At 54.4% G+C, this 57,671-nt stretch carries 51 protein-coding genes and 4 pseudogenes (2 of these 55 cut by a window edge); 33 read left to right on the top strand and 22 right to left on the bottom strand.

Features of this window, described 5'->3' with window-relative positions; genetic code table 11:
* The 9 genes from rodZ to AAHF05_RS16680 form a co-directional block, all read left to right on the top strand.
* A protein-coding gene (rodZ, locus tag AAHF05_RS16720; RefSeq protein WP_129323994.1) for a cytoskeleton protein RodZ crosses the window boundary here: on the top strand, positions 1-433 show its 3' portion. Its footprint begins 584 nt before the window's first position; the window shows 433 of its 1,017 coding nt (coding positions 585-1,017); its start codon lies off the left edge, out of view; it ends in the stop codon at positions 431-433.
* A gap of 26 nt (positions 434-459) precedes the next feature.
* Positions 460-1,578, top strand: coding sequence for a flavodoxin-dependent (E)-4-hydroxy-3-methylbut-2-enyl-diphosphate synthase (gene ispG / locus AAHF05_RS16715; protein ID WP_023308814.1), 1,119 nt, complete (start codon positions 460-462; stop codon positions 1,576-1,578).
* A gap of 80 nt (positions 1,579-1,658) precedes the next feature.
* Positions 1,659-2,933 (top strand): histidine--tRNA ligase, encoded by a 1,275-nt coding sequence (gene hisS / locus AAHF05_RS16710; RefSeq protein ID WP_108090902.1) that lies wholly within the window; start codon positions 1,659-1,661, stop codon positions 2,931-2,933.
* A gap of 13 nt (positions 2,934-2,946) precedes the next feature.
* Positions 2,947-3,567: a YfgM family protein gene (locus AAHF05_RS16705; RefSeq protein WP_028016093.1), complete on the top strand. Its 621-nt coding sequence runs from the start codon at positions 2,947-2,949 to the stop codon at positions 3,565-3,567.
* A 10-nt stretch (positions 3,568-3,577) separates the two neighbouring features.
* Positions 3,578-4,756 (top strand): outer membrane protein assembly factor BamB, encoded by a 1,179-nt coding sequence (bamB, locus tag AAHF05_RS16700; protein WP_129323995.1) that lies wholly within the window; start codon positions 3,578-3,580, stop codon positions 4,754-4,756.
* Positions 4,757-4,868: 112 nt separating this feature from the next.
* A complete protein-coding gene (der, locus tag AAHF05_RS16695; RefSeq protein ID WP_129323996.1) occupies positions 4,869-6,344 on the top strand; it encodes a ribosome biogenesis GTPase Der in 1,476 nt (491 codons plus the stop codon).
* A gap of 301 nt (positions 6,345-6,645) precedes the next feature.
* Positions 6,646-8,187: a peptide MFS transporter gene (locus AAHF05_RS16690; RefSeq protein ID WP_028016095.1), complete on the top strand. Its 1,542-nt coding sequence runs from the start codon at positions 6,646-6,648 to the stop codon at positions 8,185-8,187.
* 61 nt (positions 8,188-8,248) lie between these two features.
* Entirely contained in the window at positions 8,249-9,283 is a 1,035-nt protein-coding gene (locus AAHF05_RS16685) for a Gfo/Idh/MocA family oxidoreductase (protein ID WP_129323997.1), read from the top strand.
* A gap of 50 nt (positions 9,284-9,333) precedes the next feature.
* Entirely contained in the window at positions 9,334-9,555 is a 222-nt protein-coding gene (locus tag AAHF05_RS16680) for a zinc ribbon domain-containing protein (protein WP_129323998.1), read from the top strand.
* Here the strand turns inward: AAHF05_RS16680 and AAHF05_RS16675 are convergent.
* Genes AAHF05_RS16675 through xseA form a run of 3 tightly spaced genes read right to left on the bottom strand, consistent with a single transcriptional unit; the run spans position 9,552 to position 12,354 of the window.
* The gene (locus AAHF05_RS16675; protein ID WP_114977518.1) at positions 9,552-9,902 is read right to left on the bottom strand and encodes a protealysin inhibitor emfourin; all 351 of its coding nucleotides are present in this window, start codon (positions 9,900-9,902) and stop codon (positions 9,552-9,554) included. The genes AAHF05_RS16680 and AAHF05_RS16675 overlap by 4 nt on opposite strands.
* Positions 9,903-10,922: a M4 family metallopeptidase gene (locus tag AAHF05_RS16670; protein ID WP_129323999.1), complete on the bottom strand. Its 1,020-nt coding sequence runs from the start codon at positions 10,920-10,922 to the stop codon at positions 9,903-9,905.
* A 58-nt stretch (positions 10,923-10,980) separates the two neighbouring features.
* A complete protein-coding gene (gene xseA, locus AAHF05_RS16665) occupies positions 10,981-12,354 on the bottom strand; it encodes an exodeoxyribonuclease VII large subunit (protein ID WP_129324000.1) in 1,374 nt (457 codons plus the stop codon).
* A 159-nt stretch (positions 12,355-12,513) separates the two neighbouring features.
* Between xseA and guaB the strand changes: the two genes are divergently transcribed.
* Positions 12,514-13,980: an IMP dehydrogenase gene (guaB, locus tag AAHF05_RS16660; protein ID WP_028016101.1), complete on the top strand. Its 1,467-nt coding sequence runs from the start codon at positions 12,514-12,516 to the stop codon at positions 13,978-13,980.
* Positions 13,981-14,047: 67 nt separating this feature from the next.
* The gene (gene guaA / locus AAHF05_RS16655) at positions 14,048-15,625 is read left to right on the top strand and encodes a glutamine-hydrolyzing GMP synthase (RefSeq protein WP_024908661.1); all 1,578 of its coding nucleotides are present in this window, start codon (positions 14,048-14,050) and stop codon (positions 15,623-15,625) included.
* A 145-nt stretch (positions 15,626-15,770) separates the two neighbouring features.
* Here the strand turns inward: guaA and AAHF05_RS16650 are convergent, their stop codons facing one another.
* Positions 15,771-15,989 (bottom strand): hypothetical protein, encoded by a 219-nt coding sequence (locus AAHF05_RS16650; RefSeq protein ID WP_032648750.1) that lies wholly within the window; start codon positions 15,987-15,989, stop codon positions 15,771-15,773.
* A gap of 217 nt (positions 15,990-16,206) precedes the next feature.
* Between AAHF05_RS16650 and AAHF05_RS16645 the strand changes: the two genes are divergently transcribed.
* Positions 16,207-16,590, top strand: a complete 384-nt coding sequence (locus tag AAHF05_RS16645) for an Insecticidal toxin complex protein tccz (RefSeq protein ID WP_129324002.1) — start codon at positions 16,207-16,209, stop codon at positions 16,588-16,590.
* A 183-nt stretch (positions 16,591-16,773) separates the two neighbouring features.
* On the opposite strand, the gene AAHF05_RS16640 is transcribed toward AAHF05_RS16645, so the two are convergent.
* Entirely contained in the window at positions 16,774-17,181 is a 408-nt protein-coding gene (locus AAHF05_RS16640) for a hypothetical protein (RefSeq protein WP_241697871.1), read from the bottom strand.
* Between the two features lie 651 nt (positions 17,182-17,832).
* Between AAHF05_RS16640 and AAHF05_RS16635 the strand changes: the two genes are divergently transcribed.
* Together AAHF05_RS16635 and AAHF05_RS16630 are read left to right on the top strand one after the other, a co-directional pair.
* Entirely contained in the window at positions 17,833-18,522 is a 690-nt protein-coding gene (locus AAHF05_RS16635) for a DUF2625 domain-containing protein (RefSeq protein WP_129324004.1), read from the top strand.
* Between the two features lie 97 nt (positions 18,523-18,619).
* Complete coding sequence (locus AAHF05_RS16630) at positions 18,620-19,150, top strand: tetratricopeptide repeat protein (RefSeq protein ID WP_129324005.1); 531 nt, start codon at positions 18,620-18,622, stop codon at positions 19,148-19,150.
* 208 nt (positions 19,151-19,358) lie between these two features.
* Here AAHF05_RS16630 and AAHF05_RS16625 read toward each other — a convergent pair whose 3' ends face one another.
* The 6 genes and pseudogenes from AAHF05_RS16625 to AAHF05_RS16600 all read right to left on the bottom strand — a co-directional run bounded on the left by AAHF05_RS16625 (position 19,359) and on the right by AAHF05_RS16600 (position 22,661).
* Entirely contained in the window at positions 19,359-19,862 is a 504-nt protein-coding gene (locus tag AAHF05_RS16625) for a DUF2569 domain-containing protein (protein WP_129324006.1), read from the bottom strand.
* A 281-nt stretch (positions 19,863-20,143) separates the two neighbouring features.
* A pseudogene (locus AAHF05_RS16620) lies at positions 20,144-20,732 on the bottom strand (hypothetical protein).
* A gap of 111 nt (positions 20,733-20,843) precedes the next feature.
* On the bottom strand, positions 20,844-21,254 hold the full coding sequence (locus AAHF05_RS16615; protein ID WP_129324007.1) for an Imm63 family immunity protein: 411 nt from the start codon (positions 21,252-21,254) through the stop codon (positions 20,844-20,846).
* A 69-nt stretch (positions 21,255-21,323) separates the two neighbouring features.
* Positions 21,324-21,743, bottom strand: coding sequence for a type II toxin-antitoxin system HigA family antitoxin (locus AAHF05_RS16610; RefSeq protein WP_129324008.1), 420 nt, complete (start codon positions 21,741-21,743; stop codon positions 21,324-21,326).
* Positions 21,740-22,052 (bottom strand): annotated as a pseudogene (locus AAHF05_RS16605) (type II toxin-antitoxin system HigB family toxin). Before AAHF05_RS16605 ends, AAHF05_RS16610 begins: the two are co-directional and overlap by 4 nt.
* A gap of 348 nt (positions 22,053-22,400) precedes the next feature.
* On the bottom strand, positions 22,401-22,661 hold the full coding sequence (locus AAHF05_RS16600; RefSeq protein ID WP_028018433.1) for a hypothetical protein: 261 nt from the start codon (positions 22,659-22,661) through the stop codon (positions 22,401-22,403).
* A gap of 362 nt (positions 22,662-23,023) precedes the next feature.
* On the opposite strand from AAHF05_RS16600, the gene AAHF05_RS16595 reads away from it, so the two are divergent.
* The 4 genes and pseudogenes from AAHF05_RS16595 to AAHF05_RS16580 all read left to right on the top strand — a co-directional run bounded on the left by AAHF05_RS16595 (position 23,024) and on the right by AAHF05_RS16580 (position 26,017).
* A complete protein-coding gene (locus tag AAHF05_RS16595; protein ID WP_028017579.1) occupies positions 23,024-23,467 on the top strand; it encodes a hypothetical protein in 444 nt (147 codons plus the stop codon).
* 395 nt (positions 23,468-23,862) lie between these two features.
* A complete protein-coding gene (locus AAHF05_RS16590) occupies positions 23,863-24,225 on the top strand; it encodes a YcgJ family protein (RefSeq protein ID WP_332616461.1) in 363 nt (120 codons plus the stop codon).
* Positions 24,226-24,443: 218 nt separating this feature from the next.
* Positions 24,444-25,640: pseudogene (locus AAHF05_RS16585) on the top strand (NAD(P)/FAD-dependent oxidoreductase).
* Positions 25,640-26,017, top strand: coding sequence for a DUF1641 domain-containing protein (locus AAHF05_RS16580; RefSeq protein WP_028016106.1), 378 nt, complete (start codon positions 25,640-25,642; stop codon positions 26,015-26,017). The pseudogene AAHF05_RS16585 and the gene AAHF05_RS16580 overlap by 1 nt, the downstream one beginning before the upstream one ends.
* A gap of 55 nt (positions 26,018-26,072) precedes the next feature.
* Here the strand turns inward: AAHF05_RS16580 and AAHF05_RS16575 are convergent, their stop codons facing one another.
* The gene (locus tag AAHF05_RS16575) at positions 26,073-26,906 is read right to left on the bottom strand and encodes a MurR/RpiR family transcriptional regulator (RefSeq protein ID WP_129324009.1); all 834 of its coding nucleotides are present in this window, start codon (positions 26,904-26,906) and stop codon (positions 26,073-26,075) included.
* Positions 26,907-27,197: 291 nt separating this feature from the next.
* On the opposite strand from AAHF05_RS16575, the gene AAHF05_RS16570 reads away from it, so the two are divergent.
* The 10 genes from AAHF05_RS16570 to iolB all read left to right on the top strand — a co-directional run bounded on the left by AAHF05_RS16570 (position 27,198) and on the right by iolB (position 40,311).
* On the top strand, positions 27,198-28,703 hold the full coding sequence (locus AAHF05_RS16570) for a CoA-acylating methylmalonate-semialdehyde dehydrogenase (RefSeq protein ID WP_332616457.1): 1,506 nt from the start codon (positions 27,198-27,200) through the stop codon (positions 28,701-28,703).
* 11 nt (positions 28,704-28,714) lie between these two features.
* Positions 28,715-30,640 (top strand): 3D-(3,5/4)-trihydroxycyclohexane-1,2-dione acylhydrolase (decyclizing), encoded by a 1,926-nt coding sequence (gene iolD / locus AAHF05_RS16565; protein ID WP_129324011.1) that lies wholly within the window; start codon positions 28,715-28,717, stop codon positions 30,638-30,640.
* Between the two features lie 289 nt (positions 30,641-30,929).
* A complete protein-coding gene (gene iolG / locus AAHF05_RS16560) occupies positions 30,930-31,916 on the top strand; it encodes an inositol 2-dehydrogenase (RefSeq protein WP_129324012.1) in 987 nt (328 codons plus the stop codon).
* Between the two features lie 31 nt (positions 31,917-31,947).
* Positions 31,948-32,877, top strand: coding sequence for a sugar ABC transporter substrate-binding protein (locus tag AAHF05_RS16555; protein ID WP_028016111.1), 930 nt, complete (start codon positions 31,948-31,950; stop codon positions 32,875-32,877).
* A gap of 51 nt (positions 32,878-32,928) precedes the next feature.
* On the top strand, positions 32,929-34,476 hold the full coding sequence (locus tag AAHF05_RS16550) for a sugar ABC transporter ATP-binding protein (RefSeq protein WP_129324013.1): 1,548 nt from the start codon (positions 32,929-32,931) through the stop codon (positions 34,474-34,476).
* Positions 34,477-34,487: 11 nt separating this feature from the next.
* Positions 34,488-35,516 (top strand): ABC transporter permease, encoded by a 1,029-nt coding sequence (locus AAHF05_RS16545; protein ID WP_013098254.1) that lies wholly within the window; start codon positions 34,488-34,490, stop codon positions 35,514-35,516.
* An 8-nt stretch (positions 35,517-35,524) separates the two neighbouring features.
* Positions 35,525-36,658: a Gfo/Idh/MocA family protein gene (locus AAHF05_RS16540; protein ID WP_028016113.1), complete on the top strand. Its 1,134-nt coding sequence runs from the start codon at positions 35,525-35,527 to the stop codon at positions 36,656-36,658.
* Positions 36,659-36,670: 12 nt separating this feature from the next.
* Positions 36,671-38,575 carry a 5-dehydro-2-deoxygluconokinase gene (iolC, locus tag AAHF05_RS16535; protein ID WP_129324014.1) on the top strand — a complete coding sequence of 635 codons (1,905 nt, stop codon included), beginning with the start codon at positions 36,671-36,673 and terminating at the stop codon, positions 38,573-38,575.
* An 11-nt stretch (positions 38,576-38,586) separates the two neighbouring features.
* The gene (gene iolE, locus AAHF05_RS16530) at positions 38,587-39,477 is read left to right on the top strand and encodes a myo-inosose-2 dehydratase (RefSeq protein WP_129324015.1); all 891 of its coding nucleotides are present in this window, start codon (positions 38,587-38,589) and stop codon (positions 39,475-39,477) included.
* Positions 39,478-39,486: 9 nt separating this feature from the next.
* Positions 39,487-40,311 carry a 5-deoxy-glucuronate isomerase gene (gene iolB / locus AAHF05_RS16525; RefSeq protein WP_129324016.1) on the top strand — a complete coding sequence of 275 codons (825 nt, stop codon included), beginning with the start codon at positions 39,487-39,489 and terminating at the stop codon, positions 40,309-40,311.
* Between the two features lie 89 nt (positions 40,312-40,400).
* Here iolB and AAHF05_RS16520 read toward each other — a convergent pair whose 3' ends face one another.
* The 3 genes from AAHF05_RS16520 to AAHF05_RS16510 all read right to left on the bottom strand — a co-directional run bounded on the left by AAHF05_RS16520 (position 40,401) and on the right by AAHF05_RS16510 (position 42,020).
* Entirely contained in the window at positions 40,401-41,144 is a 744-nt protein-coding gene (locus tag AAHF05_RS16520; RefSeq protein WP_129324017.1) for an alpha/beta fold hydrolase, read from the bottom strand.
* 11 nt (positions 41,145-41,155) lie between these two features.
* On the bottom strand, positions 41,156-41,623 hold the full coding sequence (locus AAHF05_RS16515) for a DUF6130 family protein (RefSeq protein WP_129324018.1): 468 nt from the start codon (positions 41,621-41,623) through the stop codon (positions 41,156-41,158).
* A 208-nt stretch (positions 41,624-41,831) separates the two neighbouring features.
* A complete protein-coding gene (locus tag AAHF05_RS16510) occupies positions 41,832-42,020 on the bottom strand; it encodes a YfgG family protein (protein ID WP_028016118.1) in 189 nt (62 codons plus the stop codon).
* Positions 42,021-42,373: 353 nt separating this feature from the next.
* Between AAHF05_RS16510 and AAHF05_RS16505 the strand changes: the two genes are divergently transcribed.
* Entirely contained in the window at positions 42,374-44,614 is a 2,241-nt protein-coding gene (locus tag AAHF05_RS16505) for an EAL domain-containing protein (protein WP_108090881.1), read from the top strand.
* Between the two features lie 4 nt (positions 44,615-44,618).
* Here the strand turns inward: AAHF05_RS16505 and ppx are convergent, their stop codons facing one another.
* The 4 genes from ppx to purM form a co-directional block, all read right to left on the bottom strand.
* Positions 44,619-46,157 carry an exopolyphosphatase gene (ppx, locus tag AAHF05_RS16500; RefSeq protein ID WP_129324019.1) on the bottom strand — a complete coding sequence of 513 codons (1,539 nt, stop codon included), beginning with the start codon at positions 46,155-46,157 and terminating at the stop codon, positions 44,619-44,621.
* Positions 46,158-46,160: 3 nt separating this feature from the next.
* On the bottom strand, positions 46,161-48,221 hold the full coding sequence (ppk1, locus tag AAHF05_RS16495; RefSeq protein ID WP_028016121.1) for a polyphosphate kinase 1: 2,061 nt from the start codon (positions 48,219-48,221) through the stop codon (positions 46,161-46,163).
* A 204-nt stretch (positions 48,222-48,425) separates the two neighbouring features.
* Positions 48,426-49,067 carry a phosphoribosylglycinamide formyltransferase gene (gene purN, locus AAHF05_RS16490; RefSeq protein ID WP_049007804.1) on the bottom strand — a complete coding sequence of 214 codons (642 nt, stop codon included), beginning with the start codon at positions 49,065-49,067 and terminating at the stop codon, positions 48,426-48,428.
* Positions 49,064-50,101 carry a phosphoribosylformylglycinamidine cyclo-ligase gene (purM, locus tag AAHF05_RS16485; RefSeq protein ID WP_129324020.1) on the bottom strand — a complete coding sequence of 346 codons (1,038 nt, stop codon included), beginning with the start codon at positions 50,099-50,101 and terminating at the stop codon, positions 49,064-49,066. The genes purN and purM overlap by 4 nt, the downstream gene beginning before the upstream one ends.
* Positions 50,102-50,367: 266 nt before the next feature.
* Between purM and AAHF05_RS16480 the strand changes: the two genes are divergently transcribed.
* From AAHF05_RS16480 to AAHF05_RS16465, 4 genes and pseudogenes are all read left to right on the top strand, one after another.
* Positions 50,368-51,798, top strand: coding sequence for a 6-phospho-beta-glucosidase (locus AAHF05_RS16480; protein WP_129324021.1), 1,431 nt, complete (start codon positions 50,368-50,370; stop codon positions 51,796-51,798).
* A gap of 217 nt (positions 51,799-52,015) precedes the next feature.
* The gene (gene upp, locus AAHF05_RS16475; protein WP_008501641.1) at positions 52,016-52,642 is read left to right on the top strand and encodes a uracil phosphoribosyltransferase; all 627 of its coding nucleotides are present in this window, start codon (positions 52,016-52,018) and stop codon (positions 52,640-52,642) included.
* Between the two features lie 83 nt (positions 52,643-52,725).
* A pseudogene (gene uraA / locus AAHF05_RS16470) lies at positions 52,726-54,015 on the top strand (uracil permease).
* A 95-nt stretch (positions 54,016-54,110) separates the two neighbouring features.
* Positions 54,111-54,812, top strand: coding sequence for a DnaA inactivator Hda (locus AAHF05_RS16465; protein WP_218064865.1), 702 nt, complete (start codon positions 54,111-54,113; stop codon positions 54,810-54,812).
* A 42-nt stretch (positions 54,813-54,854) separates the two neighbouring features.
* Here AAHF05_RS16465 and AAHF05_RS16460 read toward each other — a convergent pair whose 3' ends face one another.
* The 3 genes in view from AAHF05_RS16460 to celB are tightly spaced (at most 3 nt apart) and all read right to left on the bottom strand, a layout consistent with a single transcriptional unit that may run on beyond the window.
* Positions 54,855-56,279, bottom strand: a complete 1,425-nt coding sequence (locus AAHF05_RS16460) for a M17 family metallopeptidase (protein ID WP_129324056.1) — start codon at positions 56,277-56,279, stop codon at positions 54,855-54,857.
* Positions 56,279-57,235 carry a N(4)-(beta-N-acetylglucosaminyl)-L-asparaginase gene (locus AAHF05_RS16455; protein WP_129324022.1) on the bottom strand — a complete coding sequence of 319 codons (957 nt, stop codon included), beginning with the start codon at positions 57,233-57,235 and terminating at the stop codon, positions 56,279-56,281. Before AAHF05_RS16455 ends, AAHF05_RS16460 begins: the two co-directional genes overlap by 1 nt.
* Before the next feature lie 3 nt (positions 57,236-57,238).
* Positions 57,239-57,671, bottom strand: partial view of a PTS cellobiose transporter subunit IIC gene (gene celB, locus AAHF05_RS16450; protein WP_028016129.1) — the end only. 887 nt of this gene lie beyond the right edge of the window; 433 of the gene's 1,320 nt are visible here — the last part of the coding sequence; its start codon lies off the right edge, out of view — the gene reads right to left on this strand; it ends in the stop codon at positions 57,239-57,241.

Below are 57,671 nucleotides of genomic sequence, written 5' to 3'. Positions count from 1 at the left end.
AGCAACGGCGAACACCACTGCACCTTTGGCTCAGGATCAAAACGCGGTGGTTTCCCCTTCTCAGGCTAATGTTGATACGGCGGCGAACGCGCCTGCGGCTACTCAGCCTGCAGACAATAGCGCAGCGAATCTGCCAACCAGCCCGGCAGGCACTGCCACGGCAGCCGCCGATCCGAATGCGCTGGTGATGAACTTTAACGCCGACTGCTGGCTGGAAGTGACTGACGCAACAGGTAAAAAACTGTTCAGCGGCCTGCAGCGTAAAGATGGCACGTTAAACCTAACCGGCCAGGCTCCTTATAAACTTAAAATCGGCGCTCCGGCAGCGGTACAGATCCAGTATCAAGGAAAACCTGTCGACCTGAGCCGCTTTATCAGAACTAACCAGGTTGCACGTCTTACCGTTAATGCCGAACAATCAGCAGCACAGTAACAGACGGGCAACGCGGGAGATTTTTCATGCATAACCAGGCTCCGATTCAACGTAGAAAATCGAAACGGATTTACGTTGGGAATGTGCCAATCGGCGATGGGGCACCTATCGCCGTTCAGTCGATGACCAACACGCGCACCACCGATGTGGAAGCGACGGTCAATCAAATCAAAGCATTAGAACGTGTAGGCGCGGACATTGTTCGCGTCTCCGTCCCGACCATGGACGCCGCTGAGGCGTTTAAGCTGATCAAACAGCAGGTCAGTGTTCCGCTGGTGGCTGATATCCACTTCGACTACCGCATTGCCCTGAAAGTGGCCGAATACGGCGTCGACTGCTTGCGTATTAACCCGGGCAATATCGGTAACGAAGAGCGTATCCGCATGGTAGTGGACTGCGCCCGCGATAAAAATATTCCTATCCGTATCGGCGTCAATGCCGGTTCCCTGGAAAAAGATCTGCAGGAAAAGTACGGTGAGCCTACGCCACAGGCGTTGCTCGAATCCGCGATGCGTCACGTCGATCATCTCGATCGTCTTAACTTCGATCAGTTCAAAGTCAGCGTAAAAGCGTCCGACGTATTCCTTGCGGTGGAGTCTTACCGCCTGCTGGCAAAACAGATCGACCAGCCTCTGCACCTCGGGATCACCGAAGCAGGTGGTCTGCGCAGCGGCTCGGTAAAATCCGCGATCGGTCTGGGGCTGCTGCTCTCCGAAGGGATCGGTGACACTCTGCGCGTCTCTCTGGCGGCCGATCCGGTCGAAGAGATCAAGGTCGGTTTCGATATCCTGAAGTCGCTGCGTATTCGCGCACGTGGGATCAACTTCATTGCCTGCCCAACCTGTTCACGTCAGGAGTTTGATGTGATCGGAACGGTGAATGCTCTGGAACAGCGTCTGGAAGACATCATCACCCCGATGGACGTCTCCATCATCGGCTGTGTGGTGAACGGTCCGGGTGAAGCGCTGGTGTCAACCCTGGGCGTGACCGGCGGTAACAAGAAAAGTGGTCTCTATGAAGATGGCGTTCGTAAAGATCGTCTGGATAATAGCGACATGATCGACCAGCTTGAAGCCCGCATCCGTGCCAAAGCGGCCATGATGGACGAGACACAGCGTATCAGCGTTCAGCAGGTTGAAAAATAACGTGATGGGAAGCCGCGAGCTTCCCATGTATGATTGAACCCATTCTTTGGGTTTTTTTTGTATATAGAAAGAGAATAAACGTGGCAAAAAACATTCAAGCCATCCGCGGCATGAACGATTATCTGCCTGGCGAAACCGCCATCTGGCAGCGCATTGAAGGCACACTGAAGCAGGTGCTCGGCAGCTACGGTTACAGCGAAATCCGTTTGCCGATTGTAGAGCAGACCCCGTTATTCAAACGCGCGATCGGCGAAGTCACCGACGTGGTTGAAAAAGAGATGTACACCTTTGAGGACCGTAACGGCGACAGCCTGACCCTGCGTCCGGAAGGGACGGCGGGCTGCGTACGCGCCGGCATCGAACATGGTCTTCTGTACAATCAGGAGCAACGCCTGTGGTATATCGGCCCGATGTTCCGCCACGAACGTCCCCAGAAAGGTCGTTATCGCCAGTTCAACCAGCTGGGTGTGGAAGTTTTTGGCCTGCAGGGGCCGGATATTGACGCTGAGCTGATTATGCTGACCGCTCGCTGGTGGCGCGCGCTGGGGATTTCTGAGCACGTTTCGCTGGAGCTGAACTCAATCGGCTCTCTGGAAGCACGCGCAAACTACCGTGACGCGCTGGTGGCATTCCTGGAACAGCATAAAGAGAAGCTGGACGAAGACTGCAAACGTCGTATGTACAGCAACCCGCTGCGCGTTCTGGATTCCAAAAACGCAGATGTTCAGGCGCTGCTGAACGATGCGCCTGCGCTGGGTGACTACCTGGATGAAGAGTCTCGCGAACACTTCGCGGGCCTGTGCAAGCTGCTTGAAGCGGCAGGTATCGCTTACACCGTTAACCAGCGCCTGGTGCGCGGTCTGGACTATTACAACCGCACTGTATTCGAGTGGGTTACCTCAAGCCTTGGTTCGCAGGGCACCGTGTGTGCGGGCGGTCGTTATGATGGTCTGGTAGAGCAGTTAGGTGGCCGTGCAGCCCCTGCGGTTGGCTTCGCGATGGGTCTTGAACGACTTGTTTTGCTGGTTCAGGCAGTTAATCCGGAATTTAAAGCAGATTCCGTTGTCGATATATACCTGGTGGCCTCAGGTGCGGATACGCAGTCTGCGGCGATGCAGCTTGCTGAACGCGTGCGCGATGCACTGCCGGAGGTTAAGCTGATGACCAACCACGGCGGCGGCAACTTTAAAAAACAGTTTGCTCGTGCCGATAAGTGGGGCGCAAGTATTGCACTGGTGCTGGGCGAGTCCGAAGTGGCTAACGGCGAAGTAGTAGTGAAAGACCTGCGCTCTGGTGAGCAGACAACGGTAACGCAGGACGGCGTTGCGGCGCACTTGCGCACTCTATTAGGCTAAGGAGAAGGACTGCGTGGAAATTTACGAGAACGAACACGATCAGGTCGACGCGATTAAACGCTTCTTTGCTGAAAACGGCAAAGCGCTGGTTGTTGGGGTAATTTTAGGTGTCGGTGCGCTGATAGGCTGGCGTTACTGGAACAATCATCAGGCGGATTCCGCGCGTGGCGCGTCCCTGTCCTATGAAAATACCGTGAGCGCAATTCGAGCCGATCAGCCACAAACGCTGACGGCAGCCGAAAAGTTTGCGGCTGATAACAAAAACACCTACGGTGCACTGGCTGCACTGGAAGTAGCACAGCAGTACGTTGATAAGAACGAACTGGATAAAGCGGCTGCTCAGCTGTCTCAGGGCCTTGCGGCCGCCAGCGATGAAAACCTGAAAGCGGTTATCAACCTTCGTCTGGCACGTATCCAGGTTCAGCAGAAAAAAGCTGACGACGCGCTGAAAACGCTCGATACCATCAAAGGTGAGGGTTTTGCTGCCATCGTTGCCGATCTGCGCGGTGAAGCACTGCTGAGCAAAGGTGACAAAGCGGGCGCGCGTAAAGCGTGGCAAGCTGGCGTGGATAGTCAGGCATCACCTGCGCTGAGCGAAATGATGCAGATGAAAATAAATAATTTGTCCGTCTGAGAGGGACCCGATGCAATTGCGTAAATTACTTCTGCCAGGACTGCTTTCTGTTACGTTATTGAGTGGTTGTTCACTGTTCAGTGGCGAAGAAGACGTTGTGAAAATGTCCCCACTGCCGACGGTTGAAAACCAGTTTACCCCATCCACTGCGTGGAGCACCTCCGTGGGTGATGGGATTGGTGATTTCTATTCCAACCTTCATCCGGCCTTTGCCGACAGCGTAATCTATGCGGCTGACCGCAAAGGTACCGTGAAAGCGTTGAACGCTGATGACGGAAAAGAAGTGTGGTCGATTAACCTGGCGGAAAAAGACGGCTGGTTCTCCCGTAAACCTGCACTGCTGTCTGGTGGCCTGACGGTTGCCGGTGGTCATGTCTACGTGGGCAGCGAAAAAGCACAGGTTTATGCCCTGAACAGCAGCGACGGTTCCATTGCCTGGCAAACGACCGTGGCGGGTGAATCCCTGTCTCGTCCGGTGGTGAGTGACGGCCTGGTGCTGATTCATACCAGCAACGGTCAGCTGCAGGCGCTGAACGAAGCGGACGGACTGGTGAAATGGACCGTTAACCTGGATATGCCAGCGCTTTCTCTGCGCGGCGAATCCGCACCGGCTACCGCGTTTGGTGCTGCCATTGTCGGCGGTGACAACGGTCGCGTGAGCGCAGTGCTGATGCAGCAAGGCCAGATGATCTGGCAGCAGCGTATCTCTCAGGCTACGGGCTCAACGGAAATTGACCGTCTGAGCGACGTCGACACAACGCCGGTTATCGTTAACGGTGTGGTTTACGCGCTGGCCTATAACGGTAACCTGACTGCGCTGGATCTGCGCAGCGGTCAGATCATGTGGAAACGTGAGCTGGGCTCGGTGAATGATTTCATCGTTGAGGGTAACCGCATCTATATGGTTGACCAGAACGACCGTCTGCTGGCGCTGAGCACCGAAGGTGGCGTGACGCTGTGGACGCAAAGCGATCTGCTGCACCGTCTGCTGACCGCGCCAGCGCTGTACAACGGTAGCCTGGTGGTTGGTGACAGCGAAGGGTATATGCACTGGATTGATCCAGAAAATGGTCGCTTTGTTGCACAGCAAAAAGTCGACAGCTCTGGTTTCCTGACCGATCCGGTTGTGGCCGATGGTAAACTGCTGATTCAGGCAAAAGACGGCACGCTGTACGCGATCACGCGTTAATTACTCGGCGGTTGTAGTATACTAAACGGCTCCTGTTCATTCAGGAGCCGTTTTGACATTTTTAAAAACGCCGCGAAAGCGACGTTATTTTGAATTTTATGAGGCTTCAAACATGGTACCTGTGGTCGCGCTTGTCGGGCGCCCTAACGTTGGAAAATCCACTCTTTTTAACCGTTTAACACGCACCCGTGATGCGCTGGTTGCGGATTTCCCGGGGCTGACGCGTGACCGTAAGTACGGTCGTGCAGAAGTAGAAGGACGCGAGTTCATCTGTATTGATACCGGTGGTATTGACGGAACTGAAGATGGTGTTGAAACCCGCATGGCAGAGCAGTCGCTGCTGGCAATTGAAGAGGCCGATGTGGTGCTGTTCATGGTGGATGCCCGTGCTGGCCTGATGCCAGCGGACTCCGCGATCGCCAAACACCTGCGTTCACGCGAAAAGCCGACCTTCCTGGTGGCGAACAAAACTGACGGCATCGATGCCGATCAGGCAATCGCGGATTTCTGGTCTCTGGGCCTGGGTGAAATCTACCCTATCGCGGCATCGCATGGCCGTGGCGTAACCAGCCTGCTGGAAACCGTTCTGCTGCCGTGGGTCGACGAAGTTAACCCGTCAGAAGAGGTGGACGAAGACGCCGAATACTGGGCGCAGTTTGAAGACGGAGAAGAGGGCGAAGAAGAAGAGCCTGAAGACGACTTCAACCCGCAGGATCTGCCGATCAAGCTGGCTATCGTGGGTCGTCCAAACGTAGGTAAGTCTACACTTACTAACCGTATCCTGGGTGAAGAACGCGTGGTCGTTTACGACATGCCGGGCACCACCCGTGACAGTATCTACATCCCAATGCAGCGTGATGAGCGTGAGTATGTCCTCATCGACACCGCAGGGGTACGTAAACGCGGGAAAATCACCGATGTGGTGGAAAAATTCTCCGTTATCAAAACCCTGCAGGCGATTGAAGATGCCAACGTGGTGCTGCTGGTTATTGACGCTCGCGAAGGTATCTCCGATCAGGATCTCTCTCTGCTCGGCTTTATCCTCAATAGTGGGCGCTCACTGGTTATTGTGGTCAACAAATGGGATGGCCTGAGCAATGAAGTGAGAGAACAGGTGAAAGAGACCCTCGACTTCCGTCTGGGCTTCATCGACTTTGCTCGCGTGCACTTCATCTCCGCGCTGCACGGCAGCGGCGTGGGCAACCTGTTCGAATCGGTGCGTGAAGCGTATGACAGCTCCACCCGTCGTCAGAGTACCGCCATGCTGACTCGCATCATGAACATGGCTGCAGAAGACCATCAGCCGCCGCTGGTGCGCGGTCGTCGCGTGAAGCTGAAATATGCCCACGCAGGGGGTTATAATCCACCAATCGTGGTGATTCACGGCAACCAGGTGAAAGACCTGCCGGACTCCTACAAGCGCTATCTGATGAACTACTTCCGTAAATCGCTTGACGTGATGGGCACGCCTATCCGCATCCAGTTTAAGGAAGGGGAAAACCCGTTCGCCAACAAGCGTAACACCCTGACGCCAAACCAGATGCGTAAGCGTAAGCGTTTGATTAAACACATTAAGAAAAGCAAATAATCATTGCCGATCTCACCAAAGCCCGCGTTTATCGCGGGCTTTTTTTTCGCTCAATCATACCGTCGGTTTTCTCTGTGTGAAGTCAATCACTATTCACTTTTAACCAAGTTTAAATCTAAGAAAGTAGACAATAGTCGAATTTTCATCTTAAAGTCCGGGGTCCGGTACTAGACAAAACTAGCGCCTGGTTATCAAATGGTTAACTAACTTTTCGCCGCATGTAAAAAATCGGTCAGATACGTAACTGACCGGCGTACTTGCTGGTGTTTACAAGCACGACGACATACCTTTCGGGAGAATTATGCAATCCTCTGTTAATCAAAAAGAAAGCCGAACGTTCTTCGGCCATCCGTATCCGCTCGGTTCTCTGTTCTTCACCGAGATGTGGGAGCGCTTCTCGTTTTACGGCATTCGCCCGCTACTGATCCTGTTTATGGCCGCCACCGTCTATGACGGCGGGATGGGGCTGGCGCGCGAAAACGCCTCGGCGATTGTCGGTATCTTTGCCGGGACCATGTATCTGGCCGCACTGCCGGGTGGCTGGCTGGCCGATAACTGGCTCGGCCAGCAGAGAGCCGTCTGGTACGGTTCGATTCTGATTGCGCTCGGTCACCTGTCGATCGCGCTGTCGGCCATCATGGGCGATAACCTGTTCTTCATCGGCCTGATGTTCATCGTGCTCGGCTCTGGTCTGTTCAAAACCTGTATCTCGGTGATGGTCGGTACCCTGTACAAAAAAGGTGACGCGCGTCGTGACGGCGGATTCTCGCTGTTCTACATGGGCATCAACATGGGCTCGTTCATCGCGCCACTGATTTCCGGCTGGCTGATCAAAACCCACGGCTGGCACTGGGGCTTTGGTATTGGCGGTATCGGGATGCTGGTCGCGCTGATTATCTTCCGCGTGTTTGCCGTTCCGGCGATGAAACGCTATGACAGCGAAGTCGGTCTGGACTCCACCTGGAACAGCCCGGTTGTGAAGCGTAACGGCGTGGGCGTGTGGCTCCTGGCGCTGGCCGCAGGTGTGGCGACGATCGTCACGCTGATCGCCCAGGGCGTGATTGTGATTAACCCGGTCGCGGTAGCCAGCGTGCTGGTTTACGTGATTGCGGCGTCCGTGGCCCTCTACTTTATTTATCTGTTTGTTTTTGCAGGCCTGAACCGTAAAGAGCGCGCCAGACTGCTGGTCTGTTTTATTCTGCTGATCTCTGCGGCCTTCTTCTGGTCTGCGTTTGAGCAGAAGCCAACCTCGTTCAACCTGTTCGCCAACGACTACACTAACCGCATGATCGGTGATTTCGAAATCCCGGCGGTGTGGTTCCAGTCAATTAACGCCCTGTTCATCATCCTGCTGGCACCGGTATTTAGCTGGGCATGGCCGAAGCTTGCGAGCATGAACATTCGTCCGAGCAGTATCACCAAGTTTGTTATCGGTATTCTGTGTGCTGCGGCAGGTTTTGGCCTGATGATGCTGGCGGCAGAAAACGTGCTGAGTAATGGTGGCGCGGGTGTGTCGCCGTTCTGGCTGGTGGGCAGTATCCTGATGCTGACGCTCGGCGAACTGTGCCTGAGCCCGATTGGCCTGGCGACCATGACATTGCTGGCGCCAGAGAGAATGCGTGGTCAGATGATGGGCTTGTGGTTCTGCGCCAGTGCCCTGGGGAACCTGGCTGCGGGCCTGATTGGCGGTCACGTGAAGGCCGACCAGCTGGATATGCTGCCGGATCTCTTTGCTCGCTGTTCCGTCGCGCTGCTGATTTGTGCCGCGGTACTGATCGTCCTCATTGTTCCAGTGCGTCGTATGCTGGAAAATGCGCAGACTAAACCGGCTGCTAACGCCTGATAAACCTCAGTGTGCCGGGGCAGACGTTACGCCCCGGCACTGTATTCCCTGAGGTGAAATTATGCAGTTAGGATTTGTTGGTCTTGGCGCGGTAGTGGAAACCGCGTATATGCCCGCGTTGCGACACCTTTTTGGTCACTCGGTTCGTTGTTTCGGGTTTGATGTTCTTCCCGCAAAGCGCCCTGAAGGCGTTACGCGCTGCACTTCCCTTGCGGAGCTTCTTGCTATACCGCTGGATACCCTGTTTATCACCACTGCATCGCTGCATCATCTTGAGGTGCTGGAGCAGGCGATTGCCTCGCCCGTTCCACGCATTGTGGTTGAAAAACCGGTAGTCGCCACGCTTCCCCAAATAGAAAAGCTCAACGCGCTGCTGGCAAAACCCGGTGTGGCATCTCGCGTGCTGGCGCTCGACCACTGGATGGCGCGCCTTGAAACGGTGAAGCGGTCGCTGGTGGGTAATGTCTCTGACATCGTCAAAATAGACGGTTTTTTGCAGGAGCCGAGTGGCTATAACGTAGCTGGAGAACCCATTGCGCTTAACTTTGCCACGGGCGAGCCGGATACCCGTACGCTTCGCCATCCTGATGGCGTGATTCTGGATATCGGTACGCACGTGCTGGCGATGCTGCGCGAAACGGTGCGTTATCTGGGAGGCCATGACGATATGACGTTGCAGGTCGTCACGGCTAAAGACCGCCTGGGTCGCGAAATCGCAAAAGGCGACCTGACCACGGCGGAAGGCGAGGCGCATCTTCAGGGAAGCATCAGCGGCGTGCCGGTGGATATCTGGCTTAACAAATACGCGGGACCCGCGGGCGGGCAAAAGGGTTTACGGTTCTGCTTGAGGGACGGGGGCACTATCAGCTACGACCGGCACGGCACAGAAGATGTGCTGGAGCTGATAAATGGCGAGACCCGTCAATGCTGGAAAATTCCCGGCACAATCTACGAACACTGTCTTGCAGAGCATATTCTGGGCGCCAGGAGTCTGTATGAACGGGCTCCGCAAGAGGTGAGTCGCACCACGCGCCGCAGGATCGAGGAAGTGACGCTGCTGCTGACCTTGCAGCAACAGTTGCGTGGCCCGCACTGAACGCAACGTGGTAAAATTATCACAGACATGAATGCGCTAAAGGAGTCACCATGACGATTACCTGCCCGGATTGCCAGACACAGCTTGAGCCCCTGAACGGGGTGGCACATTGCGACAGCTGTAATAAAGACATTGCGCTTGAAGCCCGTTGCCCGGAATGCCATCAGCCGCTCCAGGTATTAAAAGCCTGCGGCGCGGTGGACTATTTCTGCCAGAACGGCCACGGTCTTATCTCTAAAAAACGCGTGGAGTTCGTTCAGGCCGAAGGCTAATCGCACACGCAGCCTTCGCCTTTCTGCCACAGCTCGACCAGCGACTCGGGCGCCTCCTGCTCCGGTACCAGCACGATGATATCGGCGTAGTGCGCCTGATTTTGCCCGGTCCAGATAATCTGGATGCGGAAATAGCGCTGGTCGCCGCTGCCGGGTGAAGAGGCTTGCCCCGGCGGCTGACCGCGAGGAAAAGCCTGCTCCAGGATGCTCACCACGCGCTGGCGCTGAGCCTCATTGAGCGAAGAAAGCGCGATGGTACGCTGGCCGCTCAGCTTAGGAATAAAAGCGACGCCGCCTTCACGGGCCAGCTCAACCACGGCGTCATCCGTCAGTTCCGGAACCTGCATTTACAACACTCCCACCTGTTCCCAGGCTTGCTTAATGGCCGCTCCAACGTCGCCACCGAAGCGTTTCTCTCCGTGCGCTATCGTCAGTTTTGCGAAGGCCTCAAAATCCGCATCCTGCGCCAGATTGCGATCGCAAACTGTGTCGTACCAGGCATAACCCGCTTTTTCCCAGGCGTAGCCGCCGATCGCCGTCGCGGCCAGATAAAATGCCCGGTTGGGAATGCCGGAATTCAGGTGGACGCCGCCGTTATCCTCGCGCGTTTTAATGAAATCTTTCATGTGCGCGGGCTGCGGATCTTTGCCGAGCAGCGGATCGTCGTAGCCAGTACCGGGTTCAGACATCGAACGCAGCCCTTTACCATTGATTCCTTTTGCAAGCAGCCCTTCACCAATGAGCCAGTCTGCTTTATCGGCGGTTTGCTTCAGATGATACTGTTTGACCAGGGATCCAAACACGTCTGACAGCGACTCGTTCAGCGCGCCAGACTGTTCAAAATAGATAAGCCCGGCTTCGGTTTCAGTCACACCGTGGCTCAGCTCGTGTGCCACCACGTCGATGGCGATGGTAAAGCGGTTAAAGATTTCCCCGTCACCGTCGCCGAATACCATCTGCTGACCGTTCCAGAAGGCGTTCTGATATTCCCGACCGTAATGCACGGTACCGGTCAAAATAAGCCCTTTATTATCGAGTGAGTCACGCTGATATTCTTTCCAGAAGAAATCATGGGTAATACCCAAATAATCGTACGCTTCATCCACCGCCACATCACCGTTCGAAGGCTGGCCTTCGTAACGCACCTGCGAACCCGGCAGTTCCTGGGTCTGCTTCGCGTCGTAAATATCGCGCTCCAGCTGTCCGGCTTTATTCACGTGCGGCGCGGCAGGTTTTCCCGGCATGTGGGCCATCAGCGTCTGGACATGGGTTAAGGTCTGGCGGGCGCAGCGCTGTTGCGGCTCTGAACCGCTTTCGATAATACGACGAAGAATATAAGGGGGAATAACGCTATGACGATGGGACATGCTGCTCTCCTTATTAAAAAAGGGAATAGCAGCAGTATAGTAAGTAACCGGCGAAGAATTATCCGGTTTTACGCTGGCGCGTTTTTTTCACCGGTTTAATTGATTTCACTTCGCTTTCTACCCAACCGTCTGAAAGACGTGTCGTCAGCACATCACCGGTATTCACCTGTTTAGTTTGCTTCAGCACTTTGCCGTCTGTCGCCGTCGTCACGCTATAGCCGCGCGCCAGCGTGGAGAGAGGGCTAACCGCTTCAAGATGGGTCACCGCATTGCCAAAGCGTTCGCGGGTTGAGCTCAGCCGCGTACGGATATTCTCTGCCAGACGATATTCGAGCTGCTGGATCCGCGTTTGCGCGCGATAAATTTTCGGCTGCGGGTTCCCCTGGTTCAGGCGCTGCGTGACGCGCTGCTGACGCGACACCGCGCGCTTGAGCTGGTTATCCAGCGCGAAATTCATACGCTGACGCAGGCGCTCCAGGACGGTCTGCTGACGCGCCAGTCGCAGTTGTGGGTGCTGCTGCTGCAGTCGATGATGAAGCTGGGTAAAACGACGGGTACGGTTTGCGAGGAAGTAGTCCATCGCCATTTCAAGACGCTGCTGGCCGTTCTGAAGCTGACGCAGCAGCTCCAGCTGGTTGCGGCTCACCACTTCCGCTGCTGCGGACGGCGTAGGGGCGCGTAAATCCGCAACAAAATCCGCGATGGTGACGTCCGTTTCGTGCCCGACGGCGCTCACGACAGGGATATGGCTTGCGAAAATCGCCCGTGCCACACGTTCGTCGTTAAAGCTCCACAGGTCTTCCAGCGAGCCGCCGCCACGTCCGACTATCAGCACGTCGCACTCCTGACGCGCATTCGCCAGTTCAATGGCGCGGACAATCTGGCCCGGTGCGTCATCACCCTGTACGGCGGTTGGGTAGATGATCACGGGCAGGGAAGGGTCACGACGCTTAAGCACGTGCAAAATATCGTGCAGGGCCGCACCGGTTTTTGAAGTGATAACCCCAACGCAGTGGGCAGGAGAGGGGAGCGGCTTTTTGAACTGCTGGTCGAACAGCCCCTCTTCCGAGAGTTTTGCTTTTAGCTGTTCATACTTCTGCTGTAGCAAGCCTTCGCCCGCAGGCTGCATGCTCTCGACGATAATCTGATAGTCGCCGCGCGGCTCATACAACGTGATATTGGCGCGCACCAGAACCTGCTGGCCGTGCTGAGGACGGAACGTCACGCGACGGTTGCTGTTGCGGAACATCGCGCAGCGCACCTGGGCGGTATCGTCTTTTAGCGTAAAGTACCAGTGACCGGATGACGGCTGCGTGAAGTTTGAGATCTCACCGCTGATCCACACTTGCCCCATTTCCTGCTCAAGCAGTAAACGAACCGTTTGATTAAGGCGGCTAACGGTAAAAATTGAAGGGGTTTGAGAGGATAACATGTGAGCGGGATCAAATTCTAAATCAGCAAGTTATTCAGTCGATAGTAACCTGCTGAGAGGGGAGTGCAAGGTTTTTTTATAAAAAAGTGTGGATGCAATCGGTTACGCTCTGTATAATGCCACGGCAATATTTAACCACCCAGGTCAGAGATATTGCCCATGCTACGTATCGCTAAAGAAGCACTGACGTTTGACGACGTCCTCCTTGTTCCCGCTCACTCCACTGTTCTGCCGAATACTGCCGATCTCAGCACGCAGTTGACGAAAACCATTCGCCTGAACATTCCTATGCTCTCTGCGGCAATGGACACCGTGACTGAAGCGCGCCTGGCTATCGCCCTGGCACAGGAAGGTGGCATCGGCTTTATTCACAAAAACATGTCTATCGAGCGTCAGGCAGAAGAAGTTCGCCGCGTGAAGAAGCATGAATCCGGTATCGTGTCTGACCCACAGACCGTTCTGCCAACCACCACCCTGCACGAAGTGAAAGCCCTGACCGAACGTAACGGCTTTGCCGGCTACCCGGTTGTGACTGAAGCCAACGAACTGGTCGGTATCATTACCGGTCGTGACGTGCGTTTCGTGACCGACCTGAACCAGCCTGTCAGTGTTTATATGACACCGAAAGAGCGTCTGGTAACCGTTCGTGAAGGCGAAGCCCGTGACGTCGTGTTCGCTAAAATGCACGAAAAACGCGTTGAGAAAGCGCTGGTTGTGGATGCAAACTTCCACCTGCGCGGCATGATCACCGTTAAAGATTTCCAGAAAGCAGAACGTAAACCTAACGCCTGTAAAGACGAGCATGGCCGTCTGCGCGTAGGTGCTGCAGTTGGCGCGGGTGCCGGTAACGAAGAGCGTGTTGATGCGCTGGTTGCTGCGGGCGTTGACGTGCTGCTGATTGACTCCTCTCACGGCCACTCTGAAGGCGTTCTGCAACGTATTCGTGATACCCGTGCTAAATACCCTGATCTGCAGATCATCGGCGGTAACGTGGCAACGGGCGCAGGTGCTCGCGCACTGGCTGACGCTGGTTGCAGCGCGGTGAAAGTGGGTATCGGTCCTGGCTCCATCTGTACTACCCGTATCGTCACCGGCGTGGGCGTTCCACAGATCACTGCAGTGTCTGACGCGGTTGAAGCGCTGGAAGGCACCGGTATTCCGGTTATCGCTGACGGCGGTATCCGCTTCTCTGGTGACATCGCCAAAGCGATTGCCGCAGGTGCTGCTGCGGTGATGGTAGGCTCTATGCTGGCTGGTACCGAAGAATCCCCGGGTGAAATCGAACTCTACCAGGGCCGTTCTTACAAATCTTACCGCGGTATGGGCTCTCTGGGCGCGATGTCCAAAGGTTCCTCTGACCGTTACTTCCAGACCGATAACGCCGCTGACAAACTGGTACCGGAAGGTATTGAAGGTCGCGTTGCCTATAAAGGCCGTCTGAAAGAGATCATTCACCAGCAGATGGGCGGCCTGCGCTCCTGTATGGGTCTGACCGGCTGTGGTACCATTGACCTGCTGCGTACTAAAGCGGAATTCGTACGCATCAGCGGTGCGGGTATCCAGGAGAGCCACGTTCACGACGTGACGATCACCAAAGAGTCCCCGAACTACCGTCTGGGCTCCTGATAAGTTTCCGCGCCCGGCTCCTGCCGGGCGCTCTGTTTTTGTTTCACTTGCCTCGGAATTAGCGTCAATGACGGAAAACATTCATAAACATCGCATTCTCATCCTGGACTTTGGTTCTCAGTACACTCAGCTGGTGGCGCGTCGCGTACGTGAACTGGGCGTTTACTGTGAACTGTGGGCGTGGGATGTCACGGAAGCACAGATTCGCGAATTCAATCCAAGCGGCATCATCCTTTCTGGCGGCCCGGAAAGTACTACCGAAGAGAACAGCCCGCGCGCACCGCAGTACGTGTTCGAAGCTGGCGTGCCGGTATTCGGCGTTTGCTACGGCATGCAGACCATGGCAATGCAGCTTGGCGGCCACGTTGAAGGTTCTAACGAACGTGAGTTTGGCTACGCGCAGGTTGAAGTCGTCACCGACAGCGCGCTGGTGCGCGGTATCGAAGACTCCCTGACCGCAGACGGCAAACCGCTGCTGGACGTGTGGATGAGCCACGGCGACAAAGTCACCGCCATCCCGTCTGACTTCGTGACCGTTGCCAGCACCGAGAGCTGCCCGTTTGCCATCATGGCAAACGAAGAAAAACGCTTCTACGGCGTGCAGTTCCACCCGGAAGTGACCCACACCCGTCAGGGTATGCGCATGCTGGAGCGCTTCGTGCGTGACATCTGCCAGTGTGAAGCCCTGTGGACCCCGGCAAAAATCATCGACGACGCCGTTGAGCGTATCCGCCAGCAGGTTGGCGATGACAAAGTGATCCTCGGCCTCTCCGGCGGCGTGGACTCCTCCGTGACCGCGATGCTGCTGCACCGCGCCATCGGCAAAAACCTGACCTGTGTCTTCGTGGACAATGGTCTGCTGCGTCTGAACGAAGCCCAGCAGGTTATGGACATGTTTGGTGACCACTTCGGTCTGAACATCGTTCACGTGGAAGGCGAGCAGCGCTTCCTGGATGCGCTGAAAGGCGAGAACGATCCGGAAGCGAAACGTAAAATCATCGGCCGTGTGTTCGTGGAAGTGTTCGACGAAGAAGCACTGAAGCTGGACGACGTGAAATGGCTGGCGCAGGGTACCATCTACCCTGACGTGATTGAATCTGCCGCATCCGCTACCGGTAAAGCACACGTCATCAAATCTCACCACAACGTGGGCGGCCTGCCGAAAGAGATGAAGATGGGTCTGGTTGAACCGCTGCGCGAGCTGTTCAAAGACGAAGTGCGTAAGATCGGTCTGGAACTGGGTCTGCCGTACGACATGCTCTACCGTCACCCGTTCCCGGGCCCGGGTCTGGGCGTGCGCGTGCTGGGTGAAGTGAAGAAAGAGTACTGCGACCTGCTGCGTCGCGCGGACGCGATCTTCATCGAAGAGCTGCACAAAGCTGACCTGTACAACAAAGTGAGCCAGGCGTTCACCGTGTTCCTGCCGGTTCGCTCTGTAGGGGTAATGGGCGATGGCCGTAAGTACGACTGGGTTGTCTCCCTGCGTGCGGTAGAAACCATCGACTTCATGACCGCGCACTGGGCGCACCTGCCGTATGACTTCTTAGGCCGCGTGTCTAACCGCATCATCAACGAAGTTAACGGTATTTCCCGCGTGGTATATGACATCAGCGGTAAGCCACCGGCTACGATTGAGTGGGAATGATTTCCCAACCTTAAACGTCTGGCACAAACAGACTATAAAATATTCTAAGCCCGCGGATTGCGGGCTTTTTTTGGGGCCATGGCTGGCAACATCATGCCAGGTTAGTGCCTGGAGCGGGCGTAATGTAAGGCTATCCATTAAATTCTTATTCGATGCGTTCCACATTTGGATGACGATCGGTTGCGGCTTCATGGAAAATGTCACCCAGCCAGCCGGCAATCTCACCTTCAGTCATATCGTCAGGAATAGCGATGTCATAGAGTCGAGAAAACTTTCTCTCCGTCAGGTCAGCACGAAATACCAGCCACCGATCATGCTTACGTTGAACACCAATATGCCGTCCAAAAACGTTATATATCAGCATATGCCATCTCCGATCATGCCAGTGAGTTCCTGTATCTATGATATATACGTCAGATCAGGCCAGAGCGTAAATCGTACAAAGATGAAAGGTCAGCGTTCGCACCTCGCTCACAGCGGACATCATGCTTCTGTATCTGCTCTGTGCCAAAAGCAGACGTTGATAACGTTGAGATATGTTAATTTATGGGGAGCAGGTCAACAAATAAAAGGAGAAGAAGATGCAAATCAAGTTTGGGGTGTTGTTACTCGTGGTGCTTGTGCCATTGACATCGACTGCAGCAAAAGGGAGTTTTGTTTTTTCGGTCGGTAATGAGAAAACTTCGTTTGACTCTGGATGTGTAAAGTCAATTGATTATGTAGAGAAGGATGAGACAGGTGCAGAAAATTTAGTCTTTAGATTTTCCGATGAATGTGGCAAAAGGTTGTCGGACATGACCCGACAGAATATCGGAAAGCATATGACCATCGCCTACGATGATAATAAAATTACTTCCGCTATGATTGCCTCGCGCCTGAATACCAGTTTCAGAATATCCACAAAAGACATACCAAGAATAATTTTAATGCAAATACTTAATGATTATGATGGTGTTCGTGATTAACCAGAAAAAAGCGGCAAATAATAATTTATTTGGCAATGTAAAAGTCATTCATAAATACAATTTCCGCTCTTCGTTCACAGCGGACATCGATCTTCGAGCCGATCCGCGCAGTGACAAGATCGGATCTTTCTATGGCTATTGTGTGTCAAAAAATTGAGCACAGGTCGCATCAGCACATCATATCTATAAGTCAATTTCTCTATCTGCAACATAAATCACACCTTTCACTTCATTTGGCAATGTTTCATATTTCAATGGTGTTTTTGGTTTCGAAATTAATTTATATCCACCTTGTTCATAGTTGTAGCTGAACAATCCTTTACTTGACATCTCAACAAATGAGCGCAGATAGGAAGAACGTTGATTTTCATTTGAAAAAGCAGGCAGATTGCCTTCTGTCACATAGACCTCTGACAAGGGTTCCAGTGAGTAAATATAATCAAGAATAAAATTATAGTCCTCGACAGATGACTTGATCCTTTCAGGAACCGGTCCCTGACCTGCTGTTGCAAAATGCGCTAAGTACCCTTCTTGGCTGGATAAAAACCAGTCCAGATCATATTCTAAAAAGTCATCGTCCATTTTCGTCATTTTTTAACACCAAATATCTTTGTTCATTTCTCACAAAGTAGAATCACATCGCCACTACCTGACCAGATGCGATGACCTATCCCCGGTTGATTATCACATGCTAGTGTTAGTCCTGCATCTGATACAGAATGGATTAAAGGACCGTTTTTCGCTCATAGCTGTTGCTCTTAAAGATTTTCCATATAATAAAACGCATTCATTAACTCATCTTCTGTGAGTGGCGATATCAGACTTGCGCCTGTATCACTCTCAACCTTCATCAGTAGCTCGCTGTGGGTGATTCCCAATCTATTCGCTACGTGGTTTGCGCAACTCCGTACGTGTGATGCTCTATGCGCAAGAGGAGCTTCTATGTCTAAGACTTTTCTTTTTGATGATGAATGTGACATTAATTCCTCCTTTAATCGAAATTGCTGTCCAATCAGGCATGATGCGATAAGAAAAAACTGATGTTTCTTGCGAGCTTCTACCTGAAGGGGAAAGAGCACCTCAAACAAAACCTCGTAAACCATAATAGCTGAAGTTGGTGATCGTGTCCGCTCTTCGAACATTATGGCCGTTGCCGACCAAATTCTCTGATTTCATGCTCATGTTATCGGTTTAGCGTCCGATTAATAATGTAAAATAGCGTAGTTTGAATGAGGGTAAAGGATGAGGGAACTAGCTGAATTAATTGATGAAAAGAGATCTGGCTGGCATTCAGTGAAACAATGGCTGCAAGAAGCAAGCAATAGCTATGAAGTCTTACCTTGTAACCTGGCGCAAGCACGCACTGATTTACATCAGCTTCAGATAACAACTTTCTCTCCGCTTGGGGCTATTTCATATGAAACGGGAGGAATACTCATTGATAATGGTTGGTTGCGAATTTTAGGCTCTGGTCACACCAGACTGTCAAGAAGTCTAGCTTCATGGACGCAATTGGTAACTGCTGGTCTGACATTTCAGGCATTATTAATTGCTGATGATGCATCTGGAGGTTTTTTTGCACTTAACGGGGGAGAATTAGGTAAAGATCTCGGCGGGATATATTATCTTGCCCCGGATACTCTTGAATGGGAGAGCCTCGATACCCACTATTCAGGTTTTCTGCATTGGGCGCTTTGCGGAGATTTGGATTTATTCTATAAAAATGTACGCTGGACGGGTTGGCGCGAAGAGATGGCTTTAATGAATTGTAATCTCGTTTATTCTTTCTATCCTTTTCTCTGGACCGAACAGCAGTTGTCTGTAGAAAAGCGTTCGCGAGTTACGATACCTGTTGAAAAGCACTGGGCACTTTGCCTGGATTTACAACATCAATTAACCGACATGCAGAGCGACGATTTGCTTCCTCCTTGATTAATCAACGTGATAAATGTTTAGAGAATAAGATAATTTTGATATAAATGATTTTTATTGAATGAGTAAGTTGATTTAAACCTAAACGGAACGAGAAATGGAAAAAATAACTTGCATGCTTTTTATTACTTTGGTGTTAACTTCTTGCGCTGTCAAGAAAAATAACCAAAATGATATAAGTCCTGAACTGCAAAATAAAATGGGAGTTATGTACGCGAAAGGGCTAGGTGTTGAGACGGATTACCATAAAGCTTTTGAATTTTATATGAAATCAGCTCTTCGAAATTATGCTCAAGCCCAAAATAATGTGGCATTTTGTTATATTTCTGGGCAAGGGGTTAAAAAAGATTATTCAAAAGCGATGGAGTGGTATTTAAAAGCCGCACAACAAAACCATGCTGAAGCTCAAAATAACATTGGCGTCATGTATGAAAAAGCAGAGGGTATACCGCAAGATTATGCTCAGGCTATGAAGTGGTATCTTAAAGCGGCCAGTAACGGTAATGCCAATGCTAAAAAAAATATTGGAAATCTTTATTACTACGGGAAAGGAGTGCCACAAGATTATGCTAAAGCCATGGAATGGTATGAAAGCATTAACAACTCTGATATTTACTTGCCAGAGTGATAAATCTCCACATAAAATTTGCTTGGATGGATATGGCTTCCGTTATTGTGATATGTGAATTCTCCGCTTAAAACGGTCCTTACCCGCTTTTTCTAACCTTCTCTATCATGAGCGGACGGTGATAGCCTCCGCTCAGTTTTGATGTTGGGACGTTGATCAATTGAGCTCTGCATGCGCAAGCATCAAATGATAAAGTCACTCGCGCTTTTTATCGGATAAACGTTCTTTTTACACGAATAGAGGTTATGAAATAGGGAATCCAAATTAAAGCCGTAATTACGTTTCTAAAAACAGGCACAAGTTCATTATATCCAATTTCAGCGCCAGGAATTAATATGTAAAGCAGATAGGTATTAAATGTCATTGTCGTCACGATTGACATTAAAAACAAAATGTAAAGCTTTGGTAGCGATTTCTTCTTTCTTAGGAAAAATGAAAGAACGGTGACTGTAAAAAGAAATTCGCCAATATAAATAACCAGAGAAACTATGAAGAAAATTTTTGCATTTGCATTCAGATGCGAATAGTTTTCTATCGTAAATTTAAACGCATCTGTCATTGCAAAAAGATAGGAAGCAGCAGTAACTACTAATCCTATAAGAGGTAAAAAAAGAAAACCTCCAATTTTCCTGAATTTTTTATCTTCACAACTGTCGCAAAACTCTCTGTCCTGAGGTATTTTGACCCCACACTTTATGCATCCCAATTCCATATATGGACCTTTGAAGTATTTTATAATTTACAATAGATTAAACGAAGTATGTTACAAACGCAACTGACTGATAAATAAGTACACTGTGCCGGTAACTTTTTAGAGTAAATTTGTGTTAAGGGGATGTTCCCGCAGCACAGATATTCATTCTAAGTCCCTACCAGGGACCGCTCTTTGCTAATAACTGTTCCTCAAACATTTCTTCCCGACAGTTCCAGACCGGAAACGAATATTTAAAGTAAAGTGCTAACGCTGAACACCATAAAGTTCTCTGTTGCACTTCAGTCCAGCTTCTCGATATTCATCCTAACCGCTTTCAGCGTTCTCCTGCGGATCCAGTCGCTGCCCGCCCGTATTACCAGCCAGTAAGCTGCCATCCTGAGCCGGGTGCTTCTGTCCGGGCAAAAGACGAACGTTTCCGTACTGAGTCCATGCTGGCCTGGTGCCAGTTCCTTTACCAGGTAGCGCAGCAACAGTGTCGCGCTGCCCGGCACGGCAGGCGTCTGAAACGCGCTGGCATCCGGCACGTTTCAGACCGAAATCTGCACGCCAGAATTGCCCTCTTAAGCCATAGCAAAGCTCCGATGCGGAGTTTTTCAAAAGGGTAAAACTGTGCAGACCAAAGTTGCTGATTGAGTCAGCCTGCTGATCGCGCAGAAGTTTTTGCGGTAATTGCCGCAAAGCCATCAACCGACGAATCACAGCATCTTGCCGGACGTCAAAGTTGGCAATCAACGGCAGAATATGTATAGGGTGCGCAGTATGAATGACCGTTCGGTGTTTTTCATGAAACTGGAACTGAGGTAAAAAAGTGGGGACATCCTGCCACTGAGCAAGCGCTTTGCGGGTTACGAATCCAGGATTCAGCATTTCTCTTCCTTGTCATCCCTTGAGTGCAGCCAGAGTATCAGATGGCGTGCTGCAGGCAATCACCTGGAAAAGAGAGGGGAATAGGGCAGTAAATGTAACGAGCCGGTTGGGTTAACGATGTTCGCTTCTTTGCGAATGGAGAAGCTCAGTGATTTCTTTGCGCTTTCTTGTTGCCCATTCGGGCTTGATTGAGAGCATTAAACTGTATTCCTTTCTGAAATAAACCTCTCTGTATTCCCGTTCTGATGAATGTTTTGCTGCATAGGTTGAGGCCAGCCCCGCCACGGCACTCTCCACAAACCAATAAAGAATTTCATCGTCGCTGAGCGTTACTTTTCGCTGTATTTCAAGACCTCTTTCACTGATGATAAAATGATATTCTTTCCCATGAATTTCAAGATAGGGAGTTGCAACCCCATCAGGTTGCTCAGGGATAAAGAAGTAATGATTTGGTCTTGTGCCTCCCCCTAGTTGCTCACCTATTTTTAGAAGCTCGTTTCGTAGTTCTTCTATCGTTTTCATCAGCATTCCTTTGTTCTTGTATGTAAACCACTCATTATCGCAGAATGGGTGCACAGAATCTGCTCGCGCTCACTTCCCCACAAACGCACTTACCGGCAAACCGAAACGCTTCGCCAGCGCACGCATATGATCCAGGGTCAATGTGCGCTGTCCATTAAGGATCCGACTCACCAGAGACTTTTTGCCAATCTCGTTCTCGAAATCGCTCTGAGTGAGTTGGTACTGATCCATCAACGTTCGTAATAACGCAACGCCTGACGGAATGCGGGCAACACGCGCGTTAAATTCTACAAACTCCGGAGACTCGTTTTCGTATTTATCGATTTTCGCGGTAAGCATCTCTACCAGCGGGCTATCGGGGTCGTGTTCAATAAGATGTTCCACCATCGCCAGAGCATCCTCGTAATCTTGTTGCGACGGGCTTGAGCCCAGGAAGGGAAGCTCGTTTGTCAGATCGTTTGCCGCTTTGATGGCTGCTGCATAATTCATTCTTTCGTTCTCCGGTAGAGGTCCGGGAGCTTGTCATACTCAGCGTATGTGCTGATGTGTTTGATGAAGATCTTTCCTCGTTCAAAATCAGCAAAAAACATCACTCTTAAGTGCCCGCCACCCTCATCTATGACACACCATTTTTCCCGTTTTTTCATCCGGTCCAGGCTGGGAAAGCGCTTTTCACATATCGCCTGGTGAGGGGGAGTGTTCCTTTTTTAGTACCGGGTAAAGGTCGTCCAGGGCGAGTGATCGATTGGGAAAATGTCTGGCCGCCGTATCGAAAGGCGCTCTTGAGACTACGTGCATCCATGCCCCTTGTTTCCAGATTGGAAACATTATAGGTAGTGGTTGGTGAGTTGACAATGTGGAAACTGCGGGGGAAATGAAGCTTCTACATATTCTTGATAATTGTGCTCATGTAGAGCGTTCGAGCACGTTAAGTTGGGGTGGCTTGAGATTAAGGGGGGAGGTATCGCTCAACCAGGGGAATTTGATTAATTTGCGTAGCGTATTCAGAAATTGTTTGCTGAAAAGGAGTCTGGTGGAGGCTAGTTTTACTAACAATATCTTATGGAAGTGTGTGAACGATGAGTCCGCTTTGTGCCAAGAGCGGACGTTGCTGATAGCGAAATCTGATTTGACTGTGTTCATCAGTCAGGGCTGTACTTGTTCTATTTGCTTCAGCAAGCGCTCAAAAGTATCAATAGATCCCCATAACTGATATTTCATATCGAAATCCCAATCAGGACAACCAGCAAGCTCTGATTTGAACAGTTTCAAACCGAAGTGGATTGCGGCGATTTCATCACGGCCGCAATTTAGGGCGATCTTGGCAAGTTGAACATCACTCAAAGGTCCATGCGGCGTATCCTTCCAAGCAGTGTGAAAATGTCGGTAAATCGTTTTTAGTGCCATTGTTTTGTATACGCAGTAAATGCAAGATTGCTTTGATTATCGCCCTAGCTAATAGAAAGTCCACTGTTTGGACCATGTTAATTTACAATCGGGATTGCCAGTACAGACGCAGAATAAGTGAAAACTTCCGCTCTTCGCTCTCAGCGGACCTTAAGCTCAGCTATCTTGTCCGCTGAGTGCCAGAAGCGGAAGTTGTTAAAACAGCTTGTTTTAATCAGTCGGGAGCTATTCAAGGATTTAATGTTCCCTCATGCTGTTTAACACGTGAACTTACAATTATGTTGTAATGTCCTGAAAGATTACTATCAATAATGAAGTCCTGTTCATGAATTCAGCTACGTCAACGAGCTTAAAGAGGAAAAATGGATAAGTATGCGGAACGACTTACAGGGTTTATGCGAGCTGTAGGTTGTATGAATGATGCGGCAAACCGTGTATCAGACTATTTTGTAGTTAAACTTGAGAAAAGCGACAGCATGCTGACTTCTTTGGCGATGTACCATTCATCCATTACAAATAAGTTTCCGGCCGCATACTGGCACCCACAACTTAAAGAATGTTCTCAAAAAATAGTTATGGAAACAGTGAAAATATGGTTCTTTGAACATGAGGACATGCAGCTTCTGCCATCCTCATTGAAGCAGAATATCCTCGCCAATTTCATAGATGATCTCAATGAAATGACCGGTAATGCACTGTTCTATAGCCTCATCACTAGCCCACCAGTGTGGTATGGCTCCCTGCATGAAGAGTTTGTCATCGAATCACAATATGGCAGATACCTCATTCATTTCAGTTGTCACTGACTTCTTTGTCACAATCCAACGTCAGCAAAGCTTTCCTGCACAACCTTTACTTCGGTTAGCGAAATCGGCTGAAGGCTTGGCTCGCTGGAGAAATGAAAAAAAACCATAAATAATTCATTGCTAATGTCCGCTCCTCGCTCAGAGCGGACCCGCCCCACAAGCCCACTCCGTTTACAGCATAGTAGTTCAGCTCTTTAAAATCGCATGACTCACCTGAATAGGGCCCTTACAATTACCCCCAACCTGAACTTTCGACGACCGTTTAGGCCAACAAAAAGCTAAACAGGGCATTTCCTGTTGAAACTCAGAACCTTCCAGGTTTTTTTCGCCCCTCATGATGGTTCCATCGTGCCCGGTACAAATCCGACACTCATTAACCAACGGAGGTTATCATCTTGAACAAGACAATACTCTCATGCTCTGTGGCCGCGCTGCTGGCTGTGTCCGCCATGTCCGCTCAGGCCAGGACCCCGGCCAAACTCCATTCGCCAGTGTCAGGCGTGCTCTGCGACCGATATGTATGCGCCAATGACAAGGGAATTTCCCGTGAGCTGACCGAGAAGTATCTCGGCAAGAAGACTGCTGCAAACGAGGTGTTCACGTCGAGCGATGTCGATCTGACCGAATTCACCTTTGCTAACGGCATTTTCTGCGATGTGAAGGAAAGGCTGTGCCGTGAAGATCGCTATTATGGCACCAACGGTCAGCGCTCCGGGGCGGTCTCTAAAAAGTACACAAAGCTGCTCTTTGGTGAATAATAATGATGCAAAAGAGACCACAGACAGAGGCTGCGTTATAGCGATATAAATTATATTTTGCAGCGTATATTTTAAATGATGACATGATTGCCGAAATTAAATATTTCATTAAGGATTGTATTGCGGAATATTGCTCTGTTACTACGCTTTAGCTGAGCGTAACAGTGAAGCGGTCTGGTTACGTGAATTCCCATTCACTACCATGAGCGAATAACGGAATGAAAAACCGCATAATGATTGTCGGTGGCGGCACGGGAGGGACGATTGTCGCCAACCTGCTGGCCAGGAAATTACGACGAGAAATTGCCGCCGGTCAGGTAGAACTGGTGCTGATATCCGAATCACCGGTGCACTACTACAAACCCGCGTTTATGTACGTCGCGTTTAACCTCTTTCATCACCATGAGCTGGCCCGGCCTGAGCGGCAATTACTGAGTCCGGAAATTCAATTTATTACCGATAAAATAGAATCTTTCGATTTTAAACAACGTCGTTTATACAGCGCCAGTAAGAAGCACTACGACTGGGACCTGCTGGTTATTGCTACTGGCTGCGCACCTTTCCCTCAAAAAATCCCTGGCCTTGCTGAAGTGGGCGATCATTTTTACCAATACGCGGCGGCCAGACAATTAGCCCATAAACTTGCCACCATTAAAAAGGGACGAATCTTTATCACCGTCTCTTTCCCGGAAACCCCTAATGTGCCCCACCAGTGTGGGATCGCCCCCATCGAGACCACGCTGATGGTTGACGACTATCTGCGTCAGCGTGGCGTACGTAATCAGGTTTAGATTGTTTATACCTATCCGACCGTAGCGCAATTACTGCGAAACTGTCTGTTCCTGCAACGTCCGGTTGGGGAGGCGCTGGGGGATATTTTTGCTGCCAAAGGCATACAGCACCAGCGCGGTTTTACCTTAAGCCATGTCGATCCTGACAGCAAAATCGCGTATTCCGCCGAGGGCGATTCGCAGAACTTCGACATCCTGATGGCCACGCCTCCCATCAGGGCGGTAGAAGCGGTGCGTAATACGGGGCTCAGTGAGATTCAGAATGGAGAAGGCTGGTTGCCGACGGATCACCAAACGCTCGGCGTCTACGGGTTAGAAGGCGTTTATGTGATCGGCGATACCGTCGATCTCCCGATCAGTAAAGCTGGCGGGTCGTGCCATAACCAGGCCCCGATCATTGTCGACAATATTGTGGCGGAACTGTATGGCAGACCACCCGGAAGCGGTAATCATTACGATGGGCGGGTTCAGGCCGTCGCGCAGATGGGGCTCTGGGCGGGGATGCCGCTGGTATATGACTATCGCAATGATGTGACGCCGGTGCCTGCGACAAAACTCGGTGGCATGCTGCGAAACGGTTTTAACCGTGGACTGTATTGGGGTGTCGTGAGGGGGATGTTCTGATGAGCGAACAGGAACAATTGCTGAAAAATCTTGCTCCGCTTATGGCCGGCAATCGCCTGAATAATCTTGTTGATTTGCTCGCCCTGGTGGCGGACCTGCTTGAAATGACCGATAACGCGATGGTAGAAAAACTGGCCGGCGTTTTTGAAGATGTTGTTACTGTCGGCTGGGAAGGCGGAACTGCGCTACGCATGGCATGGGGAGAGCAAATTAACCGGGAAGGGGATGTTTCGCTTCGGCAGGTGTTCTCGATGCTGAACGATCCAGATACCCGCCGCGGCATTATGCTTCTACTGCGCGTTCTGCAGATTACGGGGCAACGCCTGAGTGCTCTCTCATCCGTCGACTATCCGGAATGTACTGAAATAAAGAACTGACCAAAATGCCGGGTGACGGCTGTGCCGTTCCCGGCCGGCAAAAGGGCAATGCAGACTATTTGTCCCCACTTCCCAACCTGTACGCCAGCGCCACCACCAGCGACTGCACCAGGCACAGCGTTGCTGACTGGGAGCGGAACGCATCCACCTGCGCCTCTTTCACCACAAAACAGAGATCGCTGAACGTCGCCAGCGGGCTGATCTGGCTATCCGTAATCACAATCTGCCGCGCGCCAACGCTGGCGGCGGTTTCGCTGACCATCACCGTCTCTTCCGCGTACGGCGAGAAGCTGATCGACACCACGATGTCGCACGCCTTAATGCGGCTGATCTGCTCGCGCAGCATGCCACCCATCCCGTCGAGCAGAATAGGGCGGCACTCCAGGTGGCTCAGGGCGTAGGTCAGATAGGCCGCAACGCTGAAGGAACGGCGTAAACCGGCGATGTAGATGGTGTCGGCATCGGCCAACAACTGCACTGCGCGCTCCAGCATTTCTGGTTCGGCGCGAGCGGCCAGCTGCTGTAACGCCTGCGCATTCGAGCGGGCGAATTCCTGCAGGATATCGAGCGGTGTTTCCGGTACGGCCTCGCTCTCCATTTCGCGGAACAGCCGGGCGCGGTCGCTGTAGCTGGCGGTCTCCTCCACCAGGTTCATGCGAAACAGCTGTTTCATCTCGTTGAAACCGGTGAAGTCAAAGGCGTTGGCGAAGCGGATGAGCGTCGACGGTGGTACGTCGGCGCGCTCGGCAATGACAGCAACCGTATCAAAGGCCACGCTGTTGGTGTTATCAAGCACATAGCGGGAAACCTGCTGCAGCCTCTTGCTCAGGCTATCGTAGCGATCGCGGATTTGCTGCTGCAGTTCGTTCAGGCTGGTTGCTGTCGTCATGTTATCCCCCAAATACAGTCATATGATTCTAAACGCAAAACCGCGTCTTTTAAATGTCGGCCATCCATCTGGCAGCAAAAATGAAACAGAAGCTTCAGTCATTTCCTCGCCCGAAATCCCTTAATAGCTCAGGCTGAGTCAGTGATGTTGGCTGTTAACATAAAAATCCATCCTTGATCACAATAATCATCATTTATTTTATTTCAACTTAAAATGGAATATTTGTTTCATATATAGTGTTCAGTACACAACGTCAGGTAACAGTCACGTATCAACAGCGAGAGGTTAAGGATGGAGACGGTAGCGAATTTTATTCACGGCGAATGTGTCACCGGTTCAGGCCAGCGCGTTCAGGCGATCTTCAACCCGGCCACTGGTGAACAAATCCGCCAGGTGGTGATGAGCACGGCACAGGAAACGGAGCAGGCGATTGCCGCCGCGCAGCAGGCGTTTCCCGCGTGGGCGCGTTTTGCTCCGCTTAAACGTGCGCGCGTGATGTTCCGCTTCAAAGCGTTGCTGGAAGAGAATATGGATCGCCTGGCCCGTATCATCAGCGAAGAGCACGGCAAGGTTTTCTCTGACGCAGTAGGTGAACTGACCCGTGGTCTGGAAGTGGTGGAATTCGCCTGCGGCATCCCGCATCTGCAAAAGGGCGAACACTCTGCGAACGTCGGCACTGGCGTCGACAGCCACTCGCTGATGCAGCCGCTCGGCGTCTGCGCCGGGATCACGCCGTTTAACTTCCCGGCGATGGTACCGATGTGGATGTTCCCGATTGCGCTGGCGACAGGCAACACCTTCGTGCTGAAACCGTCGGAAAAAGACCCCTCTCTGGCGCTCGCGCTGGCGCAGCTGCTGAAAGAGGCTGGCCTGCCGGACGGCGTGTTCAACGTGGTGCAGGGCGATAAAGAGTCTGTTGATTTGCTCCTGACCGACCCGCGCGTGCAGGCGGTGAGCTTTGTTGGCTCAACGCCGATTGCCGAATACATTTACCAGACCGCCTCCGCCCACGGGAAACGCTGTCAGGCGCTGGGCGGCGCGAAAAACCACTGCATTTTAATGCCGGATGCCGACATGGATATGGCGACGAACGCCATCATGGGCGCGGCTTTTGGGGCGGCGGGGGAGCGCTGTATGGCGCTCTCCGTGGTGCTGGCCGTGGGCGATAAAACCGCCGATGAACTCTGCGCCCGGCTGGAAAAACAGATCGCCGCACTGCGCGTCGGACCGGGTCTGGACCAGACGCCAGAAAACGAGATGGGGCCGCTGATCTCCGCCGCGCACCGCAGTAAGGTGCTGGGCTACATCGACAGTGGCGAAGCGCAGGGGGCGAACCTGCGCGTGGACGGTCGTCGCTTCAGCGTGAAAGGTCACGAGCAGGGCTATTTCGTTGGGCCGACGCTGTTCGATAACGTCACCCCGGAGATGACCATCTATAAAGAAGAGATTTTCGGCCCGGTGCTTTCTGTGGTGCGCGTAGCAGATTACGCCAGCGCGGTGGATCTGATTAACCGCCACGAATATGGTAATGGCTCGGCGATTTTCACCCGCGACGGTGGCTGCGCGCGCCGCTTCTGCGAAGAGGTGCAGGCGGGCATGGTGGGGGTCAACGTGCCGATCCCGGTGCCAATGGCATTCCACAGTTTCGGCGGCTGGAAGCGTTCCATCTTTGGTGCGCTCAACGTTCACGGGAACGATGGCGTGCGTTTCTACACCCGAATGAAAACCATCACCGCGCGCTGGCCGGAAATGCAGCAGGAGACAGGCGCTGCGTTCTCCATGCCGACGCTGGGCTGACAGGGGGTTTTATGCAAACCAAACGTATGACCATGGCCCAGGCGCTGGTCCGGTTCCTTAATCAACAATACGTTAGCGTTGATGGTAACGAAACGCCCTTCGTGGAGGGGGTGGCAACGATCTTTGGGCACGGTAACGTGCTCGGTATCGGCCAGGCGCTGGAGCAGGATCCCGGCCATCTGCAGGTGATGCAGGGCTGTAACGAGCAGGGGATTGCCCATATGGCGACGGGGTTCGCCAAACAGCATCGCCGCCAGCGTATTTTTGCCGTCACCTCATCCGTTGGGCCTGGTGCTGCCAATATGGTGACGGCGGCCGCGACGGCCACGGCGAACCGCATCCCGCTGTTACTGCTGCCGGGCGATATCTACGCCAGTCGCCAGCCTGACCCCGTGTTGCAGCAGATCGAGCAGTATCACGATCTCAGCATCAGTACCAACGACTGCTTCCGCCCGGTCTCCCGCTACTGGGACCGCATCAACCGTCCTGAACAGCTCATGAGCGCGATGTTAAGCGCGATGCGAACGCTTACTGACCCCGCAAATACAGGGGCAGTGACCATTTGCTTACCTCAGGATGTGCAGGGGGAAGCCTGGGATTACCCCCTGAGTTTCTTTGCGCGTCGGGTGCATCATATTGAACGCCGTCCGCCTGACCCGCAGCGGCTGGCGCAGGCTCAGGCATTGATTGCCCGCAAGCGCCGTCCGCTGGTGGTATGCGGCGGCGGCGTGCGTTACTCCGGTGCGTATGAGGCGTTACGGGAATTTGTTGAAACGCTGCAACTGCCGTTTGCCGAAACCCAGGCCGGAAAGGGGGCGCTGGTAAGCGATCACCCGCTTAACCTGGGCGGGGTGGGCGTGACAGGCGGAATGGCCGCCAACCAGCTTGCGCCGCAGGCCGACTTAGTGATTGGCATCGGCACGCGTCTTACTGATTTTACCACCGGTTCCAAGGCGCTCTTTTCCCATTCGGACGTCGAGTTCCTGCTGCTGAACGTGGCCGAGTTTGACGCCCTGAAGCTGGATGCCACCGCGCTGATTGCCGATGCCCAAACCGGGCTGACGGCATTGACCCACGCGCTGAAAGATTACCGCAGCGGCTGGGGAGAGGCGATCGCTGAGGCGAAATCCGCCTGGCGCGACGAGTGCCGTCGCCTGTGGGATCGCCAGTGGCGTCCGGACGACGCGCCTGAAGTGGCAGGGCACCTTGATGCGCAGCTCATGGAATACGGTGAAACGCTCAACACCCGCCTGACCCAGACTCGGGTGCTTGGGCTGATCAACCAGCATGTTGAAGATAACGCCATCGTGGTGGGCGCGGCCGGTTCTCTGCCGGGAGACTTACAGCGCCTCTGGCAGATCAAAACGCCGGACAGTTACCACCTGGAGTACGGTTACTCCTGTATGGGGTACGAGGTCGCAGCGGCCATCGGCGCGAAGCTGGCAAAACCTCAGCAGCCGGTGTACGCCATGGTAGGCGATGGTTCGTACATGATGCTGCATTCAGAGCTGCAAACCGCCGTGCAGGAGGGCATAAAGGTCACCATTCTGCTGTTTGATAACGCGAGCTTCGGCTGCATTAACAACCTGCAGATGGGGCACGGAATGGGCAGCTTTGGCACGGAAAACCGCTACCGCAACCCGAAAACGGGTCGGCTTGACGGGCCACTGGTGAAGGTCGATTTTGCGCAAAACGCGGAAAGCTACGGCTGTCGAGCATGGCGAGTTCATGACGAGCAAAACCTGTTGACGGCGCTGGAAGCCTCGCGCGCCCACCCGGGGCCGACGCTCCTCGACATCAAAGTGCTGCCGAAAACGATGACCCATGATTACGCGTCATGGTGGCGAACCGGCGATGCGCAGGTGGCTGAGTCGCCAGCGGTGCGCCAGGCCGCCGAGCAAACGCAGGCTCAGGTGAAAAAAGCCCGTCAGTATTGAGATTTCCTGCCATAACGAAATTTTCATTTCATTTTTCTTTTTCCCCTCACCCTGACCCTCTCCCAACGGGAGAGGGGACGGTACGGTGCGGTTTTCACTCCCTCGCCCCTTTGTAATGGAGGGGCATACCTTCCGCCATGTTGTGAGATTGATAACAAAATTTATCTCATACATCTCAAAAGTGTTAACCCACACTCAAAAACATAATTTTCACTATTTATAAAAATGAAATAAATGTTTTATTTATAGTGTCGTTAGTTCACAGCATTCACCAACACCGGGAGCCGTTATGTTTAACATTGCTTTACTGGGCGCTGGCCGAATTGGCCAGGTACATGCAGCTAACATCGCCAGCCACAGTGCGACCACGCTCTGGTCCGTGGTTGACCTGAATCAGGAATTCGCCACGCGTCTCGCCACGCAATATCAGGCGCGTCAGCAGAGCCTGGATGAGGCGATGACCGACCCGAACGTTCATGCCGTACTGATCGCCTCCGCGACCGACACCCACGCGGATCTGATTGAAATGGCCGCCCGTCACGGCAAAGCCATCTTCTGTGAAAAACCGGTACACCTTGATCTTGCCCGCGTACGCGACTGCCTGAAGGTGGTCAAGGAGTATGACGTACCGCTGTTTATCGGTTTTAACCGCCGCTTTGACCCGCAGTTCCGTCGCGTGAAAACCGACGCTCAGGCCGGGCGTATCGGCAAACCGGAATCGCTGCTGATCATCTCCCGCGATCCGTCTCCACCGCCTGCGGAGTACGTGCGTGTTTCCGGCGGCATGTTCCGCGATATGACCATTCACGACTTTGACATGGCGCGCTTCATCATGGGTGAAGAGCCGGTGTCGGTGTACGCCCAGGGCAGCAATCTGGTGGATCCGGCGATTGGCGAAGCGGGAGATATCGACACCGCGTTTATCGTTCTGAAGTACGCCTCCGGCGCGATGGCGACCATCGTCAACAGTCGCCGCTCTTCATACGGCTACGACCAGCGCCTGGAGCTGCACGGCTCCGAAGGGCTGCTGTGCGCGGGCAATATCCTTGAAAACCAGGTGCAGCACTACGGCAAACAGGGTTGCACCAGCGCGCTGCCGGAACACTTCTTCCTGCAACGCTACAAATCCGCTTACGCCGCGGAATGGGAACACTTTGTTGCGGTTCTGCGCGGCGAAGCGGTACCTGACTGCAGCGGCGATGATGGTGAACGTGCGCTGTACCTCGCGGATAAAGCGCTGGAATCACTGCGCTGCCAGCGCGAGATCGTCCTCTAAACACAACAACCCTACACAGAGAGACATAATAATGAAAAAACTGATCTTAGCCGCCCTCATCGCCATGACATCCGGGGCCGCCCTCGCCGAAAACGAGCAACTTGTTTTCAGTACGCCAAACCTGGCCATGCCGTTTGAAGTTCACATGCAGCGCACGGCGGTGAAAGCCGCAAAAGAGATGGGCGTGAAACTTCAGGTACTGGACGGTCAGGGCAGCTCACCGAAGCAGGTGGCTGACCTGGAAAACGCCATCACCCGTGGTGCGCAGGGCTTTATCGTCTCCCCGAACGATGTGAACGCGGTCTCCAGTGCGGTAGATGAAATTCAGGATGCGAAGCTGCCGGTTGTGACGCTTGATCGCTCCGTCGATAGCCAGAAAAAAGTGCCGCACTTTGGCGCCAATAACTACAAGGGCGGCCAGGCGATTGGCGACTTCGTCAAAACTAAATTCCCCAACGGCGCAGACATCATTCTGTTGACCGGCCAGCCGGGCTCCTCCTCCAACATTGAACGCACCAAAGGGATCCGCGACAGCCTGAAGGCGGGTGGGGATAAGTACAAGATCGTCGCCGATCAGACCGGCAACTGGATGCGTTCTGAAGGGATGCGCATTGTCGAAAGCGTTCTGCCGTCGCTGCCGAAACGTCCGCAGGTGATCCTCTCCGCCAACGACGATATGGCGCTGGGGGCGATTGAAGCGCTGCAGAGCCAGGGTGTGAAGCCGGGCGAAATTCTGGTGACCGGCTTTGATGCGGTACCGGAAGCGCTGGCCCGCGTGCGCGACGGCTGGCTGGCGGTCACGGCGGATCAGCGCCCGGGCTTTGCGGTGACCACGGCGATGAGCCAGCTGGTGGCTAACGTACGTGAGAAAAAAGCCATCACCGGAGCGGACTATCCGCCGACGCTGATCACCAAAGAGAACCTGCAGCAGGCTGAGCGTATTGCTGAGGCCGGTAACTGATTTGTCCGGAGCCGCCGTACGGGCGGCTCCCCATAAATAAGGAGCAGGCTGATGTCGCAACCCTTACTGAAAGTAACCGACCTGGCAAAAAGCTTTTCCGGCGTATGGGCGCTGAGCAGCGCCCAGCTCACCGTCGGCACGGGTGAAATTCACGCTTTGCTGGGCGAAAACGGCGCCGGGAAATCCACGCTGTTGAAGGCACTCGCGGGCGCACAGCCGCAGACGCGCGGGGAGATCTGGTTCAACGGTGAAACGCTGCCGGTGGACGACTCCCCGGTAGAACGGCAGAACAAGGGCATTATCACCATCTATCAGGAATTCAACCTGCTGCCCAACATGACCGTCGCGGAAAACATGTTTCTCGGACGCGAACCGCGCAAACGTAACCTGATCGTCGACGAAAAAGCGGTCAATCAGGAAGCGCAGGTGATTCTCGATTATCTGCAACTGAACGTCGCACCGACCACGCCCGTCGCCCGTCTGAGCGTGGCCCAGCAGCAGATGGTGGAGATTGCCCGGGCGCTGACCCTCAATGCCAGGCTGATCATCATGGATGAACCCTCCGCCGCGCTGAGTGACAGTGAGGTGGAAAGCCTGCACCGCGTGGTGCGGGAGCTTAAAAACCGTGGCGTGAGCATTATTTATGTCACTCACCGCCTGCATGAAGTTTTCCAGCTTTGCGATCGTTTCACCGTTTTCCAGGATGGCCGTTTCACCGGCACCGGCGCGGTAGCGGAGACCAACGTAGAGCAGTTGATCCGCCTGATGGTAGGGCGTGACGTGGCCTTTAACCGCCGCCCTGCCAGCGAAACCCATCATCAAGACAAACCTGTCCGTTTGTCGGTGAAGGGGTTAAGCCGGGAAAAACCACCGCTGGATCCGCACGGTATCGCTCTGCATGACATCAGTTTCCACGTCCACGCCGGGGAAGTCTTAGGGATTGCCGGGCTGGTGGGAGCTGGCCGTACCGAGGTGGCGCGCTGCCTGTTTGGCGCTGACGCCTTTACTTCAGGCAGCTTTGAGCTGGACGGCGTGCCGTACCAGCCGCGCGACCCGCTTTATGCCCTCGATCAGGGGGTGGCACTGGTACCGGAAGACCGTAAGAAAGAGGGGGCGGTGCTGGGGCTGTCGATTCGCGACAACCTGTCGCTCTCCTGCCTCTCCTCGTTGCTGCAGTGGCGCTGGTTCGTGAATACCCGCAAAGAGGACGACCTGATTGAGTCCTACCGCCAGGCTCTGCAGATCAAAATGGTCAACAGCGCGCAGGAGGTGCGCAAGCTCTCTGGCGGCAACCAGCAGAAAGTGATCCTCGCGCGCTGCATGGCGCTCAACCCGCGGGTGCTGATTGTCGATGAGCCGACGCGTGGCATCGACGTCGGAACCAAATCGGAAGTGCACCAGGTGCTGTTTGATATGGCGAAAAAGGGCGTGGCGGTGATTGTGATCTCCTCCGATCTGCCTGAAGTGATGGCGGTGTCTGACCGGATCATCACGCTCAGTGAAGGCCGAGTGACTGGCGAGATCCACGGTGACGACGCTAACGAAGAACGGCTGATGACGATGATGGCCATCAACCACAACGCCCTGAACGCGGCATAACGGAGTTTCTCATGACGCAGATGATTTCTAAAACGCAGGCCCCGGTCAAACGCGCCGGACGCATCGATCCCATCGCCTTCTTCGAGCGCTTCGGGGTGCTGATTTTCATGATCCTGCTGCTGATCTTCTTCCAGTCGCAGAACAGCAACTTTTTCTCTGAACGCAATATTTTCAACATCCTGACCGAAGTCTCCATCTACGGGATCATGGCCGTGGGGATGACTTTCGTCATTCTCACCGCCGGGATCGACCTCTCGGTGGGCTCTATTCTGGCGGTGTGCGCCATGACCGCGGCGTACGTGATCAAAGGCGACAACTTCACCACCGTCGACCCGAACGCCTGGGGCGGCATGAGCTGGCTGATTGGGCTGGGGATCTGCCTGGCGATGGGCACGGCGATTGGCTTCCTGCACGGTCTGGGCGTGACCCGCCTGCGCCTGCCGCCGTTCATCGTTACCCTTGGCGGGATGACCATCTGGCGCGGCCTGACGCTGGTGATTAACGACGGCGCCCCGATAGCCGGTTTCGATCAGGGCTACCGCTGGTGGGGGCGCGGGGAGCTGCTCGGCATCTCCATTCCGATCTGGATCTTCGCCATCGTCGCCGTCGGCGGTTATCTGGCGCTGCATAAAACCCGCTGGGGCCGCTTTGTCTACGCCATCGGTGGCAACCCGGAGGCGGCGCGCCTGGCAGGGGTGAACGTCAAGCGCGTGCTGGTTAGCGTCTATGTGCTGATTGGCTGTCTGGCGGGGCTGGCGGGCTTCATTCTGAGCGCGCGTCTGGGGAGCGCCGAGGCGGTCGCCGGGATCTCCTTCGAGCTGCGCGTTATTGCCTCGGTGGTCATTGGCGGTACCTCTCTGATGGGCGGCTACGGGCGCATCGGCGGCACCATTATCGGCTCCATCATCATGGGGATTCTGATTAACGGCCTGGTACTGATGAACGTCTCGGCCTACTACCAGCAAATTATCACCGGGTTAATTATCGTTCTGGCGGTGGCATTCGACACCTATGCCAAGAGCCGTCGCGGCGCACTGTGAGGATCACGATGAAAGAGGTTCGTATTGGATTGATTGGCACCGGGTATATCGGCAAGGCGCATGCCATTGCCTATGCCCAGGCCCCGACGGTGTTCAACCTGCGCGGCAAACTGGTGCGTGAGATGGTGGCGGAGGTGAACCCGACGCTGGCGGCAGAGCGCGCGCAGGCGTTTGGCTTCAATCGCTCAACCGGTGACTGGCGGGCGCTGGTGGCCGACCCGGCCATTGATGTGGTGGATATTTGCTCCCCCAACCATCTGCATAAAGAGATGGCGCTGGAGGCGATCCGTCACGGCAAGCATGTTTACTCGGAGAAGCCGCTGGCGCTGAATGCCCACGACGCGCGCGAGATGGTCGACGCCGCGAAGCGGGCAGGGGTGAAAACGCTGGTGGGGTTCAACTACATGAAAAACCCGACGGCGCAGCTGGCGAAAGAGATTATTGCGCGCGGCGAAATTGGAGAGGTGATCCACTTCTACGGCACCCACAACGAAGACTATATGGCCGACCCGCTTTCCCCCATTCACTGGCACTGTTTTAAAGAAACCGCCGGACTGGGCGCACTGGGTGACCTGGCGGCGCATATCGTCAATATGGCCCAGTACCTGGTGGGGGAGATTGAGCAGGTTTGCGGCGACCTGAAAATTGTGGTCCCGGCACGTCCGGCGAAGGCCGGATCGTCGGAAATGGTCGCCGTGGAAAATGAAGATCAGGCCCACGCGATGGTGCGCTTCGCGGGCGGGGCGCAGGGCGTCATTGAAACTTCCCGCGTCGCCTGCGGCCGCAAGATGGGGCTTTCGTATGTGATCACCGGGACGAAAGGTGCCATCAGCTTCACCCAGGAGCGGATGGCGGAGCTGAAGCTTTATCTGCATGACGATCCGGTGAACCGTCAGGGGTTCCGCACGCTGCTGGTCGGCCCGGCACACCCGGACTACGGCGCGTTCTGTATGGGCGCAGGTCATGGTATCGGCTTTAACGATCAAAAAACGGTGGAAGTGCGTGACCTGGTAGACGGCATCGCCGCCGACGCACCGATGTGGCCGGACTTCGAAGAGGGCTGGAAGGTCTCGCGCGTGCTGGACGCCATCGCACTCTCACACCAGCAGGGCCGCTGGCTGAACGTGAATGACATTGTCTGAAGAGGGTTCAACGTGGAAAAGCAGTTTGATGTGATATGCATGGGCCGCGTGGCGGTAGACCTCTACAGCCAGCAGATTGGTGCCCGTCTGGAGGATGTGTCGAGCTTCGCCAAATATCTCGGCGGCTCGTCCGGCAACGTGGCGTACGGCACCGCGCGTCAGGGCCTACGCTCGTCAATGCTGGCGCGTGTCGGCGATGAGCATATGGGACGCTTCCTGCGGGAAGAGTTAAACCAGGTGGGCTGTGATACCAGCCATCTGATCACCGATAAAGACCGCCTCACGGCGCTGGTGCTGCTCGGCATTAAAGACCGGGACACCTTTCCTCTGATTTTTTATCGCGATAACTGCGCGGATATGGCGATTGCCGCCAGCGATGTGGACGAAAGCTACATTGCCTCCGCACGGTGTCTTGCCATCACCGGGACTCATCTTTCTCATCCGCAGACCCGCGAGGCGGTGCTGACGGCGCTGAATTACGCCCGCCGTCACGGCGTGCGCACGGTGCTGGACATCGACTACCGTCCGGTGCTGTGGGGGCTAACTTCCTTAGGCGACGGCGAAACGCGCTTTATCGCCGCCGATCAGGTCACCCGCGAGCTGCAGGAAGTGCTGCACCTCTTTGACGTCATTGTCGGCACCGAAGAGGAGTTACATATTGCCGGGGGCAGCACCGATACTTTGCAGGCGCTGGCGCAGGTGCGCCACGTCAGCAAGGCGACACTGGTGTGCAAGCGCGGCGCGCTGGGATGCTCGGTGTATACCGATGCCATTCCCCCTCGGCTGGACGACGGCCTGACGGTGACCGGCGTGCGCGTGGAGGTGCTGAACGTCCTCGGCGCGGGGGATGCGTTTATGTCCGGCCTGCTGCGCGGTTATCTGAACGACGAGGGCTGGGAGCAGGCGTGCCGCTACGCCAACGCCTGTGGGGCGCTGGTGGTCTCGCGGCACGGCTGTGCGCCGGCGATGCCGAGCAAAATCGAGCTGGATGATTATCTCTCGCGCGCCGCAATGGTGCCGCGCCCGGATCTCGATCCGCGTCTTAACCATCTCCACCGGGTCACTACCCGCCGTTGCGAATGGCCGGAGCTGTGCGTGATGGCGTTCGATCACCGCAGCCAGCTTGAGGATATGGCGCTGCAGTGCGGCGCGTCGCTCAAACGTATTCCGGCCCTGAAGCAACTGATCCTGCAGGCCAGCCGCGAGGCGGCAAGCTCTGCCGGACTGGAGGGGAAAGCCGGTCTGCTGTGCGATGGCACGTTTGGTCAGGATGCGCTGAACGCCATTACCGGGGAAGGGTGGTGGATCGGTCGTCCTATTGAGCTGCCGGGCTCGCGTCCGCTGGAGATGGAGCACGGCAACATTGGTACCCAGCTTATCAGCTGGCCGCAGGAGCACGTGGTGAAGTGCCTGGTCTTTTTCCATCCGGAAGACGCCCACGGCCTGCGTCTGGAGCAGGAGCAGAAAATCGCTGAGGTTTACCACGCCTGCTGTCAGTCCGGACATGAACTGCTGCTGGAGGTGATATTGCCCGCCAGCATGCCGCGCAGCGACGAGCTCTACCTGCGCGCCATCTCCCGTTTCTACAACCTCGGTATTTACCCCGACTGGTGGAAACTGCCGCCGCTCTCCGCCGAAGGCTGGACGGCGCTGAGCGAGATTATCGCGCGCCGGGACCCGCACTGTCGCGGCGTGGTGATCCTGGGTCTGGATGCTCCGGCAGAACAGCTGCGTGCCGACTTCAAAGCCGCTGCGGGGCAGGCGCTGGTGAAAGGCTTCGCCGTGGGACGCACGCTGTTTGGCGATGCCTCCCGCGCATGGCTGAAACACGATATTGACGATGCGCAGCTGGTGGCGCGCATTCGGGACAACTACCTGCAGCTTATCGCCTGGTGGCGCGAGCGCGGACACGCATAATGGAGACGACAATGAGTGTACAACTGGGCATCAACCCGCTGACGTGGACGAACGACGATCTGCCTTCACTGGGCGCAGAGACATCTCTGGAGACCTGCCTGAGCGAAGGGAAAGAGGCCGGATTCGCGGGGTTCGAACTGGGCAATAAATTCCCACGTGAAGCGCGCCTGCTCGGCCCCATCCTGCAGCGTCACGACCTGCAGCTGGTCTCCGGCTGGTACTCCGGCCGCCTGCTGGAGCGCAGCGTCGAGGACGAGATTGCCGCCGTGCAGTCGCATCTGACGCTGCTGCGCGAGCTGGGGGCGAAGGTGCTGGTTTTTGCGGAAGTGAGCGGCTGCATTCACGGCGAGCAGCAGACCCCGGTGCATCTGCGCCCGCGTTTCCCGCAGGAGCGCTGGAAAGAGTATGGCGAGAAGCTCACCGAATTTGCCCGCTATACGCAGCAGCAGGGAGTGCAGATTGCCTACCATCATCATATGGGCACGGTGATTGAGTCCGCTGAAGACGTGGACAACCTGATGATCCACACTGGCGATGCGGTGGGGTTACTGCTGGATACCGGCCACCTGACCTTTGCCGGGGCCGATCCGCTGGCGGTGGCGCAGCGCTGGGCGTCGCGCATCAACCACGTTCACTGCAAAGACGTGCGTGCCGACGTGCTGGCGGACGTCAAAAACCGCAAAACCAGTTTCCTCGATGCGGTGCTGAGCGGCGTGTTTACCGTGCCGGGCGATGGCTGCGTGGATTACCCGCCGATCATGCGACTGCTGAAAGCGCAGGACTATCACGGCTGGCTGGTGGTGGAGGCCGAGCAGGACCCGGCGATTGCCCATCCGCTGACCTACGCCCGTCTGGGGTATAACAACCTGAGCCGCCTGGCGCGCGACGCCGGGCTTATCTGAGGAGGTGCCATGTCACGTCTGTTATCACGCTGGCAACAGCCGAACGTTGAGGGACGGACTCAGTCCGTCACGCCGGAAAGCGCCGGTTGGGGGTATGTCGGCTTTGAGGCGTATGAGCTGCAGGAGGGGCAGACGCTGACGCTGCCCGCCGTCAGCGAAGAGCGCTGCCTGGTATTGGTGGCCGGGCGCGCTTCCATCAGCACGCCTTCCGCACAGTTTACTGACATCGGCGAGCGGATGAGCCCGTTCGAGCGCATCAAACCCTGGGCGGTGTACGTCACCTCACAGGAGACGGTGCAGGTGAAGGCGCTAACGAAAGTCGAGCTGGCGGTCTGCGCCGCGCCCGGCAAAGGGACGTACCCGACGCGGCTGATAGCCCCGCAGGATATTGACGGCGAAGCGCGTGGTAAGGGCCACAACCAGCGCTACGTGCATAACATCCTGCCGGAAAACAAACCCGCCGACAGCCTGCTGGTGGTGGAGGTCTGGACCAACGAAGGCTGTACCAGCTCGTACCCGAGCCATAAGCACGACACGGACAACCCGCCGCAGGAGACCTATCTGGAGGAGACCTATTACCATCGCCTCAACCCGGAACAGGGGTTCTGCATGCAGCGTGTTTACACCGACAACAGAACGCTGGATGAGTGTATGGCGGTCTACAACCGGGATGTGGTCATGGTGCCGAAGGGCTATCACCCGGTGGCGACAATGGCCGGGTATGACAGCTACTACCTCAACGTGATGGCCGGGCCGGTGCGCAAATGGATGTTCACCTGGGAAGAGGACCACGCGTGGATTAATCGCGATTATCCCGCAGAGAGGGGGGACTGAGACGGTCTTTCTTGTCGGGTGGCGCTGCGCTTACCCGACCTACGAAATCGTAGGCCCGTGCAAGCGTAGCGCCGCCGGGCGAATTTTTCTCAGTGCATCCGCCTTGCCTGCTCAATCGTCCAGGCGATAGCCTCCGGCTGGCTCACCATCGACACGTGGCTTGCCGTCACCTCGGCGGTTTTCGCGTGGATCGTCTTCGCCATCGCGCGCTCAAGAGCGGGGTTGATCATTCGGTCATTCTTGCTGACCACATACCAGCTCGGTTTGTCATGCCACGCCGCGTGGGCAACCTTTTCACCAAACGCCTCGGCCTTAATTGGCCCCTGCGTGGCCGCGATTGCGGTTTGTTCCTCAGGCTTCACGTCCGGCGCGAAATCTTTCCTGACGGCTTCTGTCGGCAGGTATAAATAGCCGTCCGCCGTTTTAGCAATGCCCGCGCTGCCCGGCGGGGCAGGATAGCTTCCTGCCAGATCCGCCGTCGACTGGCCGGAATCCGGCGCGAACGCCGCCACATACACCAGCGATTTAACCCGCGCATCGTTGCCTGCTTCGCTAATCACGGTGCCTCCCCAGGAGTGGCCCACCAGCACCACATCCCCGTGTGCGCGGGCGATGGCTCGCTGCGTGGCCGCTACGTCAGTTTTAAGCGATGTAAGCGGCAACTGGATGGCTATAACCTCGGTGTGTTGTTTTTGCAAAAGAGTAATCACCTTATTCCAGCTGCTGCCGTCGGCAAACGCGCCATGCACCAGCACCACGCTGGTTTTACTCTCCGCCAAAGCACTGGCCGAAATCGCCAGCAAACCCGCTGTCAGTAACGATAATGCTTTCATCTTCAGACTCCTCAGAAATGGTGGACCGGCGCATGCGCTGGCACGGTGAATTCAAGAGTTTTATGGTCAAGAGGCTTATGCGTTGGGTCGGCCAGAATAATCGTCACCTTGTGTTTACCGGCGGGCAGTCCCACCAGGATCACCGGTTCACCGCTGGTGTCCGCCCAGTGCCAGGGGGCGTCATCCACCACAACATGAATATGGCCGATACGCGGAGTGACTTTCAGCGCGTCGGGTCCAAATACCGGTTCAATGCGCAGGTTTTCGGCCCGATACTGAATAAACACCGCTCCTTTGCTCAGCGGACCAGCAAGGGGCGGATCAACTATCAGTTTTGCGGGCTGTTGTGGGTGTTCCAGCGGCGCAACGGCGGCGGGACCGTTAACGTCAGTGGCGCTGAGGTTGTCCAGAGGGGCGGCCTGGACATATGCGACGGATGCCAGGGCGAGTAGGGGGAAAAGTGTGTATCGACGAATCATCGGTGTCTCTCCTCATCGGTTCTGAATGACGACAGGGAAAGAAAACCATTTTTATGTATCAGAGATATTTGCCGGAGGCGGCGTTTTGTACCCGTTTGTCAGCGTGGCGCTGTGGATACAGTGCGATACAGTTTGCCGGGCTGCAGGATAAGATCCTCAGCAAAGGGATTGCAGGCATTATTCAAAGAGTGCAAAACCCTCCGGCGGCCTAGCGGTCAGCGGTGTCGACGGTCAGGCTGGATTGCTGTGACTGGGTTTTATCCTGATGGTGATACCAGGCGCCAATCGAAGAGTAAACGAAGCGGCCAAAGAAAAACAGGAAGCTGATTAACAGTATGATGCGGGTCATTCGGGTGTTAAATCGATGTCGTTTGCGCATACGCGTGGCCTGACTCACTGTGTTTTTCCTGGACATGCCCTTCTGGGCGATAAGGATATTAAGGCACAGCGGGAAGAGGGGGTCAATTCTGCAATGTGTAAATAACCGTCAATGGTTACATTAATTAATGTTATGGAAATTAATTAATGCATTTACCATATTGATAATATGAAGAAAATATTTGCAAAAAAGTGGGTGAAAAAGATTAGTTGCATAAAGTAGTTTGATTTAAGTCAACGGATTCCCTGTCCTGATATTTAAAATCCTCCCTCCACACTGTTCGCCCTAAACATTGCCGGGCGGCGCGCACGTCAGGTCGGATGCCTGTCTTTATTTTCCCTCTGGAGAGAAAGGGGTTTAACCGGGCATCTATGAACATTATTGCTTTCCTGAAAAACAATGAAGACCGCTGGTGGGCATTGCCGCTTATTTTACCTGTGGTTTTACTTCCCCTGCTGAGCGTCGCGAATACGTTCACGCAACTGGGCGAAGGTATTGTCGCGCTCTATTATTTACCCCTCTCATTTTTGCTCTCGCTGATGATGTTCTTTGGCCTGGAAGCGCTTCCCGGGATCGCGTTGTCGCTGTTTATTCGCTATTACCCGTCGGGTGGGATGTTTGAAACCGTCGCCACTATGCTCCATTTTATCGTCCCGATAGTGCTCAGTTGGGGGGGATACCGGGTATTTGCTCCTGGACGCAATATGACGGCGTACGGGGACACACGGCTGATGGCGCAGCGAATTTTCTGGCAGGTTTTCTGCCCCGCGACGCTATTTCTGGTGCTGTTTCAGTTTGCGGTTTATCTGGGTGTGTACGAGAGTCGCCAGAGCCTTGCGGGATTATCCCCCCTGAATATTCGTACGCTCATTAATTATCAGACACTGCTGGTCAGCGGGCTGACGGGGGTACCTCTGAGCTATCTGCTGATCCGCCTGATTCGCCATCCGCGTTACATCAAAAGCCTCATCTCACAGATCCGTATGCAGATAGAGAAAAAGGTGACGGTCACTGAGTTTTTGATTTGGGTGTTTGCCCTCGGCGGACTGCTTTCGCTGCTGTTGCTCCCCATGAATGAAAACAGCTCAATTTTTTCTACCAACTACACCCTGTCGTTATTGATGCCGGTGATGCTCTGGGCCGCGATGCGCTTTGGCTATAAGCTGGTGTCGCTGATCTGGACGCCAGTCTTGCTGGTGTCCATTCACTATTTTTACCGCTATATCCCGTTGCATCAGGGTTATGACATTCAACTGGCGATCACCTCTTCCAGCTATCTGGTCTTCTCGTTCGTGGTGATTTACATGTCGATGCTGGCGACTCACCAGCGAACCGTGAATCAACGCTCCCGCAGACTGGCGCTACTCGACCCTGTCGTACATATGCCTAATCTGCGCTCGTTATTACACGATCTGGCTAAAAACCCGTGGTCGGCGCTTTGTTTACTGCGTATTCCTGAGCTTGAAATTTTGGGGCGAAATTACGGCGTGTTGCTGCGCATTTTGTACAAACAGCAGCTGGCGCAATGGATTAATGACACACTCCAGCCTAATGAGAAGGTCTACCACCTGACCGGGTGCGATCTGGCGATTCGACTCAACGCGGAATCCCACCAGCAGCGGATTGAAACCCTGGATGAGCATATCAAACAGTTCCGCTTTGTCTGGGATGGCATGCCGCTGCAGCCTCAGGTGGGTGTGAGCTACTGTTATGTGCGGTCACCAGTGAACCATCTCTATCTGGTCCTGGGTGAGCTGGGTATGGTTGCGGACTTGTCGCTCTCCTCCAACCATCCTGAAAATCTTCAGCAGCGTGGTGCTGTCCATTTGCAGCGTAGCCTGAAGGATAAAGTCGCAATGATGAGCAGTCTGCAAAGGGCTCTCGATAACAACGCATTTACGCTTTTCGTTCAGCCTGTTTGCGGCCAGCGTGGCGATCGCTACCACGAAGTCTTGCTGCGAATGCAGGATGCAAATGGAGTATTAATCTCCCCCGACCAATTCCTGCCTGTTGCACAGGAGTTTGGGTTGTCGTCGCGGGTGGATTTATGGGTACTGGACCACACGTTACGCTTTCTGGCAACACATCGCGAAAGGCTGCCCGGCCAGCGGTTTGCCATTAATCTGGCCCCTTCAACCGTTTGCAGAGTGCAGTTCCCGCTTGAGGTAAGTCGTTTGCTGACGAAATACGCCATCGAACCGTGGCAACTGATCTTTGAGGTGACGGAGTGCAGCACGTTCGGCAGTGCTGAGCAGGCACAACAGATCCTCGGTCAGTTGCAGAAGATGGGGGTACGCATTGCCATTGATGATTTTGGTACCGGCTATGCGAGCTATGCCCGGCTGAAAAGCGTGGACGCTGATATTCTCAAAATCGACGGCAGTTTTGTGCAGAACATCGTTAACAACAGTCTGGATTATCAGATAGTGGCGTCAATCTGCCATCTGGCGCGAATGAAGAAAATGCTGGTGGTGGCAGAATATGTCGAAACTGAAGAGATACGTAGCGCGGTTCACGCGCTAGGTATTGATTATGTGCAGGGATACCTGATTGGCAGACCGGTCGCACTGGAATCACTGCTGGAGGCAGAGGCGTCCTGTGCGGACGCCTGAGCCGTTACGCGGCGACGTCGGCACTCTCTTCTTCGATTTTGAGTAGCCAGCCGGTGACCGCTTCCCAGTACTGCTGCTCTTTTTCCAGGTCCAGCAGGACCAGTGCGTTCTGGCTAAACCAGTCGTGCGGGAAGCTCAGCGTCCAGTGGTGGTCGTCGGTTTTCAGCTTCAGCGTGGGCGGCGTGGTGGTGGCCTGACGCTGATTATTGAGCAGCACGCCAAGGCGCAGCAGCTGAATAAGCGGCAGGAACTGCTTTTTCTTGAACAGCGTGAAGCGGGGCAGATCGTCGAGCTTGATGGCTTTGCGGTGATAACGCACCAGCGTGGCCATCATGGTCTGCTGCTCCTGGTTGAAGCCTGGTAAATCGCTGTTTTGCAGAATGTACGCTGAGTGGCGATGCATCCCGCTATGGTTAATGTTCAGTCCCACTTCATGCAGCATTGCTGCCCATTTCAGCAGGGCGGCAAGCTGCGGATGCGCCAGCTTAGGATTTTGTTCCTGCCATTGGTCGTACATCTGAACGGTCGTTTCCAGCACGCGCTTTGCCTGCTCACGATCGATGTTGTACTGGTTTGCCAGGCTTTGTGCAGTGCGGCTGCGAATATCCTGATGGCGGAAACGGCCTTCCATCTCATACAGCACACCTTCACGCAGGGCGCCGTCAGAAAGACGCAGCTCCTTGATGGCCAGCGCATCAAACACACCGCAGAGGATAGCCAGACCCGGCACAAACACCGCTTTACGCTCGTCGGAAAGACCCGGCAGGCTCAAGGCGTCAAAACTTTTATGCTTTAGCACTTCTTCAGTCAGCAATATCAGGCGTTCAGGCGTGATAAACCCGTCTTTCTCGCCCATCGCCAGCAGCACTTCATGGGCCGCTTTGATGGTACCCGATGCGCCCAGCGCCACATTCCAGCCCTGAATACGGTACTGCCAGGCGAGGTTTTCCAGTTTCTGGATGGCGGCCATACGCGCCCGCTGGAAGTTTTCACGGGTGATGGTGCCACCCGGGAAATACATCTGCGCGAAGCTGACGCAGCCCATACGACGACTTTCCACCAGACGCGGCTCAAAGTCTTCGCCGATCACCAGCTCAGTTGAACCGCCGCCAATGTCGATCACCAGCTTGCGCCCTTTTTCCGGCTGGGTGTGCTCAACCCCCATGAAAATCAGACGCGCTTCCTCGTTACCGGAGATGATCTCAATCGGGTAGGGGATCACTTTTTCAGCCCGCTTGAGAAATTCAGGCGCGTTCAGCGCCTGGCGCAGGGTGTGGGTGCCCACGATGCAGACGCTGGAAGGCGAGAAGCCCTGCAGACGTTCGGCAAACAGCGACAGGCAGTTCAGGCCGCGCTCAATTGCCTCTTCGCTAAGCATGCTGCGTTCATCAAGACCGTCCGCCAGGTGTACACGCTGCTTCAGACGACCGATGATCTGCAGCGCGCCATCCACCTCACGGGCGATGACCATGTGGAAACTGTTAGAGCCAAGATCGACCGCGGCGAATTCCTGCGGGCGTGGGGTCTTATCATTTATCGGCATAGGTTAATCGGGTTGCTCGAGTGATTTGATATAGTCGTAAATCGCCAGTTGCGACCGCACTTTACGGCGGTTGCCGCGCGGTACATAGCGGTTACTGAGTTCTTTGTCGATATAGCGTGCTTTCACCGTATCGCTGAACAGAATCTCGATGATATCGAGGATCTGCTGCTTCAGTCGCGGATCCAGCAGCGGTGCCGCGACTTCAATTCGATAGTCAATATTGCGTGTCATCCAGTCTGCAGAAGAGAGGTAAACCTGTTTGTCACCCGCATTATCGAAAATATAGACGCGATCGTGTTCCAGGTAACGGTCAACAATGCTGATGACGCGAATATTGTCGCTGATGCCTTCTAGTTCAGGGATCAGCGAGCACATGCCGCGGATCAGCAGGTTAACCGGCACGCCGGAACTGGACGCCGCGTACAGGCGGTCAACCAGCCCTTTGTCGACCAGATTGTTGAGCTTTAGCGTGATGCCGGATGACAATCCTTTCTGCGCATTAGCGATCTCTTTATCGATCATATCGTACAGCAGGCGGCGTGAGTTCTGCGGCGAGACCAGCAGATAATCGAAATTCACCGGGCGGTACGGGTTTTCAATAAAGTTAAATACCCGGCGTACCTCGTTAGTGATGCGGGCATCAGCGGTCAACAGCGAGTAGTCCGTATAAATTCGTGCGGTTTTCTCGTTGAAGTTCCCGGTACCGATGTGGGCATAACGCACCACCTCGTCGCCCTCTTTACGGGAGATCAGGAACAGCTTGGCGTGAATTTTCAGCCCCGGCGCGGAGAAGATGACGTGCACACCGGCTTCCGTCAGACGGCGCGCCCAGTGAATGTTCGCCTCTTCGTCGAAGCGCGCCTGCAGCTCAACCACCACAGTGACTTTCTTGGCGTTATGCGCCGCATGGATCATCGCGTCTATGATGCGGGAATCTTTTGCCACGCGGTAGATGTTGATTTTGATTGCCAGCACGCTCGGGTCGAAGGAGGCCTGACGCAGCAGTTCCAGCACGTGTTCAAACGTGTGATACGGATAGTAGAGCAGGACGTCACGTTCGCGAATCGCGTCGAATCCGTTGCGGAATTTGTCGAACCACAGATGGCGCAGGCGCGGCAGCGGCTTGTTCACCAGATTGGCTTTGCCGACGTTCGGGAAGCCAATAAAGTCTTTAAAGTTGTGGTAGCGACCGCCCGGCACGATGGAGTCATAGCGCGAGATGGTCAGCTTCTCGCGCAGCATCTCCACCATAGCGTCTGGCATGTCGCGCTGGTAAACAAAGCGCACCGGCTCGGCCGTCAGGCGCTGTTTCAGGCTGGACGACATCAGTTCCATCAGGCTGGCTTCCATCTCGTGCACCAGGTCATATTCGGCGTCACGGGTCATCTTCATGGAATAGGCGTTTAACGCATCGTAATCGAAGAAGCCTTTGAAGATGTCGTCCAGACAGTAGCGCAGGATGTTATCCAGCAGGATCATCGGTTTGCGTCTGCGCGGGGTTTCCGGCGGCAGGTTCACAAAGCGCGGCACCTTGTCGGACGGGATCTCAAGCAGCGCGTAGCGGATCGAATCACCGCGGATAATTTCCACCGCCAGGTAGGTGTAGTCATCTTTCAGGAACTGCACCAGGTCGGTTTCGCGGTTGATCAGAATCGGGGTGATGTGCTGACGCAGATACTGTTTGAAGTAATGGCGCAGCCAGTTTTGTTGGTTAACGGAAAGCTGTCGTTCGTTAATCAGGAAGATTTGATTGCGTGCCATTTCCAGCAGCAGTTCGTTATACAGGCCGTCAAATTCCTGATCGGCTTTCAACACGCGGGACTGGATTTTGCCCAACAGATGCCGCGAGTGAGAGTTTAAGCCCTGTTCTTCGCTGATGATGATTCGCCGTTTTAGCTCGGCAAAACGAACCTTGTAGAACTCATCCAGGTTGTTGGAATAAATGCCCAAAAAACGCATGCGCTCGATCAGCGGGTTACTTTTGTCAGCCGCTTCCTGGAGTACACGTTCGTTGAATGCTAACCAGCTTAGCTCTTTCTCGATATATAACTTTTCCTGACCCATTACAGCTCACACTCCAGTTCAATCACAGGACGTGGTAAATCCGTCTCGTCCTTATTATGGCGAGCATTTCCACGATATGTCCAACAGTGCCAGAAAAGTATGACAGTTATTTTTTTTGTTGGGAATTTTAGAGGGTTGGAGAAGGGAATATCGGGTAATGCAATTTGCAGGTCGGGTAAGCGTAGCGCCACCCGACATAACACACTACTCTTCGGCCGCATAACCCTGCGGGGGTAACTTCACGCCGTCGAGCCAGGCAGCGCCGTCACGCATCTCCAGACGCCCGTCGACAAACCAGCTTACCACCAGCGGATAAATTGCATGTTCCTGGACCTGTACGCGTTCGGTCACGTCTTCTTCGTTATCGCCGTCAAAGACCGGCACTTTCGCCTGCAGGATCACCGGGCCACCATCCAGTTCGTCGGTAACGAAATGCACGGAGGTACCATGCTCTTCATCGCCGTTTTCCAGAACCTGACGATGGGTGTGCAAGCCAGGATACTTCGGCAGCAAAGAAGGGTGGATATTCAGCAGGCGTCCAGCATAGTGCTCAACAAAAGCCGGGCTCAGGATACGCATATAGCCCGCCAGCACCACGACATCAGGCGCGTAGGCATCAATTTCCTGAACCAGCTCGCGGTCAAAGGCTTCACGCCCGGCGAACTGGCTGGCTTCCAGCGCGTGCGCGGGAATACTCGCTTCCCGGGCACGCTCAAGGCCGAACGCGTCGGCCTTGTTGCTGAATACTGCCCGAATGGTGCCATTGATCTTCTTCTGTTTGCAGGCGTCAATTATTGCCTGCAAATTGCTTCCGTTACCGGAAATGAGCACCACGATGTTTTTCATTCAATGACCACACGTTGTTCGGAATCGGAAGCTTTAATAGTACCGATTTTCCACGCGTTTTCACCTTTCTCTGTCAGCAGTTTAACCGCTTTATCCGCTTCGCTCGCTGGCAGGGCGATAATCATGCCCACGCCGCAGTTAAAGGTACGGTACATTTCGTGAGAGCTGACGTTGCCTGCGGTTTGCAGCCAGTTAAACACGGACGGCCACTGCCAGGAGGATTCGTCGATCACGGCCTGGGTGTTGTCCGGCAGAACGCGCGGAATGTTTTCCCAGAAGCCGCCGCCGGTCAGGTGGGCAATCGCATGAACGTCGACGTTCTCGATCAATTCCAGCACGTTTTTCACGTAAATGCGGGTTGGAGCCAGCAGGTGATCGGCAAGCGGTTTGCCATCCAGTTCAGTGGTCTGTGGGTCGCAACCGCTGACTTCGATGATTTTACGTACCAGAGAGTAGCCGTTAGAGTGCGGGCCGCTGGAAGCAAGTGCGATCAGGACATCACCATCAGCCACTTTGCTGCCGTCGATAATTTCTGATTTTTCTACCACGCCGACGCAGAAACCGGCGACGTCATAATCTTCGCCGTGATACATGCCTGGCATTTCTGCGGTTTCACCGCCGACCAGCGCGCAGCCTGACTGCAGACACCCTTCGGCAATACCGTTAATCACGCTGGCTGCGGTATCCACGTCCAGTTTACCGGTCGCGTAATAATCGAGGAAGAACAGCGGTTCAGCACCCTGAACGACCAGGTCATTCACACACATCGCGACCAGATCGATACCGATCGTGTCATGACGTTTTAAATCCATCGCCAGGCGCAGTTTTGTACCTACACCATCAGTACCCGAGACCAGAACAGGTTCACGATATTTTTGCGGCAGCGCGCACAGTGCGCCGAATCCACCCAGACCACCCATCACTTCCGGGCGGCGGGTTTTTTTCACCACACCTTTGATTCGGTCAACCAGCGCATTACCTGCGTCAATATCAACACCGGCATCTTTGTAGCTGAGAGAAGTTTTGTTGGTCACGGCTTAAGTCCCCACGCGATTGCATAGCTAGTAAGAAAAATCGGCGCAATTCTAACAGTCCAGGCAAACGTTTGCGAGCCTATTCTCGGTGAGACGATTTTTTTTTCTGTGCGGCCTGTCAATGTGCTCAAACTTGAGTCTGTTCACGAAAATGAAACCGGTTTCGGTTTTCTGCTTGCAACAGGAATCACCTTTGCACATCATTCAACTGAAACCGGTTTCTGTAATTGTTTTTGCAGAAAATAACGCAGAATGAGGGAAAGAGAATGTCAGGATTTAAAGAAGGTTTTCTGTGGGGTGGTGCGGTTGCGGCGCATCAGCTGGAAGGGGGCTGGAAAGAGGGTGGAAAAGGCGTTAGCGTTGCTGATGTCATGACCGCAGGCGCGCATGGCGTGCCGCGTGAAATCACCAACGGCGTGTTGCAGGGGAAAAATTACCCTAACCATGAAGCCATCGACTTCTACCATCGTTATAAAGAAGACATCAAACTCTTTGCCGAGATGGGGTTCAAATGCTTCCGCACTTCGATAGCCTGGACGCGGATCTTCCCGAAAGGGGATGAGCTGGAACCTAACGAGGCTGGCCTGAAATTCTATGACGATCTGTTCGACGAGTGCCTGAAGCACGGCATCGAGCCGGTCATCACGCTCTCTCACTTCGAGATGCCTTTCCATCTGGTCACCGAATACGGCGGCTGGCGTAACCGTAAACTGATCGATTTCTTTGTCCGTTTCTCAAAAGTGGTTTTCCAGCGCTATCAGCACAAAGTGAAGTACTGGATGACCTTTAACGAGATCAACAACCAGGCGAACTTCCACGAAGACTTTGCGCCATTTACCAACTCCGGGTTGAAGTATGAGCCGGGCGAAGACCGTGAGCCGGTAATGTTCCAGGCCGCGCACTATGAGCTTGTAGCCAGTGCACTGGCGGTAAAAGCGGGGCGTGAGATTAACCCGTCGCTGCAAATCGGCTGCATGATTGCCATGTGCCCGATTTATCCTCTGACCTGCGCGCCAGACGACATGATGATGGCGATGAACGCCATGCACCGTCGTTACTGGTTTACCGACGTTCACGTACGCGGCAAGTATCCGCAGCACCTGCTCAACTACTTTGAGCGTCGTGGCTTTGCGTTGGATATTACCGAAGAAGATAAAGCCGCACTTAAGCAGGGATGTGTGGACTACATCGGATTCAGCTATTACATGTCCTTCGCCACCAAAGCGACGGCTGACAACCCGCAGCTGGATTACGACGAGAGCAAGAGCCTGGTCTCCAACCCATATGTGCAGAAATCCGACTGGGGCTGGCAGATTGACCCGGTTGGGCTGCGTTACTCCCTGAACTGGTTCTGGGATCACTACCAGTTGCCGCTGTTCATCGTTGAGAACGGTTTTGGTGCTATTGACGTGCAGGAGAGCGACAGCACGGTGAACGACCAGTACCGCATTGATTATCTTGCGGCGCACATCCGTGAAATGAAAAAAGCGGTGGTTGAAGATGGCGTTGACCTGATGGGGTATACCCCGTGGGGCTGTATTGACCTGGTGTCTGCCGGTACCGGCGAAATGAAAAAACGCTACGGCTTTATCTTTGTCGACAAAGATAACGAAGGCAACGGCACGCTGAACCGCAGCAAGAAGAAGTCGTTCGACTGGTATAAGCAGGTGATTGCGAGCAACGGCGATAACCTGTAATTGTCGGGTGGCGCTAACGCTTACCCGACCTACACTTTCCGTAGGCCCGCGTAAGCGTAGCGCCACCGGGCAGAACCTCGCACTCAAGCCGGAGATATACCTCCGGTTTTTTTATCTTTGCTTGATCGCTGTCAAGCAAGATGGGTATGGCCTAATCCGAAAAAAGCGGTATAATCCCGCGATTTTTTTGCGGATGCCACCTCAGAGGAGAAAGAGAATGAAGATTGTGGAAGTGAAACACCCACTCGTTAAACACAAGTTGGGCCTGATGCGTGAGCATGACATCAGCACGAAGCGTTTTCGCGAACTGGCTTCTGAAGTGGGCAGCCTGCTGACCTACGAAGCAACCTCCGATCTGGAAACAGAAAAAGTCACCATCGAAGGCTGGAACGGCCCGGTGCAGGTTGAACAGATCAAAGGTAAGAAAATTACCGTTGTGCCTATTCTGCGTGCCGGTCTTGGCATGATGGAAGGTGTGCTGGAGCACGTGCCAAGCGCGCGTATCAGCGTCGTCGGTATCTACCGTAATGAAGAGACGCTGGAGCCGGTTCCTTACTTCCAGAAGCTGGTGTCTAACATCGACGAGCGTATGGCGCTGGTGGTTGACCCAATGCTGGCAACCGGCGGTTCTATGATTGCCACCATTGACCTGCTGAAAAAAGCGGGCTGCAGCAGCATTAAAGTGCTGGTGCTGGTTGCGGCACCGGAAGGTATCGCGGCGCTGGAAAAAGCGCACCCGGACGTTGAGCTGTATACCGCATCTATCGACCAGGGGCTGAATGAGCACGGGTACATCATCCCGGGGCTTGGCGATGCCGGCGATAAGATTTTTGGTACTAAGTAATCGAATAACGATAAATAAGCCGACTTTGATAGTCGGCTTTTTTTTGAATAAAACACCAACAATACTACTCAGAGGAAAACACTATGACGCGCCGTGCTATCGGGGTGAGTGAAAGACCGCCGCTTTTACAGACTATCCCGCTTAGTTTGCAGCACCTGTTCGCTATGTTTGGCGCAACCGTGCTGGTGCCAATCCTGTTTCACATTAACCCGGCTACCGTACTGCTGTTCAACGGTATCGGGACGCTGTTGTACCTCTTTATCTGTAAAGGCAAAATCCCGGCGTATCTGGGGTCGAGCTTCGCCTTTATTTCTCCGGTCCTGTTGCTGCTACCGCTTGGCTACGAAGTGGCGCTGGGCGGCTTTATCATGTGTGGCGTGCTGTTCTGCGTAGTGTCCTTCATTGTGAAGAAAGCCGGTACTGGCTGGCTGGACGTGATGTTCCCGCCTGCGGCGATGGGCGCAATCGTTGCCGTTATCGGTCTGGAACTGGCCGGTGTGGCGGCGAATATGGCTGGTTTACTGCCTGCTGACGGTCAGTCACCGGATTCCAAAACCATTATCATTTCTCTGGTGACGCTGGGCGTAACGGTGTTTGGCTCCGTGCTGTTCCGTGGTTTCATGGCGATTATCCCGATCCTGATCGGGGTGCTGGCGGGTTATGCGCTCTCCTTTATGATGGGTGTTGTCGATACCACGCCAATTGCCCAGGCGCACTGGTTTGCCCTGCCAACTTTCTATACACCACGCTTTGAATGGTTTGCTATCTTCACCATTCTGCCTGCGGCGTTGGTGGTGATTGCTGAGCACGTGGGTCACCTGGTGGTGACGGCAAATATCGTGAAACGCGATCTGATCCGCGACCCGGGTCTGCACCGTTCTATGTTTGCTAACGGCTTCTCTACCATTATCTCCGGTTTCTTCGGCTCTACGCCAAACACCACTTACGGCGAGAACATCGGGGTGATGGCCATTACCCGTGTCTACAGTACCTAGGTTATCGGCGGTGCGGCCATCATTGCTATCCTGCTGTCTTGTGTGGGCAAACTGGCGGCGGCGATCCAGATCATCCCGGTACCGGTGATGGGCGGTGTTTCTCTGCTGCTTTATGGGGTAATCGGAGCGTCTGGTATTCGTGTGCTGATTGAATCCAAAGTGGATTACAGCAAAGCGCAGAACCTGATCCTGACCTCCGTGATCCTGATCATCGGCGTGAGCGGTGCCAAGGTACACATCGGTGCGGCCGAGCTGAAAGGCATGGCGCTGGCGACCATCGTTGGCGTGGGTCTGAGCTTGATTTTCAAGCTGATTTCCGTGATCCGCCCGGAAGAGGTGGTGCTGGACGCCGACGAAAGCGAAAAAGCGTCACATTGATCGTAAAACCGGGCGGGCGATCCGCCCGGTTCTCTCCTTGCAGGTTCCGTGTTAAACTCCGTTCCGATTTTATGTAAGATCTGGTTGAGGTACTTCTGAACGGACCGGCACAGCTCTCTCTGCCACTTTATCTCCCTGACGACGAAACTTTCGCGAGTTTCTGGCCGGGTGATAACCCCTCTTTACTGGCTGCACTGCAAAACGTGCTGCGTCAGGAACACAGCGGATACATCTATATCTGGTCACGCGAAGGCGCGGGGCGCAGCCACCTGCTGCATGCCGCCTGTGCGGAACTTTCTGCGCGTGGTGATGCGGTAGGTTATGTGCCGCTGGATAAACGTACCTGGTTTGTACCTGAAGTTATGGAGGGAATGGAACATCTCTCACTGGTCTGCATTGATAATATCGAATGCGTGGCGGGGGATGAGCCGTGGGAAATGGCGATTTTTAACCTCTACAACCGCATTCTGGAGTCGGGTAAAACCCGGCTGCTGATCACCGGCGATCGTCCGCCACGCCAGCTCAATCTGGGGCTGCCGGATCTGGCATCTCGTCTGGACTGGGGACAAATCTATAAGCTCCAGCCGCTGTCGGATGAAGACAAGCTCCAGGCGTTACAGCTGCGCGCAAAGCAGCGTGGGTTTGAGCTGCCGGAAGACGTGGGCCGTTTTCTGCTCAAGCGTCTGGATCGTGAAATGCGTACCCTCTTTGATACGCTCGATCAGCTCGATCGCGCCTCCATTACCGCCCAGCGCAAGCTGACGATTCCGTTTGTGAAAGATATTCTCAAGCTTTAAGTTTTTTGCCCGGTGGCGGCAGCGCCTAACCGGGCAAAACAATCAGACGCAATCCCTCAACAAATGCTCCACCAGCAGCGGAACTGGTCTCCCCGATGCCACGCTTCGCCCGTTCTCACGCCACAGCGCCGTACCGCTGATATCCAGATGCGCCCACGGGATCGTTGGTGGACAAAAGTGATGTAGCAACCACGCCGCCGAGGCACTGATTGCCGCGTTATTGCCTGGTGTATTGCAGAGATCGGCGATGGCGCTGTCGGTCTGCTTTTTCAGCCGTGCATCCAGCGGTAGCGACCAGACTTCATCGCCGCTCTGTTTACCCGCGCGGGTCAGTGCCTGACGCAGAGGCTCATCCTGCGTCATCAATCCGCTCAGTTCATACCCCAGCGCTTTTACCACCGCGCCAGTGAGTGTGGCCATATCAATAATATAGTGCGCCTGCGGATGCCGCTTGCTGGCCCAGGCAATCGCATCTGCCAGTACCAGCCGACCTTCGGCATCGGTGTTGTTGATTTCAACCGTAGTGCCGTTGCAGGCGCGTGCGACCGTACCGGGCTGCATGGCATCGGGACCGATGGCATTTTCCGCTAGCGCCAGCACGCCCATGATGCGTACGGGCAGCGCCAGCTCTGCGACGGTCAGCATCAGCCCCAGCACGTTTGCCGCCCCGCACATGTCATACTTCATGGTATACATGCCCGCGCCTTCTTTCAGCCACAAGCCACCGGTATCAAACGTAATGCCTTTACCCACGTAGCAGCGCACCGGGCCATCAGTGACTCCGTCATAGTGGATGGCCAGCAGACGTGGCGGACAGGATGCCCCTTTGCCCACGGCGTGCAACAGCCCCAGACCTTGTTCAATGATTTGTGTTTCATCGAGTACTTCACATCGCAGGGCGGGGAAGTCGGCACACCGTTTTTGCGCCTCTTCCACTACATACTCAGGCGTGCAGCGATCGGATGGCATATCCGCCAGACGCCGTGCGGCCACCATGCCATGGGCAATGGCCTGCTGCTGGTGGAAGATAGCCTCGAGTCTGTCCTGCTGCTCCGGCAAACAAAGAGCGGTTATATGCTGTAGACGTACCGCTGATTCGTTGGTTTTCTTTAGCTTTAAGTCGCTGAGCCTGTGTGCCTGATTAAAGAGAAAACGTAGTACTTGCGCCAGTACAACGTCGTTGATATTCGTGACGTCCAGTACCACATCAGGACTGGCGGGTGAGGCCAGGAGTGGGCGCAGCGCCGTGAGTAATTCTTCGGTCAGGCTATCGTGCCAGAGCGCATCCGGCAGCAGGGTGATTCGGGCAAAAGGCGCACAGCCAAAGCGGGTGTCCGTGATGCAATCCGGGTCACGCATCTCGGCGATAAGCGCTGTCTTCGGCAGCAGGTTACAGGTGGTACGGGCGATTAAATGGCTCTGCGGCTTCGCATCAGAAAGCGCGGTAATAAGCTGATATGTAATCATCATTGTTCCTCAATCGGCGCGCGGATCCGCGCGGCGTAAGCCTGCATCCATTCCTCATCCACGGCCTGATAATGTGTCTTCTCATGCAGACGCTCGGTACGAAACACAGTAAGAGGCTGGCGAGCGGTAGCAACCACGAACGAGAACGTTTTGATGTTGGTCGCAGCGCCAAATTCGCCCTTGTTGTTCATGCAAACGACGGAAAGATCGCCCACACGACCGAAGCGCGACATAAGTCTGTCCTCCAGCTCAAAGACGACCGAGTCGGCAGCCTGCTGCGGCGACATTCCCTGCGCCATACGACGAACGATTTCATAGCTGGTACAGCCTTTCATCAGATCTTCACCGACGCCCGTGGCGGTGGCTGCACCGGTTTCACTGTCGCAGTAAAACCCGGAGCCAATTATTGGTGAATCACCAATCCGCCCCCGCTTTTTCATAAACAGCCCGCTGGTGGAGGTCGCGACGCTCATCGAACCTTGTTTATCGAGGCCGATAATGCCGACGGTATCGTGGCCATCATAGGGACTCAGGCCCTTGTCCAGCGTCTCCCGGCAGCGTTTGCGGTAATGCTGCATTGCCCGGTCGGTGAGCATGGTTTTGTTGGCAAAACCCTGGCTTAGCGCCCATTCCCGAGCACCCTGGCCAACCAGAAGGCTGTTATAGCGCTGGCGACTCAGCGCGTGGGCCACGCGTACCGGGTTAGCGATATCCACCAGGTTACCGACTGCGCCAAAGGCCAGCGTGTCGCCATCCATATAAGCAGCATCCAGCTCAACTTCACCGTTCTCCGTTGGCAGCCCGCCGTAACCGACAGATTTATAAAGCGGAAAGTTTTCGACGGTCGCTACGGCATCCACCACCGCCGCAGCGACCGGTTTCCCCGCAGCCAGCGCCGACGCAGACTCTGTTACTCCTTCAAGCGCCATTCGCCAGGTTGCGATAATTCCCCACATGCTTTACTCCTGTTTTGCAAGGGTGGTGTCGGATTGCGTAACGGTGGCAATTTCCGCCGCGCGGTACTGTTTGTCCACGATACGCATGAAAGGTAGATACAGCATGGCGCCAATCAGTAGGTTGATAAGCTGCATGACGCTACCGCTGAGGTGTCCGGTGACGATAAAACCGCTGATGACGGGAGGCAGCGTCCAGGGGATAAACACCCCGGTAGTGACGGCAACCGCGCCAATTTTCATTGCTGCATACTGCACGGTGACCAGCACCAGTGGGACAAGATTGAAGGGAATGAGCATTATGGGATTCATGATCACCGGCAGGCCAAACAATATTGGCTCGTTGATGTTGAACACCGATGCTCCCGCGCCCAGTCGTGCGACTTCGCGCATATTTTTACTGCGGGCAAAAATGAGCATCGCAATCACCAGCGACAGC

This window comes from Enterobacter adelaidei (assembly GCF_041937165.1).
Taxonomy (GTDB): domain Bacteria; phylum Pseudomonadota; class Gammaproteobacteria; order Enterobacterales; family Enterobacteriaceae; genus Enterobacter; species Enterobacter adelaidei.
Note: the sequence above shows the minus strand (reverse complement) of the source record. Positions and strands in the feature narration are given on the sequence as shown.

Bases quoted from the DNA above. Each gene is read 5' to 3' on its own strand.
- AAHF05_RS16670 (WP_129323999.1), bottom strand. From the start codon at position 10,922: ATGTCCCATCGTCATAGCGTTATTCCCCCTTATATTCTTCGTCGTATT.
- AAHF05_RS16570 (WP_332616457.1), top strand. From the start codon at position 27,198: ATGGAGACGGTAGCGAATTTTATTCACGGCGAATGTGTCACCGGTTCA.
- AAHF05_RS16690 (WP_028016095.1), top strand. From the start codon at position 6,646: ATGCAATCCTCTGTTAATCAAAAAGAAAGCCGAACGTTCTTCGGCCAT.
- ispG (WP_023308814.1), top strand. From the start codon at position 460: ATGCATAACCAGGCTCCGATTCAACGTAGAAAATCGAAACGGATTTAC.
- iolE (WP_129324015.1), top strand. From the start codon at position 38,587: ATGAGTGTACAACTGGGCATCAACCCGCTGACGTGGACGAACGACGAT.
- AAHF05_RS16685 (WP_129323997.1), top strand. From the start codon at position 8,249: ATGCAGTTAGGATTTGTTGGTCTTGGCGCGGTAGTGGAAACCGCGTAT.
- purN (WP_049007804.1), bottom strand. From the start codon at position 49,067: ATGAAAAACATCGTGGTGCTCATTTCCGGTAACGGAAGCAATTTGCAG.
- AAHF05_RS16645 (WP_129324002.1), top strand. From the start codon at position 16,207: ATGCAAATCAAGTTTGGGGTGTTGTTACTCGTGGTGCTTGTGCCATTG.
- AAHF05_RS16520 (WP_129324017.1), bottom strand. From the start codon at position 41,144: ATGAAAGCATTATCGTTACTGACAGCGGGTTTGCTGGCGATTTCGGCC.
- ppx (WP_129324019.1), bottom strand. From the start codon at position 46,157: ATGCCGATAAATGATAAGACCCCACGCCCGCAGGAATTCGCCGCGGTC.
- AAHF05_RS16615 (WP_129324007.1), bottom strand. From the start codon at position 21,254: ATGAAAACGATAGAAGAACTACGAAACGAGCTTCTAAAAATAGGTGAG.
- AAHF05_RS16680 (WP_129323998.1), top strand. From the start codon at position 9,334: ATGACGATTACCTGCCCGGATTGCCAGACACAGCTTGAGCCCCTGAAC.
- AAHF05_RS16625 (WP_129324006.1), bottom strand. From the start codon at position 19,862: ATGGAATTGGGATGCATAAAGTGTGGGGTCAAAATACCTCAGGACAGA.
- AAHF05_RS16460 (WP_129324056.1), bottom strand. From the start codon at position 56,279: ATGATTACATATCAGCTTATTACCGCGCTTTCTGATGCGAAGCCGCAG.
- AAHF05_RS16610 (WP_129324008.1), bottom strand. From the start codon at position 21,743: ATGAATTATGCAGCAGCCATCAAAGCGGCAAACGATCTGACAAACGAG.
- AAHF05_RS16600 (WP_028018433.1), bottom strand. From the start codon at position 22,661: ATGGCACTAAAAACGATTTACCGACATTTTCACACTGCTTGGAAGGAT.
- AAHF05_RS16575 (WP_129324009.1), bottom strand. From the start codon at position 26,906: ATGACGACAGCAACCAGCCTGAACGAACTGCAGCAGCAAATCCGCGAT.
- iolG (WP_129324012.1), top strand. From the start codon at position 30,930: ATGTTTAACATTGCTTTACTGGGCGCTGGCCGAATTGGCCAGGTACAT.
- AAHF05_RS16550 (WP_129324013.1), top strand. From the start codon at position 32,929: ATGTCGCAACCCTTACTGAAAGTAACCGACCTGGCAAAAAGCTTTTCC.
- AAHF05_RS16630 (WP_129324005.1), top strand. From the start codon at position 18,620: ATGGAAAAAATAACTTGCATGCTTTTTATTACTTTGGTGTTAACTTCT.
- AAHF05_RS16545 (WP_013098254.1), top strand. From the start codon at position 34,488: ATGACGCAGATGATTTCTAAAACGCAGGCCCCGGTCAAACGCGCCGGA.
- upp (WP_008501641.1), top strand. From the start codon at position 52,016: ATGAAGATTGTGGAAGTGAAACACCCACTCGTTAAACACAAGTTGGGC.
- AAHF05_RS16480 (WP_129324021.1), top strand. From the start codon at position 50,368: ATGTCAGGATTTAAAGAAGGTTTTCTGTGGGGTGGTGCGGTTGCGGCG.
- AAHF05_RS16640 (WP_241697871.1), bottom strand. From the start codon at position 17,181: ATGACGAAAATGGACGATGACTTTTTAGAATATGATCTGGACTGGTTT.
- AAHF05_RS16635 (WP_129324004.1), top strand. From the start codon at position 17,833: ATGAGGGAACTAGCTGAATTAATTGATGAAAAGAGATCTGGCTGGCAT.
- guaB (WP_028016101.1), top strand. From the start codon at position 12,514: ATGCTACGTATCGCTAAAGAAGCACTGACGTTTGACGACGTCCTCCTT.
- iolB (WP_129324016.1), top strand. From the start codon at position 39,487: ATGTCACGTCTGTTATCACGCTGGCAACAGCCGAACGTTGAGGGACGG.
- AAHF05_RS16515 (WP_129324018.1), bottom strand. From the start codon at position 41,623: ATGATTCGTCGATACACACTTTTCCCCCTACTCGCCCTGGCATCCGTC.
- AAHF05_RS16595 (WP_028017579.1), top strand. From the start codon at position 23,024: ATGGATAAGTATGCGGAACGACTTACAGGGTTTATGCGAGCTGTAGGT.
- AAHF05_RS16505 (WP_108090881.1), top strand. From the start codon at position 42,374: ATGAACATTATTGCTTTCCTGAAAAACAATGAAGACCGCTGGTGGGCA.
- AAHF05_RS16675 (WP_114977518.1), bottom strand. From the start codon at position 9,902: ATGCAGGTTCCGGAACTGACGGATGACGCCGTGGTTGAGCTGGCCCGT.
- AAHF05_RS16580 (WP_028016106.1), top strand. From the start codon at position 25,640: ATGAGCGAACAGGAACAATTGCTGAAAAATCTTGCTCCGCTTATGGCC.
- AAHF05_RS16540 (WP_028016113.1), top strand. From the start codon at position 35,525: ATGAAAGAGGTTCGTATTGGATTGATTGGCACCGGGTATATCGGCAAG.
- ppk1 (WP_028016121.1), bottom strand. From the start codon at position 48,221: ATGGGTCAGGAAAAGTTATATATCGAGAAAGAGCTAAGCTGGTTAGCA.
- AAHF05_RS16455 (WP_129324022.1), bottom strand. From the start codon at position 57,235: ATGTGGGGAATTATCGCAACCTGGCGAATGGCGCTTGAAGGAGTAACA.
- AAHF05_RS16650 (WP_032648750.1), bottom strand. From the start codon at position 15,989: ATGCTGATATATAACGTTTTTGGACGGCATATTGGTGTTCAACGTAAG.
- der (WP_129323996.1), top strand. From the start codon at position 4,869: ATGGTACCTGTGGTCGCGCTTGTCGGGCGCCCTAACGTTGGAAAATCC.
- AAHF05_RS16555 (WP_028016111.1), top strand. From the start codon at position 31,948: ATGAAAAAACTGATCTTAGCCGCCCTCATCGCCATGACATCCGGGGCC.
- bamB (WP_129323995.1), top strand. From the start codon at position 3,578: ATGCAATTGCGTAAATTACTTCTGCCAGGACTGCTTTCTGTTACGTTA.
- xseA (WP_129324000.1), bottom strand. From the start codon at position 12,354: ATGTTATCCTCTCAAACCCCTTCAATTTTTACCGTTAGCCGCCTTAAT.
- guaA (WP_024908661.1), top strand. From the start codon at position 14,048: ATGACGGAAAACATTCATAAACATCGCATTCTCATCCTGGACTTTGGT.
- iolD (WP_129324011.1), top strand. From the start codon at position 28,715: ATGCAAACCAAACGTATGACCATGGCCCAGGCGCTGGTCCGGTTCCTT.